Origin of the sequence: Dakarella massiliensis, from assembly GCF_001182045.1 — a bacterium.
GTDB classification, from domain to species: domain Bacteria; phylum Pseudomonadota; class Gammaproteobacteria; order Burkholderiales; family Burkholderiaceae_F; genus Mesosutterella; species Mesosutterella massiliensis.
The window spans coordinates 1-57,671 of the sequence record NZ_CVTY01000007.1; the positions used below are offsets into that span (position 1 = coordinate 1).

The following is a 57,671-nucleotide window of genomic DNA, read 5'->3' on the forward strand; positions in this document are numbered from 1 at the left end:
CGTGCCGGGTAAAAGGCGGCAGGGTTATAGGATCAAGCGACTAAGTGCATGTGGTGGATGCCTTGGCGATCACAGGCGATGAAGGACGCGGCAGTCTGCGAAAAGCCCCGGGGAGCTGACAACGAGCTTTGATCCGGGGGTCTCCGAATGAGGGAACTCCAAGCTTTAGCTTGATCCATGCGTGAATACATAGCGTATGGAGGCGAACGCGGCGAACTGAAACATCTCAGTAGCTGCAGGAAAAGAAATCAACCGAGATTCCGGAAGTAGCGGCGAGCGAAACCGGAACAGCCTGAATTCGATATTGAGAAAAACACTGGAAGAGTCTGGAAAGGCTCGCCATAGTGGGTGATAGCCCCGTACGGGACGTTTATCTCAAGGTACTGAGGATTCGAAAAGTAGGTCGGGGCACGTGAAACCCTGGCTGAACATGGGGGGACCATCCTCCAAGGCTAAATACTCGTGATCGACCGATAGCGTACTAGTACTGTGAAGGAAAGGTTAAAAGAACCCCGGGAGGGGAGTGAAATAGATTCTGAAACCGCATGCATACAAACAGTAGGAGCCCTTCGGGGTGACTGCGTACCTTTTGCATAATGGGTCAGCGACTTATGTTATGTGGCAAGCCTAACCGACTAGGGGAGGCGCAGCGAAAGCGAGTCCGAACAGGGCGATTCAGTCGCATGGCATAGACCCGAAACCAGATGAGCTAACCATGGCCAGGCTGAAGGTGTGGTAACACACACTGGAGGGCCGAACCTACTGGTGTTGCAAAACCAGAGGATGAGCTGTGGTTAGGGGTGAAAGGCTTAACAAATCTGGAGATAGCTGGTTCTCCCCGAAAACTATTGAGGTAGTGCCTTGTATATGAGCTTCTGGGGGTAGAGCACTGTTATAGCTAGGGGGACATGGCGTCTTACCAAACTATGGCAAACTCCGAATACCAGAAAGCTTCGTACAGGAGACAGAGCACCGGGTGCTAACGTCCGGACTCAAAAGGGAATCAACCCAGACCGCCAGCTAAGGTCCCTAATATCAGCTAAGTGGAAAACGAAGTGGAAAGGCTAAAACAGTCAGGAAGTTGGCTTAGAAGCAGCCATCCTTCAAAGAAAGCGTAATAGCTCACTGATCGAGTCCTTCCGCGCGGAAGATGTAACGGGGCTAAGTTGATAACCGAAGCTGCGGATTCATACTTTTAGTGTGAGTGGTAGGGGAGCGTTCTGTAAGCCTGCGAAGGTGGATCGTAAGGTCTGCTGGAGGTATCAGAAGTGCGAATGCTGACATGAGTAACGATAAAGCGGGTGAAAAGCCCGCTCGCCGCAAACCCAAGGTTTCCTGCTCTACGTTAATCGGAGCAGGGTGAGTCGGTTCCTAAGGCCAGGCTGAGAAGCGTAGCTGATGGAAATCAGGTTAATATTCCTGAACCGGCGTTGAATGCGATGGGGTGACGGAGCAGCCAGAGTGGACCGGGTGTTGGATGTCCCGGCTTCCGAGCGATGGGTGCCTGCAGGCAAATCCGCAGGCGTATACCCAGGACGAAGGATCGGGTCTTCTTTTGAAGACGAAGCCACTGGAAGCGCTTCCAGGAAAAACCTCTAAGCTTCAGTTCAACGGCGACCGTACCGTAAACCGACACAGGTGGGTGAGCTGAATATGCTCAGGCGCTTGAGAGAACTCGGGAGAAGGAACTCGGCAAATTGACACCGTAACTTCGGAAGAAGGTGTGCCTTTGTAGCTTGATGGGAGAGAAACCCAAAGGGCGAAGAGGTCTCAGAGAATCGGTGGCTGTAACTGTTTACTAAAAACACAGCGCTCTGCAAAGATGAAAGTCGACGTATAGGGCGTGATGCCTGCCCGGTGCTGGAAGATTAATTGATGGGGTGCAAGCTCCTGATCGAAGTCCCAGTAAACGGCGGCCGTAACTATAACGGTCCTAAGGTAGCGAAATTCCTTGTCGGGCAAGTTCCGACCTGCACGAATGGCATAATAATGGCCACACTGTCTCCTCCCGAGACTCAGTGAAATTGAAATGTTTGTGATGATGCAATCTCCCCGCGGCTAGACGGAAAGACCCCATGAACCTTAACTGTAGCTTTGCATTGGACTTTGAACCGATCTGTGTAGGATAGGCGGGAGGCTTTGAAGAATGGACGCCAGTTCATTCGGAGCCGTCGTTGAAATACCGCCCTGATTTGTTTGAGGTTCTAACCTGGGCCAGTAATCCTGGCTGGGGACCGTGCATGGTGGGCAGTTTGACTGGGGCGGTCTCCTCCTAAAGGGTAACGGAGGAGTGCGAAGGTACGCTAATCACGGTCGGAAATCGTGAGGATACTGCAATGGGAAAAGCGTGCCTGACTGCGAGACAGACAAGTCGAGCAGATGCGAAAGCAGGTCATAGTGATCCGGTGGCTTCTGCATGGAAGGGCCATCGCTCAACGGATAAAAGGTACTCTGGGGATAACAGGCTGATACCGCCCAAGAGTTCATATCGACGGCGGTGTTTGGCACCTCGATGTCGGCTCATCTCATCCTGGGGCTGTAGCCGGTCCCAAGGGTATGGCTGTTCGCCATTTAAAGAGGTACGTGAGCTGGGTTTAAAACGTCGTGAGACAGTTTGGTCCCTATCTACCGCGGGCGCTGGAAGATTGACAGGGGCTGCTCCTAGTACGAGAGGACCGGAGTGGACGCACCTCTGGTGTATCGGTTGTGACGCCAGTCGCATTGCCGAGTAGCTATGTGCGGAAGAGATAACCGCTGAAAGCATCTAAGCGGGAAACTTGCCTGAAGATTAGTCTTCCCGGAGGCTTGACCTCCCTGAAGGGTCGTCCGAGACCAGGACGTTGATAGGCCAGGTGTGGAAGCGCTGTGAGGCGTGAAGCTAACTGGTACTAATTGCCCGTGCGGCTTGATCCTATAACCGTGCTGCTTAGTTAAATGACAGCAAAGGTTTTGAAAGGAAGCTTGCAAAAAGAAAGAAGTGTGTGAATGTGGAAAAGCAAGCCATGTGATTTCATTCCTTCCCAAAGAATTCGCTTCAGAAGTCCTAAAAAACTTTGAAAGCAAAGCCTTTGCCTGACGGCCATAGCAGAGTGGCCCCACCCCTTCCCATTCCGAACAGGACGGTGAAACGCTCTCGCGCCAATGATAGTCGGTTGTATTTCCGGTGAAAGTAGGTCACTGTCAGGCTCCCCCCTTCAAAACCCTCGAAAGTTTTTCTTTCGAGGGTTTTGTTTTATGCGCGACCTTTGAAAGCTTCTTAAAAGCTTAGATTCCGTGTGGGGCTGACGCCCCACACAAATTCCTGTCTTTTCAAATAGTTTCATGACGGTAATCTGACCCTGACGGTCAGAACGGTATTTCCTTGATTTAAAAATCACAGAAACGGGAATAGAATTCGACAATATTGGCATTGTCGTAGTTCAATCCTCATATCTGATTGAAGGAGGTTCGTCATGAATAATCCGTCTCGCCGCCATTTTCTTGAAGGCGCTGCCGCCACAATAGCCGGTGCCGCCGTTCTTTCCTCCGGCACCGCAGAAGCTGCGGCCAAAAAAGGTTCCAAAGGAACAGCTGCCTACGATCTCATCATTGTCGGTGCCGGCTGCGGCGGTCTTGTCTGCGCGGTTCGCGCGGCTCAGATCGGTCTTAAGACTCTGCTGCTCGAAAAGATGATGGATTCCTCTGGCAATACGATTTACGCCGCGGGCTTTATGCTCGGCACGAATACGAAGATGCAGCGGGCCGCGGGAATCTCCGGCGATACGACAGATAAGTTCTATGACGACATGATCAAAGTGTCCAAGGGACATGGCGACCCTGCGCTCACCCGCTACTTTGTCGATCATGCTGATCAGACGCTTGAATGGATGGCTGACTACTGCGGCATCAAATTCAAGACCGGCATGCATTTCATTTTCCCAATGCTTACCCGGTCCCATCTTGTTCAGGGGCCGACCCAGCCTGGCGGTTCCCAGCTGGCGCTCGATCTTCAGAAGAAAGCAAAGAGCCTCGGTGTAAAAATGATGTTCAACACCAAGGTTGTGCAGTTGCTTCAGAATTCGAAGGGGGTTGTTGACGGTGTCCGCGTCAAGACCAAGGATGGTTACAGCGATATCCGTTCCCGCGGCGGTGTGGTTCTTGCCACCGGCGGTTTCTCCGCGAACCAGGCCATGGTGACCCAATACGCGGGGGCTGCGGCCGCACGCATGCCGATTCGCGGTTCCCGCATTATTGCCGGTGAAAACATCAAACTTACGGATCCGCTCTTCGCGAAGTTTGTGAATGTCGATCAGTATCACTGCGGCCCGATTCATGGGCCTACCGGCGCTAATCCTCTGAATATCGTGAATAACGGGATCTGCGTCTCAAAGGATGGAACCGAGCGATTCACGGACGAAGGACAGACCTATGTTCAGATGGCGCGTGACACTGCGGCGAAGACTTCGGATAACTGGGCCTTCATGATCGTTGACGAGGATGTTCATAACCTGAAGGTCCTCGCAAACGACTGGAATTCCTACGCAAAGAACCACGCGCCGGTTTATAAGGCCGATACGATCGAGGCTCTCGCCAAGGAAGCGGGTCTTGATCCGAAGAAGCTGACGAAGATTGTGGATGAATATAACGAGGCCTGCGCGAATAACACCCGCGCGAAACTCGTGCCCCCGAATACGCTGAAGGTTGCCCGCCCCGTGAAAAAGGCTCCGTTCTACGCTGTGCCGTTCCAGGGCGGAATGACCGCCACTTTCGGCGGCCCTCTGGTGAATACGGACGCACAGGTTCTAGATACTGAGAATCAGCCGATTCCGGGGCTTTACGCGATCGGCAACGCGGCCGGCGGCCTCTTCTATGACAATTACGTCGGCGGCGCGCAGCTGACAAACGCAGCGGTCTACGGTTATCACGTCGCTGATTACATCAAGGCTCATCTGAAGAAGTAAAAGTTCGGACTTTCTGAGCCGAACTAAAAAACTCTCGGATTCCTCATAGGAATCTGAGAGTTTTTCGTTGCCATAACAGCAGAGGTCAATGATAGAAATCGGGGAATCGGGCTTTCAGACGATTCATTGACCGTTCCTCGTGATCCGCGAGCCAGTCAACAAAAACCTGAACTCTCCGCTTTTCATACGACTCCTCCCTTGCGAAGACAAAGCAGGGAAGAGGCTTTCTCCTCCAGCCGTCCAGCACGGCGACAAGATTTCCCGCCTCAATATCATCCGCGCAGTGATAGAGGGAAAGATCCGGAACGACACCAGCCCCCAGCATTACTGCGGTCTTGGCCGATATCAGGTTATGAACCACGAGCGTGGATTTCCACTTGATGGTCGCGGTTTTTGCCCCTTTCAGAAGCACCGTTGTTGCGGATCGGGTTGGTGTATTGATCAGGACGCCGGTATGTTTCTGGCAGTCATCTGCCTGATGGGGGAACCCGTGCTTTCTGATATAGGCAGGTGAAGCGCAGGGAATAAAAGGCATTTCCCCGGAATAACGCTGAATCACTCCTGGAATCAGGTTGTCTTCCCCATAGCCGACAGCTACATCGACCAGATTGCCGTCAGAGGTCATAAAACCATCCGGAAGGGGAGCCGAGAGTTCGCTCAGCTCGAACTGGATATCCGGATAAATTTTCTGAAATTCGACCAGCGCCGGTGTGATTTTCGCAGGACCGATGCCCGCGTGGGAGGTGACCCGGATGAGTCCAGAGAGCTTGCTTTTATCGCCTTTCAGTGAGCGGATCATGTCCTCGTGAGTCGCGGTCAGTTTCAGCGCTGCCTGATAGGCCTCATGCCCCAGCTGGGTCAGTTTGACAGGACGTGAAGAGCGAGAGAAAAGCGGAGCTCCCAGTTCTTTTTCAAGCGCATGAATTGCCCGGCTCGCGGTGCTGGGTTCACAGTCCAGCCGCTCGCAGGCGGCATTAAGTCCTTCAGCCCGAACGATTTCACAGAACATCCGCCATGAATTCATGTCGTCCAAACGATTCACATTTCTCTCCGGATCTTTTTATTCGTATTTCTTAAGACGTATTCCATTTTCCCCGGGATAGGTACTCATACAAACCTTAAGGAGTTAGGTAAATCGTATGGGTATTTTCCCGGAATTCTGGAAGAAACTGCAATCTGATGTCCCATTTTTGCAACAGGCATCTTCTCAGATTGGCTGTTTAACAATAGTTTGAGTCCAGATTAGGATCTAAGTCTACGTTAATTATTGCATTTATGCCAATTCTATATTGATGAAATTGTCTTTTCTGAAATCTATCTTCTCCGGATAATCAGACTGTTCAAGAAAAAAATCCCTGCCAGAAGAGACCCCGGGGGGATCCATGAGAGAGATAGGAGAATCAGAATGACCTGGCAGATTTGGTTCGCATGTGCGGCCATTGTTCTTGCGGTGGTAGGACTTGTTAAACGGTATGAAACCCGAATGGTTCTGCTCTTGGCGGGTTTTGCCATGTGTATTGTCGGCGGGGATCCGATGAAGGCCTTTCAGGCGTTCGTCAAGGGGATGACGAATATCACCCTGGTTCCGGCAATCTGCTCGGCTATGGGTTTTGCTGCCGTTGTGACCGCTTCCAAGTGTGACGAACATCTGGTTGCCGCAGTCGCCGCCCCGCTTAAGAAGCTCGGCGGTCTCCTGATTCCGGTTACGACGCTTCTCACCTTCGCCATCAATATCGCCATCATGTCGGCTGCCGGTACGGCCGCAACCGCCGGTGCGACTTTCATCCCTCTCCTTATCCGCGCTGGCATCCGTCCGGCAGCCGCTGCCGCGGCCGTTGGCGGCGGCACGATGGCGGGACTTCTTCTGAACCCTGGCTGCGCGCATGACATTTACGTCGCGAAGATGGCCAACATGGATCTGATGGCTTTCATTGCCTGGGCGGCTCCGTATGTGGTGGGACTGGTTGTCATCGCGACGCTCGTTAACGCCGTCGTTGGAATTTTCGGTTTCCGTGATCACAAACCGAGCGCGGAAGAAATGCAGGGGCTGAACCTGGGCGAAAAGAAAGAATTCAAGGTGAGCTACCTCCGTGCCATCTGCCCGCTCGTTCCGCTCGCGGTCCTCATGGTCGCCGCTATCTGGTTCCCGAAAGCCGGGCTCGACGTTGTGGCCGCCATGCTGATCGGTACGCTGGTGATCGCGCTTGTTACGCTCGCGAATCCGGGTGAGCTTTCCAAGGCTTTCTTCAAAGGCATGGGTTCCGGTTACGCGCAGGTGATCGGCCAGATTGTCGCGGCCGGTGTCTTTACAGCTGGTCTTCAGGTGACCGGTGCGGTCGCGGCCTTCATTGAATTCCTGAAGAGCTCGAACGAGCTCGCCCGCTGGGGCGCTGCTCTTGGCCCGTATCTGATGGCGATTGGCACGGGTTCAGGTGAAGCGGCAATCTGGGCTTTCAACCAGGCTGTGACGCCTCACGCTGTGAGCTTTGGAATGTCGCCTAATTCCCTCGGTCTTCTCGCCATTATGGCGGGTCAGTTCGGCCGTACCGCGAGTCCGCTCGCTGGTTCCATCATCATCGTGGCCGGTATGGCTGCCGCAAACCCGGTCGCGGTCGTGAAGCGCCTTGTTCCTGGTATGACGGTCGGCGTTCTGGTTGCTGCCCTGATACTGGTGTGAGGAAAGAAAAATGTACGACCTCATCATCAGAAATGGTTTTGTGGTGGATCCGGAATCCAGATTCGCCGGGAAGGCGGACGTCGCTGTCGAAAACGGAATGATCGCGGAAGTATCCGAGTCGATCAGCAGCAAAGGTACGGAAGAGCTCGACGCCTCCGGCCTCACGGTGCAGCCAGGCGTCATCGATACACATCTTCACCTTGCCTCTCACCCCTTTGGCATGCGGATGACCGCAGAAAGCGGTGTGACGACCTGCCTCGAAATGGCGGGTCCCGCGCCGAAAGTCTTGAGCTATATGCCGGAAGCGGGTGTTGGGATCAACGTCGCGGTGCTGACCGCCATGATCCCCGGTGACAACCTTTCAGGAAACGATCCGAAGACTGAAGAAATTGACCGCGCGATGACAAAAGCGGTTGAGGACGGCGCGTTCGGCGTGAAGATCCTTGGCGGGCACTTTCCGCTTACTCCTGAAGCCTCAGCTGAAATCATCCGTATTGCCGCGGAGCGGGGAATTTACGCTGCCTGGCACGCGGGAACAACGAAAGCGGGTTCCAACATTACGGGTATGAAAGAGGCGGTCGAGCTGGCGTCTGGCCACCCCTTCCACCTCGCTCATATCAATGCCTATTGCCGGGGACGCGTGAACGGCATTCTCGATGAATGCAAAGAAGCGGAGTCACTCCTGGCTTCCCATCCGGAAATCGTGACTGAGAGCTATCTCTCGGACAGGAATGGATGCCCGCTGAATTTCACCGCGGACGGGAAACCCGCCTCGGAGATTCTGTCTGCGCAGCTCAGGTTCTTCGGTTTTGAACCCACTCGGGATGGAGCTGTCGCTGCGATGAAAGCGGATGTGCTTCGCGCTATTGCCCCGAGAAACGGAACGCTAGTGCTTCTTCCTCCCAAAGAGGGGGTTGAAGCCTTCCTCTCCGGAGAAGCGAAAGACGGTTCGTTCGGAGCTGTGAATCCGATCATCGCGAGGACTTTCTTCGCGACCGCGAAGCGCGCTGACGGCACGTTCCTCGTGGATGGGATCAGCACGGATGGCGGCGTCCTGCCGCGGAACGTCATTGTGCGCGGGGGCTGCGGCCTGATGAAGCTTGGCGGACTCTCGGCGCTCGAGTTTGCCGCGAAAACCTCCCTCATTCCTGCCCGAATGCTGAAGCTTGATAAGAAGGGGAGGCTGTCAGCCGGGGCTGACGCGGATCTCACGCTCTATGACCCTGAGCGGATGACCGCGGTTCACACCTTTGTAAGAGGCGAAACCGTTCTTCGGGATGGCCGGGTGATTGGTCGCGGCGGCACCGTTCTCGTCACTGAGGCAGGTTTGGAAGCCGTTCGCCGGATGGGGCTTCGGACTGAAGTCCTTCCTGGCGGAATACCAACAATAGACAGGACTTTCGGCTCCCTGTCAAAAAACAATCAATAGGAGATCGTTCATGAAAAAGCATTCACTTCTCGCCGCTTCCGTGGCGCTTGCGCTGATCGGCGCGGTCCAGCAGGCATCCGCAGCCAACGTTGAGGTTTTTGGATTCCTGGACCAGGGGGTTACCTACCGGCATGAAGACGGCAACACCGGGATGAAGGGGCCGGTTGGCCAGTCCAAGGCGAACGTCCTTGATAGCGCCGGCTATGTGACGCGTCAGGGTACGAGCCACAGTGTTGAAGAAGGAACGGGAAATGTGAGCACCTGGGGTATCAAGGGCTCTGAAAAACTTTCCGACAATCTTGAAGTGATCTTCCACCTTGAAGACGGGTTCCTCGCGGATGACGGCACGCTTTATATGAATAACGTGCTGTTTGAACGTGAGTCTTCTGTCGGCTTCCGTTCCAAGATCTGGGGCGAACTGAAGGGCGGCCGTATGCCAGCCATGTCAACCGGTTCCGGTACGACCGGGCTGCTGAACAGCCGCGTGAATCCGTTCGGTGCCGGCTGGGGCAATATGACGGGCGGCTGGAAGTTTACCGGTACGCTTGCGTCGGCTCGCTGGAACAACATGATCAACTACAAGACCCCTGTAATGCATGGGGCTCAGCTCCACTTCCAGCATTCGTTCGGCGGTAAGAACGACGCGACAGAGGGGACCTCTGACACAGATCGCTGGACCGCAGTCGGTATCAACTGGACCGGAAACCGCTCGTACGTTGCGGCGGTCGTTGACTGGATCGCTGCCGGCAATTCCGCGAGCCGTCTGACGGATAAGGATACGTGGAAAGCCACCGTGGGCGGGCACTATAAGTTTGACCGTTTCACGCTGTATGGCACAGCCCAGTATCTGAAAAACACGAAGTGGATCGGCGGCTATTCCACGAAGGAATACGCGCCGCTTCAGCACGCGGGTGATCTGACAAAAGGGCTTGACGGCTGGGCTTTCTCGACCGGCGTTGATGTTCCCGCGGCTGGCGGAACGGTCAAGGTTTCCGCCGCCTGGGGTTTCGGCGAAAACAACAACACGTCGAACCAGAACAAGTACGACCGCGTGAATCTCGGCCTCGGCTATATCTATCCGCTTTCCCGCCGTACATCGATCTACGCGGTCGGCGGCTATTTCTGGCAGGACGCCGATTGGCCGCGGATGAATAAAAAGTTATTGTGGAGCAGGGTAAACATGTTGGGTTTCCATGTGGGTAAGGTTCAGGCACCGGATCAATCGATAGTGCATGACACGGAGTATTGGCTGCAGCAGATCAACCGCGCGTCGGTTGTGGCGAATGTTGAGAGCGGGCTGCTTGACCGGGAACTCGCGAGAAAAATCCGCTCCGCATTGGATGAACTCCGACGGGAAGCGGCGGAGCCAGGCGCCCAGCACTGCGATCTTTATATTCAGTTTGAGCCGAAACTTCTGAAGCTCTGCGGCATGGAAGCGAGCCGGCTTCATGCGGGGCGCTCAAGTCAGGATATTCTCGCGACGTCGAACGCCGCGCTGAATCAGGAACGACTGATGATGCTCGCGGGTGAAACAGCCCGGCTCTGCGACGCGCTTCTTGAAACCGCGAAGCGGGAGTCAGACGCGCTTGTTCCGGCTTATACAAATGGCGTTCAGGCGCAGCCGACGCTTTACAGCCACTATCTCCTCGCTCAGGTCTACGTATTCAGCCGCGATATTGAGCGCATGGTGGAATGCGTTCGGCGTCACGATGTCTGCCCGATGGGAAGCTGCGTCTGCAACGGTACCGGCTGGCCGCTCAATTCCGCCCGTATGGCTGAACTGCTTGGGTTTGAACGGACAGCGGATAACGCGTTTGACGCGGGGCAGTGCCGCGGAAATGACCTCCCGCTTGAGGCAAGCCAGATCGCGGCCTCTGTCATGCTTCATATTGATGCGTTTCTTGCGGATTTCATGACGCAGTATTCCCAGACAAAGCCCTGGATTCACAGCGTGGATCCGAATGGCGTCTATCACTCGAGCGCGATGCCTCAGAAACGGAATCCCGGTCTTATCAACGACTGCCGGCGGGATGCGGGTCTCGTGATCGGAGAAGCGCAGGGAGTTCTGATGCGTATGCAGAACCTGACGCTTGGCATGGCGGATGTCCGCGACTCCTGGTCTATGGAGAGTCTGATGACAGACGCGGCTGTGGTTGTGAAAACCTTTGCCGGTATTGTGAAGTCGCTTCGGGTAGATCGGGAAAGAGCACTCGCCGAGCTGAACGCCGAATGGACCTGCACGCAGGAGATCGCCGATACGCTGATGCGGGAGGCCGGGATTGATTTTCGGACAGGGCATGGGTTTGCCTCCCGGTTTGTGACATATGCCCGGGAGAAGGGACTGACGCCAGCCAATGTGAAGTACGAGGATTTCTGCGGTGTCTGGTCTGAATTTGCGGCAGGCAAGGACCTTCCTCAGTCTTTCCCGCTGAGCACCGGGCAGCTGAAACAGGCGGTGAAGCCCCGTCACATTCTTGAAAACCGAAAAACCCCGGGAAGCGCTTCTCCTCTGATGCTTGAGGACCAGATGAAATCCGCGTCCCAGATGGTCAGAGCGATGAAGAGCCGAGTAGACTTTTTCATTCAGAGCCGAAAAGAAGCGGAAAAAACGCTCGAATCGGAATTGCAGGTCCTTTGATAAGCGGTCTGCCTTAAGGAGAGAAAGAGCATGAACGCCGAAATGACGCTGCAGCTCGAAAAACGCCGCTGGTGGATTCTCGCGGTCATAGGATTGATTAACCTCTGCGCGGGATCGATCTACGCCTGGAGTGTGCTGGCGGCCGCGAGCGCCGCGAAGCTCTCATCAGTCCTCGGCACAGCGGTAACGTCGGGTGACCTCGCTATTGCGTTCGGGGTCGCGAATGCGGTGGGACCGATTCCGATGATTCTGGGGGGAGCGATCAATGACCGATTCGGTCCCCGGACCGTCATTGTGGCAGGCGGTTTCCTGATGGGCTTAGGGCTGATCTGCTGCGGTCTCGCGGAATCCGTGGGGACTCTGATTGCGGCGTACGGCGGTCTTTTCGGTCTGGGTCTGGGGCTGACCTATGGGGCCTGCATCACTACCGCTGTCCGTTATTTCCCGGACCGACGCGGGATGGCAGGGGGTATCGTGACGGCGGCCTATGGCATGAGTTCGGTGCTTGTGCCGCCGATTGCTCAGGCTCTGATTGGCACTGTCGGCATTACCGCGACGTTCATTATTCTCGGAACGGTCTGTGGGGTTGCCATCATGGCCGGTGGGTTTGTCTGCAGGCAGTGTCCTCCTGATTTCGTGCCGCACGGCATGGTGAAAAAAGCGAAAGCAGAGGCGAAAGGGCTCACCTGGCGCGAAATGCTGAGGAGCCCGGTCTTTTACCCCATGATCGCGCTGCTTCTCAGCGGGGCCTTCGCGGGGATGATGATTATTTCCCAGGCGGCATCCATCGCGCGCCATGAAATCGGGATGACGGCTGCGGCCGCGGCGGTATCGGTTTCTGTCATTGCGCTTTTCAATATGGCGGGCCGCCTTGTGGCGGGAATTCTTTCTGACCATCTCGGGCGGATCGCGGTGCTTGCCGGAGCGCTCTGCCTGTCGCTCGCCGGGCTCTTTACGCTGATGACCGCGGGGATGGGGGATTTCGCGCAGTACTACCTGGGCTGTGTCCTCGTGGGACTCTCCTTTGGCGCCTTTATGGCTATTTACCCGGGCTTTACAGCTGAAAGGTTTGGTACTGCGCATTCAAGCGTCAACTACGGGATCATGTTCTGCGGCTTCGCTGCCGCAGGATTCGGCGGCCCCGCGCTGATGCGCTGGATGCAGAACACGGGCTTTGCCTTCTCAGACTGCTGTATGGTTGGCGCGGCGTTCTGTCTTTTGGGACTTGTTTTCGCGGCAGTCTGCCGCAGGATGATGAAGTAGGGCACAGAGAGAAGTCAGAATCCAGAGTGCATTTTGGGGCGGCTGCCGATGAAGCCGCCCCACTTTTTTCTGTTGGCCCCCCCGTAAATCAGGCGTTTCCAGTGGAATCATTACTGTCAGTGGGCTTTTCCTACGTCTTTGCGGCGGCGGGAAATCGGTCCCGGAGATTTTGTTTCGCCGGGGCTTGACTTTTTATCAGAATGGTAGCTATAATGCGCCGTTAACCTGTATCCGAGATTCTCGTTGAACAGTTCCCCCGTTCAGCACTCGGACCACGGCAGATGCCTTGCCGGAGGGACTTTTTTTTTTGCTCAGAGGTTAACCATGCGACTCCTTCAGAGAGCACTCACGTTCGATGACGTTCTTCTCGTTCCGGCGTACTCCAATGTGCTTCCCAGACAGACTTCCCTGAAAACCAAGCTGACGCGCGAAATCACGCTCAACATTCCGCTCGTTTCGGCAGCCATGGATACGGTTACTGAATCCCGTCTCGCTATTGCTCTCGCTGAACAGGGTGGCATCGGCATTATTCACAAGAATATGTCCGCTCAGGCCCAGGCAGCTGAAGTTCGCAAGGTGAAGCGTTTCGAAGCCGGTATCGTGAATGATCCGATCACCGTCCGCCCCGATATGACGGTTGCTGACGTGCTTCGTCTCTCCCGTATGCGCCGCATCTCCGGTTTCCCGGTTGTCGCTGAAGACCGCACGGTTCTCGGCATGGTGACGAACCGCGACGTCCGCTTCGAAGACCGCAAGGATGTGCCGGTTTCTGCCGTCATGACTCCCCGCGAACGCCTCGTCGTTGTGAAGAAGGGCGCCTCCCTCGAAGAAGCCAAGGCTCTGATGCACCAGCATCGCCTCGAGCGCGTTCTGGTCGTTGACGATCAGTTCAAGCTCGCCGGCCTGATGACGGTCCGCGATATCGTCAAGGCTGCTGAATTCCCGAACGCCGCTCACGACGCCTCCGACAAGCTCCTCTGCGGCGCTGCTGTTTCCGTCGGTGCCGGCACTGAAGAGCGTATCGAAGCGCTGGTTGAAGCCGGCGTTGACGTCCTCTGCGTTGATACCGCTCACGGCCACTCTCAGGGTGTGCTTGACCGCGTCAACTGGGTTAAGAAGAACTACCCGAATGTTCAGGTGATCGGCGGCAACATTGCTACCGGTGACGCTGCCAAGGCTCTCGTCGACAACGGCGCTGACGCTGTCAAGGTCGGTATCGGCCCGGGCTCCATCTGCACGACGCGTATCGTTGCCGGTGTTGGCGTTCCGCAGGTTACCGCTGTTTCCAATGTGGCTGAAGCTCTCGAAGGCACCGGCGTTCCGCTGATCGCTGACGGCGGCATCCGCTTCTCCGGTGATATCGCCAAGGCTCTCGCTGCCGGCGCTTACTCCGTGATGATGGGCTCCATGTTCGCCGGTACTGATGAAGCTCCGGGCGAAGTGATCCTCTCCCAGGGCCGCACCTTCAAGTCCTACCGCGGCATGGGTTCCCTCGGCGCTATGAGCCACGGCTCCGCTGACCGCTACTTCCAGGACAACAACCAGGGCAACATCTCCAAGTTCGTTCCGGAAGGCATTGAAGGCATGGTTCCCTACAAGGGACCGGTCGGTGCCATCATTTATCAGCTGATGGGCGGTCTGCATTCCTCCATGGGCTACTGCGGCTGCCCGACGATCGACGATATGCGCCACAAGGCCGCGTTCGTTGAGATCACGGCTGCCGGTATGCGCGAATCTCACGTCCATGACGTTCAGATCACGAAGGAAGCTCCGAACTATCACCAGCAGTGATAATTCGATCTGAATTGATGAATTAAAATCAGCGGATACGTTGGAAAGCGGCAGTGCTCCTGCTGGCCAATGTATCCGCTTTGCTTTTCTTCTAACTTGAAAGAGTGTTCCCCCATGAATCATGATCGCATTCTGATTCTCGACTTCGGCAGCCAGGTCACCCAGCTGATCGCCCGCCGTGTCCGAGAAGCGCATGTGTATTGCGAAGTCCATCCGAATGATGTCTCTGAAGACTTCATCCGTGAATTTGCGCCGAAGGGCATTATTCTCTCCGGCTCCTATATGAGCGCCTATGAGGAGTCGAATGATCAGGCGAGCCCCGCGGTGTTCAGCGCCGGTGTTCCGGTTCTCGGCATCTGCTACGGCATGCAGACGATGGCGACTCAGCTCGGCGGCAAGGTTGAGCCGGGCACGAAGCGTGAATTCGGCTACGCTGAGGTCCGTGCCCATAACCACACGAAGCTGCTGGAAGGCATCGAAGACTTCAAGGGCCCGAATGGTGAAGGTTTCCTGAAGGTCTGGATGAGCCACGGTGACCGTGTTTCCGAGCTTCCCCCGGGCTTTGTCGTGATGGCGTCCACTCCCTCCTGCCCGATCGCGGCAATGGCGGACGAAAACCGTCACTTCTACGGCGTTCAGTTCCACCCGGAAGTGACCCACACGGAAAAGGGCCGCGAGATTCTGCAGCGCTTTGTGCTCGGTATCTGCAACTGCAATCCGGACTGGGAAATGGGTAACTTCGCGAACGAAGCGATTGAAAGCATCCGTGCCCAGGTGGGTTCCGATGAAGTGATTCTCGGCCTTTCGGGCGGTGTGGATTCTTCCGTTACTGCGGTTCTGATTCACAAGGCTATCGGTAAGCAGCTCACCTGCGTGTTTGTTGACAACGGTCTTCTCCGACTGAATGAGCGCCAGCAGGTTCAGGAAATGTTTGAGAAGAACCTCGGCATGAAGCTTGTCGTGGTGAACGCGGAAGAGCGCTTCCTGAACGCCCTGAAGGGGGTTGCGGATCCTGAACAGAAGCGCAAGATCATCGGCCGTGAATTCGTTGCCTGCTTCCAGGAAGAGGCGAAGAAGCTTACCGGCGCGAAGTGGCTTGCCCAGGGCACGATTTATCCTGACGTGATTGAATCCGCCGCCGCGAAGACGAAGAAAGCGAAGGTGATCAAGTCTCACCACAACGTCGGAGGCCTGCCTCCCGATATGCACCTGAAGCTGCTTGAGCCGCTCCGCGGACTCTTCAAGGATGAAGTGCGTGAACTCGGTATCAAGCTGGGCCTGCCCCGCGAGATGGTGTTCCGTCATCCGTTCCCCGGCCCGGGCCTTGGTGTCCGAATCCTTGGCGAAGTGAAGAAGGAATACGCGGATCTGCTACGCGCGGCTGACGCGATCTTCATTGAAGAACTGCATAACGCCGGCTGGTACGACAAGGTTTCCCAGGCCTTCACGGTTTTCCTCCCGGTGCGCTCTGTGGGCGTCATGGGCGACGGCCGTACTTACGACTGGGTGGTGTCGCTGCGCTGCGTCGAAACGACGGACTTCATGACGGCCAAGTGGTCTCACCTGCCGTATGAGCTTCTCGGCAAGGTCTCCAACCGCATTATCAATGAAGTGAAGGGCATCAACCGTGTCTGCTATGACGTCTCCGGAAAACCGCCGGCGACGATTGAGTGGGAATAATCCCGCTCAAAACGCTGATCTGAATTGAGAAGCGAAAGCCTGAGGAATGACAGATTTCCCCAGGCTTTTTATTTACTGAAATGACGGAACTGAGTGCTCGGACGTTTCGGCGCTGCAAGAAGTTCACTGAAAAAAGAAATCTGTTGAATCCTCTTCGGAAAATAAAACAGAAACTGAGAAATAAAACGATGACTGAAATTTATCAATATCCAGCAAAAGCCACCCCAAATGGGGAAGGAGGCTTTATCGGCTCATTCCGGGATGTGCCGGAGGCTTTGACTGAGGCCGAAAGCATTGAAGAACTGAAAGAGATGGCGCTAGACGCGCTGGTCACTTCGATCGACTTTTATGAAGAAGACGGAAAAGAATTTCCGGCACCTTCAGCGCCGCAGCCCGGTGAGTTGATGATTGAGCTGCCGCCGGAAGCCGTTCAGAGGATCAAAGCGCTTAAAGCTCGATAAACTGAGGCGCATTGGATTAAAACCGCTGCCAGGGGTTAAGGTGCGACTATACGCCGCGCCCTTGCCGCGGTTTTTTGCGCGTAAATCAGAAGGGGTTTTGTGGGGTATCCGTCATGCGGATTCCTATTCATAAAATGTATAAAAACATAATCAGAAACGGTGTGTTATTCCGGCAGCAACCTGCGTAATCCGGGTTTTCTGCCCCGGCGCCGTGTCAAAGTCCTTTTTGTACTGCTGGTACCCGATGCCGGTATAAATCTCAGTCCGCTTGCTGAAGGCATAGTGATAGCGGATCGCCGCGCTGAAGCCTGTCAGATCGTACGTTTCGCCTGCCTGCGCGAATTCTTTGCCGTAGCGGCCGGTGGCGTACCCTGTCATCACTTCAACTTTGTTTTTCCCGAGTGGAATGACCGCGCCGAGACCAACCGCTGTACTGCTGAGGCGGCCGTAATCTGTCGATCCATCAGCGAGTTTCCCAAGCCAAAGTCCAGCGAGATTATCTGCTCCGGTGACATACTGCAGACCGCCGAGAAGCCTGAAAGTCCCAAAGTCGTAACTCCCCGCAAGCCCATAGACCTGTTTATCATCCCGCTTTCCGAAACCGGTAACGGCGGCGTATCGGACGCGTTCCGCTGTGATGACAGCGTTCAGGGCTCCCCGTCGGTAGGATGCGGCAGCACCGAGATATCGTTCATTCCCGCTCTCATGCGGTGCTTCATTGCCTTGCGCGAAGGAATACTGGAGGTACCCCGTGAACCCGGCGGCAGAGGGAGACTCATAAGTCACCGTGTTGTTGCGGCGCGTGTCAAAGGAATAGGGGCCGGTAATGAGGCCATCCCCCCCGTCAAAAGCGTCTCCGGTGCCGAAAAACAGGTCATACGTTCCGGCTGCGGAGGAAAAGGTGCCGATCCGGCCAAAAGTGACTGTGCCGTAGGGAGAGCTGACATCCACTGTCGACTGGCGGTGGAAGAGCCGCCCGCCTTTTTCGTTCCCGGTGTCTGATTCAAACTGATTTTCGAGTTTGAACCCAACTCTCCAGCCGCTGCCGAGCGATTCCCCGCCTTTGAAGCCGAAACGGGAACCGGCGTTCTGCCCGCTCATCATCTGGAGGCTGTCTGTTGTAGTGCCTTCAGTGGTGGTATGGGAGTAGCGAAGTCCGGTATCAATGACACCGTAAAGTGTCAGATCAAAAGCAAAGGCAGTCCCCGGTATCAGAAAAGCAGCTCCCAGTGCAGCTGTGAGTCGAAAATTCATGGTGAGGTTCCTTGAGTCAGAGAACGAATTCAGGCTTTTACAGCATCAATACGGAACATCCGGACCGGGTTAAATGTTTCATCGCATTCAAGATAGATCCGGTCAGAAAGAGAATTGTCAAGGGAGACGCGCTCAAAACCGATTTCGGTCAGCACCTGAAAGTCCCAATCCGGACGGCGTTCGGCGCTGATTCCAAGGCTGTCCTTGATCCGATCGCATTCAGCTAGGGAATTGTCTGACAGCCCCTTATGGGCGTTCTCGACCCCCTGATCCTTGAGGTCATGAGTCAGAGACTCGAAGGACACAGAACCGTAGTCAGCATCGAAATTGATCAGACGGCCGCCCTTCTTCAGAACGCGGAACCATTCGCTGTAGGCGGTTCTCGCGTCTGGCAGTGTCCAGGTGAGATTGCGGGTGAGGATGAGATCAAACGTTTCATCCTCAAAGTCCAGTGCCTGAGCGTTCATGACCCGGAATTCGGCGTTGACGTCGAAGTGAGCCGCCGCCGCTTTTGCTTCAGCAATCATTTCAGGTGACAGATCAATCCCTGTTACCTGATGGCCGAGCGGCGCCGTGATGATCGGGAAGAAACCGGTTCCGGTACCCACGTCAAGGATACGGAGAGGATGGAGGGTGCCTAGCACCGCAGAGGCAATCTCATGCATCCAGCGGGATTTCACCGGCCCCGAAAGTTCAGCGAGACGTGTTTTTCCGAACCCCTCAGCGCGGCGATTCCAGTATTCAGTAATTTCCTCTTCAATATCGCGATCAAACGTCTGGATAAGGGACGGGGTTATGGAAGTTTTTTCGGTCAGCTGTTCAGAAATCATGGTCTGCCTTTCAGTGTGAGTCCGGCCGCAAGCCGGGTTTTTTCTTTAAAAAGTGAGGCAAGCCGTCTGAGGAGCGGATTCTCAGACGTGTCGATTGCCCGGGTATCGATCTGAAGCGCAGCGCGGCCATCCTCGAGCAGGACGGCATCGGTGCAGATTGACCGAAGGGCTGCCAGATCGTGAGTGATAAAGAGCCAGGTTGACTCAGGGGTTTTAAGGCTGCAAAGGAGCCGCAGGATGTCCTGCTGCAGTGCGACATCGAGCCCGGAAAGCGCTTCATCAAAAATGATGAATCGGGGGGCGGGAGCCAGAGCCCGCGCGATGCAGACCCGCTGGAGTTCACCGCCGGAGAGTTCATGCGGGAATCGCTTCGCGAAGTCCTCGGGGAGTCCGACCTTTGAAAGCATTACCGCGGTCTTCTGCGGGATTCCGGCATTCAGGCCTGCGATCCGCAGAGGCTCCGCGATGATGTCCCCAACGGTTTTATGGGGATTCACCGAGTCCGTGTAGTTCTGCAGCACAACGCTGAGCGACCCTGGGTGCGCTTTTTTCCAGGCTTGGACCATCATTCCTTCGAAAAGCACCTGTCCGGAATCCGCTTTTTCCAGTCCCAGAAGAATCCGTGAAAGTGTGCTTTTCCCAGCGCCTGAGAGTCCGATAAGCCCTGTGCAGGCGCCTCTTTTCAGAGTAAAGGAAACGCGATCAAGAACTTTGGTGCCTTTGCCGCGGAAAAGAAATCCGGGGCCGGCATAGGTTTTGCACACATCCCTAACTTCAATAAATGGAGTGGATGAGGAGGGCATTGCCGGGCGGTCTTCAGGCAGAGTTCTGAGCGCGGAAAGAAGCCGTCTGGAAGCGGGGTGCTCTGCATCCGCGAGTCTCCCTGGAATGAGGGTTTCGACCGTATTCCCCTGATCGACGACATAAAGCCGCGATGCGATTGACATTACAGACGCCACGTCATGCGTGATCACAATCAGGGCGGCCCCGGTTTCCTTCTGCGCATCGAGAAGTTCCGTGAGGACAGATGAGGAGGAAAGAATATCGAGGGCCGAGGTCGGTTCGTCAGCAACAATCAGGCGCGGTTTGAGAAGCCGGACGATAGCTGTCATGCATCGCTGCAGCATGCCACCTGAGAGCTCACATGGGAAACGGCGGATTACGTCTTCGGGCCGATCAAAACCCAAACGGCGAAGCGTGGCAAGGATGGAGGATCGCGCCTCAGGCTTTCCCATGTCTGGGAAAGCGCTTGTCAGTGTTTCTTCAATCTGGAGCCCGATCCGGATCAGGGGATCAAAGGCTTCCATCGGCTGCTGAGTGAGCAGCACGGCGTCCCGGCCGAGACGGAAGGGACGGGAGGATGAGGCCGGAATGGCGGGACCGCCCAGCCAGGAAATGCTCCCCGAGAGGCTGAACCGCGCGGGCAGAAGCCCCAGCGAAGCGAGGACAGACGTGGTTTTTCCGGCGCCGGACGGACCAACGATCGCGATGCATTCTCCAGAACGCACTTCGAAGGATGCATCTCTTACAAGAGTCCGGCCGTTTGGGGCCTTTATCTGCAGACGGTCAGTTTTCAGAATCAGCTCATTCATGCCTGATCTCCTTCCAGAGTGACATGCCGCATATCGAAAACATCCCGAAGTGAGTCTCCGAGGAAATTAAAGGCGGCGACCGTGATCAGAATCGCGAGTCCCGGGGGAAGCATCTGCCAGGGGTAGAGTGAGAGAACATTTTTTGCTTCTGACAGCATCATTCCCCACTCCGGTGTCGGAGGCTGTGTACCGAGTCCCAGGAAGGAGAGGGATGAAATCATCAGAATCACGGCTCCGGTATCAATCGTCATCAGGACGAAAAATTCTCCGGCCGCCCCCGGAAGCAGGTGAGAGAAAAGAATATGAGACCTTGAGGCACCGGCCGCGCGGGCATACTGAACATATCCGGACTGCATGATCGAGCGGAGAATGGTCCGCATCATCCGGGCGTACCAGGGCCACTTTGCCGCGGCGCAGGCAAAAAGGATATTGCCGAGCCCGGGTCCCGCGATTCCGACGATCGCGAGTACAAGGACGGCTGACGGAAAACTCATAAAGATATCCGCGGCTCTCATCATCAGGGATTCGGCTCTGCCGCCCAGAATGACAGAAACCGCACCAAACACAGCGCCGGCAAGGCACGTGATCAGCATGGCAGCCGCGCCCGTGAAGAGTGTTGAGCGGATTCCCCAGATAAGACGTGAAAGCAGATCCCGGCCGAGAGAATCCGTTCCGAGAAGGTGTGAGAGGGACGGTGAAAGGAGCTTTTCAGTCAGACTGATTTCAGTCGGACTGGAAAGCGGGAGAACCGGGGCGAGAATCCCAATCACCGCGATCGCGAGGATAAGCCCGGCAGCCGCGGTCGCCCCGCGGTTTTCTCTGAATCGTCTGAAGAGAATATTCATTTCATCCCTCCTCAGAGTGTCGAGCCCTGCCGTCTCGGACGGGGGTCAAGCCAGGCGGTAAAGATGTCTCCCGCCAGGTTGAAAAGGATGAAACACACCGCCATCAGCAGCACATAGGCTTCAATCACCGGGAAGTCACGGTTGAAAATTGCCGTGACGCAAAGCCTGCCGATTCCGGGCCAGGCAAAAATACATTCGACAACGAAAGCCCCGGCGATCAGCTTCGGGATAGACATCGCGAGTGCGGTTGCGCTGCCTCGGAGAGAGTTCAGCAGTTTATGAAGCAGAATCCGGTTCCGTGATAGACCGCGGCTCTCAGCGAAAAGCACCCAGCCGGCATGATTTGTTTCCACCATTTCCGCCCGGATGAGGCGCACATAGGTGCCGATATAGGCGAGTGACAGTGTCACGGCCGGGAGAATAATGGAATCCGGCCGTGTCATGCCGCTTGTCGGCAGCCATCCAAGGAAAACGGAGAAGAGCCACATCAGGAGGAGTCCGGCCCAGAAGTCAGGGAGGGCGGAAAGGGCGAAGACCGCAGATCGGATCAGGTGATCTGTTTTACCGCCCTCGCGCGCCGCGCAGACCGCGCCGCATAGGACAGAGAACGGAATGATGATGGCCAATGCTGCGGCCGCGAGTTTCAGTGTGGCAGGGAGCGCCTTGGAAAATTCCTCCGCGACAGGACGTCCGGAAACCCAGCTGCGGCCAAGGTCTCCATGAAGAGCAGAGGTGATCCAATCCGCCCATCTGACGATTATCGGGCGGTCGAGTCCCATTTCGGATCGTGTTTCCGCTACGAGCTCAGGTGTCGGCACCATGGCATTTACGCGGATCGCGACCTCAGCCGGATCGGAAGGCGAGAGAGAGGTGATTAAAAACGAAATCATCGATATCCCGATAAGAATCGGGATAAGAAAGATGATCCGTTTCAGAATCAGCCGCAGCATTGGGCGTCTCTCTCCTTATTTGGCGTCTTTGAAGAACATATCTTCAAACGGAATTTCGTACTGCGACACCCTGAATCCCACTCCCGAGAGTGAAGTGCGGTAAACCGCTTTGGTTCGGGAGTAGGAAATCGGAACGTAGACCGCGGAGTCATGAATCCGGGTGAGAATGTCGCGGATCATGGCGGCGCGTTTCGTTTCAGACTGTTCCGTCATGAGAGATGTAATCTCCCGATCAATCAGAGCCTTGTCGGGCAGACCGGTCTGCGCCTGGAAATCGCCGTGAGCCGGAATACGCCAGCTTGAGAAGTAACTCTGCGGATCGTACGGAGCGCCCCAGGAGAGCGAGTACTGCATGTCAAACTTTCCGGTTCTCTGACGGTCGAGATAAGCCTGTTTTTCTTCACCCCGGATATTCATGCGGATGCCAACTTTCGCGAGATCAGACTGAATAGCCTCAGCAATTGCCTTTTCCTGAGTGTTATTGGAGTTGAACCAGAAGGTGACCTCGCAGGGTTTCCCATTCTTTATATAGATGCCGTCAGAACTCTTTTTCCAGCCGTCAGACTGAAGGATCTTCTCAGCCGCGGCAGGATCATAGGGGCGGGGTTTCAGTGGGACATCGCAGCCCGGAACATTTTTCGCGAAAAGCGTTTCTGCCGGAGCCTCAAGCCCGTTCAGAACGCCTTCAGTGATCGCCTTGCGGTTGACCGCGCGCTGAATCGCTTCACGTACAGCCGGATCGGCGGTGACAGGGGCGTTTTTCGGGTTTGAATTGAGGAGCACGGCGCGGCTCGCGATAGGATCACTCGCAAGAACCGCGTACTGGCCTTCCTTCTGAAGTTTCGCGAAGGCGTCACTCGTGATCTGGTCGCCGTCAGAACCGAAGATAAGATCGATTTCGCCTTTCTGCAGCGCCATCAGCATCGTCTGGGCGTCTGGCATAACGGTCCAGCGAATGCTCTGAAGCTTCGGCTTCGTGCCCCAATAGGAGGTGTTTGCCTTGAAAACGGCATACTGGTTCTGCTTATGTTCGGACAGTACCCAGGGGCCCGTGCCGCTGAGACAGGTAACGCCGTCCTTTGTGGAACCGTTCTTCATGCATTTCGGGGAAATGAACCGGAACGGACGCGTGACGCTTAGTTCAGTGAGCGTCGGGTAGTAAGCATGATGGAGCTTAAGAACCACCGTATCAGGGGAGGGGGCTTCGACAGAGGCGATCTCGTTGGTGAAATCAAGCCAGGCGTGCCGGATCTTATTCTGGAGCACCGCCTCGATATTCAGTTTGACAGACTCAGCGTCAAACGGAGTCCCGTCTGAGTATTTGACGCCCTGACGAAGCCTGAAGGTATAAGTACGGCCGTCCGGAGAAATCGTCCAGCTTTCGGCAAGCCAGGGCTTGATACCATCCTTTGTGCTGACAACGAGAGGCTCAAACACCATGGCCTGTGCCGCCATTTCACCGAGATAAAGATGGGGATTGATGTTCCGGATGTCCTTCATTGAAGAGTAGCGGAGCTCAGTGCTGTCCTTCTTCACACTGTTTCCGCAGCCGGTAAGAAGCGCGGAGGAGATAACGGATAAAGCAAGAAGAACGGGCAGTTTTTTCATGAATTGTTCCCGGAAGGCTGCGAAATGATTTTGGCGCCGTTTTGACGCCGGACGGGGAGCAGTATACCTTATTTCATACGAAAATAAAATTCGTATGCAGCAAATGACGATTAAACGAGAGGATAGCGAGTGACCCTGTCGGAGGATGGAATCCTGGCCATTTCCGATATTCTTAAAAATTTGTAGACCATAAATTCTGAGAACGGGTCATTATTATTTGGTTTACTTACTCTTCACAAAGACGTGGAATCCGGCTGGTGAGGTTAAGCAATACCGGGAAATACGCGGGATGAACGTCCTGAAATCAGCGGCAGAAGATACAGTGATCCCGTTTTTATTTGATTGGCAGAAGATATGGCACAAATAATGACAAATGACGCAGGATAGTGCCTGAATAAAATATCTTTCAGGAAAAACCCTCGCATTGATAATTAATCTGTGTTACAATTAAGTCTGTCTGCAGGAATTGCCGGCTGGGAAAAAAGATTACCCCATCGGCTTAAGCGCCTCCCGGCGCCAATTGCTCTCAAGCATATTGCGTACTGCATCCGCACGGAAACAGCGTCAGCGGGTGCCAGGAAAACCTGCAAGTTTATTCACGGAATAAGGAGCCTCTGATTCTCCGGACCGTGAATGCCGTTTGAACCGGGAAACATTCCGGTTTCTGAATTCTGGAAGCAGTTATTTTGCTTCCGTCATTATTAGCTGCCTCTTAATTGAATTCTGTCAGCTGAGGATCCTGACGGGAAAGAGTCTCTTCCCGGGTTTTCGAAAAGCACAGAGTTCACCTTCAGGTGATTTGCCTGACCGCATCACGGCGACGCATTCATTTCGGGCGGAATATTCCGCTTATCAGCCCGGCGCTTTCCGGGTCATTGAACCGCTGGACCCCGCAGTGGGTGTTGCCCGGAGCCTGAAGGACAAGAAAGCAGTCCCCTGTTCAACTCTAAAGGAGATTTTGCTTAATGCAGAAAAACAAAAAAATATCTGAGGAGTTGAAGACAGAGATGCATGAGCTGCATCGGGATTTTCACGACCTTTATCCGCTTCATACGCCGAGCAACGAGGAAGACCGGGAAACCGGCTTTGGCTCAGTCGCTACTGAAGAGGAAAAAGCGGATCCTGTCAAAGCCAAAACTGAAAAGAAAAAGCTCACCCCTGTCTTCCTGTTCTCGCTTCTGATTGTTGCGGGCCTCACCGCGGCGTGTCTTGCCTGGCCCTCTCAGTTCCTTGCGGCCACCTCTCAGCTCTGCGACACCATTTCAACCGATTTCGGATGGTTCTATCTGCTTCTTGTCGCACTTATCGTGATTGTCTGCATGGTTTTCATGATAAGTCCGATCGGAAACATCCACCTCGGAAATCCGGGCGATAAGCCGACGTTTTCACGGGCTTCCTGGATTGCGATGCTGTTCTCTGCCGGTATGGGTATCGGCCTGGTGTTCTGGGGCGCGGCAGAACCGCTCGCCCACTTCGCGACATCGACTCCGGGACCTGAAGTGGGTTCTGTTGAAGCGCTCCGCGACGCTTTCCAGTATTCCTTCTTCCACTGGGGATTCTCCGCCTGGGCGGTGTACGGCATTGTGGCTCTCGCGCTTGCGTATTTCCGTTTCCGTAAAAAGGAAAAGGCGCTTTTTTCTGTCACGCTGAAGCCGCTTTTCGGTAAGCACGCTACTGGCCCGCTCGGAACAGCTGTTGATGTGCTGACGGTGCTTGCCACAGTGATCGGCGTTGCGACGAGCCTTGGGTTCGGTGCCATGCAGATTAATGGCGGTCTGAATTACCTCTTTGGCATTCCGAATAACTCAACGGTTCAGCTGATCATCATTGGCATCACGACGATCTGCTTTATTGCCTCGTCGCTCTCCGGTATTTCCCGCGGCGTCCGGTGGCTTTCGAACGCGAACGTCATCATCGCAGTGGCTTTTGTGCTCGCGGCTCTCGCGATCGGTCCGACCGCTCAGACCATGAATGTGCTGGTGACCTCAACGGGCGATTACCTGCAGAACTTCATCAGCATGAGCTTCAACGTGGCACCGTTTGATCAGAGTCACCACGACTGGATCAAGTCCTGGACCATTTTCTACTGGGCCTGGTGGATTTCCTGGTCTCCCTTCGTCGGCATCTTTATCGCCCGTATCTCGCGCGGCCGCTCGATCCGTGAGTTCCTGCTCTGCGTGATCCTGATTCCGACGATCTTCAGCTGCATCTGGTTCGCGGTCTTTGGTTCGCTCACGACCGCGGTGCAGATCGGCGGTGTGAATCTCGCGAATCTGCCGACTGAAACCGTGCTGTACGGTGCTCTCGCTCATTACGATTTCGGGCGCGTTCTCTCGATGGTTGCCGTAGTGCTGGTGTTCTCGTTCTTTATTACTTCGGCCGATTCGGCTTCGTTCGTGCTCGGCATGCTGAGTGAAAATGGAAATCTGGAACCGCGTCTCCGTACGAAAGCAATCTGGGGCGTGCTGCTTTCCGAGCTCACCTGCGTATTGCTTCTTTCAGGCGGTCTTGGAGCCCTGCAGAATGTGCTGATTATTTCGGCGCTTCCGTTCTCTCTCGTGATTGCGCTGCTCCTCGTGTCACTCCACAAGGAGCTGCAGCATGAAAGAGTGCAGATGGGACTCTTCCTGCGGCCGCTGATTCTGCCGAAGGCTGATAAGCCCTTCCGTTCCTATGAGGATCAGAAGACACTGAAGCCGATTGAGATCATCCGTAAGTCCGTAAAGGCTGACCAGACGGTCATGGCTTTTGCGAAGGCAACTGCCGGTATGAGCACAGAGGAAAAAAAGGAGGCCGTGGCGGTCGCCGAGGGGGTTCTCGCGGAAATGAAGAGCGGGGAAAAGAAATCACCAGCCGCGGCGAAGACTCCGACACCTGAAGCGGCAAAGCCCGCGCCCTCCGGAACACCCGGGTTCATCGGACCGGATTCGGATGACAAAGGTATCGTCGGTGTATCCTGACACCGGACGCTCCTGATTGGATAGAAAACGCGGAGGGAAGGGGTTCCCTCCGCGTTTTCTGTTAGAGAATACTGTGTCCGTCAGGAATCAATTTCCGGTGACTCACCGGCTATACTTAACCGGATTTTCCGAAGGAGTTACTTTTATGCGCGAATGCATGGATGCACCGAATCTTCACCGACGTCTCAATAAGATTCTCGGTCAGGTGAAGGCGATCGACAAAATGGTGGATGAGGATGTGCCCTGCGAAGAAATCCTTATTCAGATCAACGCAGTAAAGGGCGCGATACATCGTGTGGGACAGATTGTTCTGGAAGGGCATCTGCAGCATTGTGTCAAGGAAGGCATTGAAAATGGTGACGCCGAAGAGACGATCAAAAAATTTGCGGACGCCGTGGAGCACTTCACCCGCAGGTCTTGATAATTGATACCCCATGGGGTATAGTCACACCCGTATTCCCTGAATGGGAATAATTTTTATTCTCTTGAATATACCTATACGGGTACTGGCATATGCAGCACACAAAGATCCTTGACCGTGAGGCGATGATTCAGATCGCCATCCTGATTGTAAGCGGCGCATTCCTTCTCGCCTCTTTTGCAGGCGTCCGGATAGCGGGGTTTGATCCCGCCTGGGTTGCCATTGTTTTCTGCGGACTTCCGATTCTGAAGGAAGCCGCGATCGGACTTATCACTGAGTTTGATATCCGGGCGGATGTGCTGGTATCACTTGCGCTCATCGCCGCGGTGGCGATCGGTGAGTATTTCGCGGCCGGCGAAGTGGCGCTCATCATGCAGATCGGGGGACTCCTTGAGGAACTCACCGTGAAACGGGCGCAGGCAGGGCTTGAGCGTCCGGTTGCCATGACGCCGGAAACGGCGCGGATTGTGGGCCCGGACGGCACGGAAACCGTCATTCCGGCAGAGGAAGTCAAAGCAGGTGACACTGTCGGGGTGATCCCAGGAGAAAAGGTACCGGTGGATGGTGAGATTCTGGATGGCATCACATCGATCGATCAGTCCGTGCTGACAGGAGAACCGGTGCCGGTTGACCGGGGGCCGGGCGACACGGTGATTTCCGGGACCGTCAACCGTTTCGGCACCTTCCTCATGAAGGCCACCAAGGTGGGGGATGACCGTACGATCGCCAGAATGGCGGCCCTCATCAAGAGCGCCGATGCCGGAAAAGCGAAGATCGTGCGAGTCGCGGACCGCTGGGCTACCTGGATTGTCGTGATGGCGCTCACCTGCGCTGTGATTGCTTACCTTGCGTCGGGTGAAATCATCCGCGCGGTAACGGTGCTGGTCGTTTTCTGCCCGTGCGCTCTTGTGCTTGCGACTCCGACCGCCGTGATGGCAGCAATCGGGAACGCCGCGCGGCACGGTGTGCTGGTGAAGGAGGGAGACGCGCTCGAGCGGCTTGCTGATGTGAAACAGGTAGCGTTTGATAAGACCGGCACACTGACCGCGGGGAGTCCCCGCGTGGAAACCGTCCGCTCTGTAAATGAGGAAATTCGGGATACGGAGCTCTATCAGCTGGCGGCAGCCTCCGAATCGCTGTCCGAACACCCGCTCGGGAAAGCGATCGTGAATGGCTGGAAAAATGATCATCGGGAGGCGTTCCCGACAGTATCTGACTTCCGCATGATCCCCGCGAAGGGGGTTGAAGCTTTGGTTGGCGGGAAATCCGTCCGGACAGGGAAGATCGGGTTCATCGCGGATGCGGCAGACCCCCGTGCTTCAGAACTGGAGTCCGCTGCGAAGCGCTACCTGGATCTCGGTGACACAGTGATCTATATAGCGGTGAATGGAGTGCCGTCCGGATTTATCGCGCTGAACGATCCGGTGCGGGGCTCAGTTTCCCGTTCAGTCGCGGAGCTTAAGGCGCTTGGTGTTTCTCCGGTGCTCCTGACGGGCGACAACGCCGTGGCGGCAAAGCGTATTGCGGAAGAAACGGGTATCCCCCGCTTTGAGGCGAACTGCCTTCCGGAAACCAAGCTTGAATTCCTGAGAGAGGAGGAGAGGAGCGGGAAACCCGCTGCCATGATCGGTGACGGTGTGAACGACGCTCCGGCTCTCAAAGCGTCCCGTGTCGGTATTGCCATGGGCGGTGTGGGTTCTGATATCGCGATTGAGGCCGCTGACATTGTTCTCGTAAAGGATTCGATTGATGAGGTCCCGCATCTTTTCCGCCTTTCCCGCAGAACGCTTCGGATGATCAAGTGGAATATCACTTTCGCGATGGGAATCAATCTGGTCGCGACGGGGCTCGGAATGCTCGGGCTGATGGGGCCGGTAGTGGGAGCTCTGGTCCATAACGGCGGATCGGTTTTTGTGATTCTTAATTCCGCAAGGCTCCTTCGGGACCGTACCCGGGAAAAGTCCGAACCCGTAAATTTGGTACCCCGAAAAGCGTAGGGCTATGGGCGTCTAGAAATTCCCACCAAATTAATTATTATCGTATTGTGCAGGAAGTAAAAAAATGTTCTAGCTAACAGATTTGGGAACGACATCCCCCTCGGGAAAAACATAACAGAAATCGTGCCCATAAAGGAGCTATCCATGGCAAGTGCAGAAAAGACGCTTCGTCTGATTTTTCCGGATTGGCAGCACGGCGCGAATCCGGGATCGGGGTTCGTGCCCCGGTTCCTGGCAAGCATTGCGCCTCAGGGTGAGCATTCAGAGACCGTCGAAATCACTCCTGGGGATGTGAGCCCGGAGCGGACTCAGAATGAAGTTGTGGCGGCGCGGGCCCTGACTATTCTTTCTCCGGAAGACTTCAAGGTGTGTTACAACGCCGCGCGGGAGGTTCTGGACGCCAAGACACCGGACCGCGTGATCGCGTTTTCGACGGACGGCGCGGCCTGCGTTGCTCCGATTGATTACCTGAATGAAAAGTACGAGGGATTGGGCATTCTGTGGCTCGATGTCCATCGTGAGCCGGTAACGCCGGAGCGCTTCTGGCGTAAGCGTGCCGCGCTGTTCAGCACGTTTATCGGTGACGCGGCACAGATTCCGGGGCTGATGAAGACCTCAGTTCCGCCTTCCCGGTTCTTCTTCGTCAGCACGCGAGCGGACGAGGTGCCTCCTGCGGAAGATATCCAGTTCCATCATCTGGAAATCGGCCTCGCCAAGGAGGAAGCGCTTGACGCTGGCAATACCGCGGTTCTTGACTGGATCAAAGCGTCCGGCATCAAGCACCTAGCTATTCATATTGATATGGACTCCGTCGGCTCGGCGGATATCCGCTCCGGTATCTATCGTGAAGAGGGGCTGGTGGATCTGTCGGAACATGATCTCAACTCTCTTAAGAAGGTGGGAGCGCTGCTTCGGGGCGTGAGCGCAGCCGTTGACGTGGTCGGCATCGGAGTTCTGGAGTATCAGATGCTAGATGCTCCTGAATTCCGGGATATGATCTCCGATCTGCCCATTTTCCAGGGCTGAACAAGAGTTCAGAGGATTAGCGCTGAGAGGGGACAACCTTTTCAGCGCTTTTTCTTACACGGAAATTTCTTGTTGCTAGACTACCCCTGTTTTCATATTTAATGAATGGAGTTTCAGAGCATGGTTTCATCCGCATCTGTTTTTTCGACCGCTAAATGGCTCGAAGCGCAGTCGCTCCTCTTCAAGGCTGTGGCTGTTCTTTTCGGCTCTCTTATTCTGACGGCCGGTTCCTATATCACGGTTCCGATGGTTCCGGTTCCGATCACGATGCAGACGTTCGCGATTACGGTTGTCGGCGCAGTGTATGGCTGGAGACTTGGCGGTCTCACCGTGCTGTTCTGGCTCATGCAGGGCGCTCTCGGTCTTCCGGTTTTCGCTCCGGGCGCGGTCGGCGGTATTGCCCGCTTCTTCGGCCCGACCGGCGGCTACCTCTTCTCCTTCCCGATCTGCGCCATGCTCACCGGCTGGATGGTTGAGCACGGTTTCAGCGGCCGCAGCTTTGTGAAGGGTTTCCTTGCGATGCTTGCCGGCAACATCCTCTGCCTGATCATCGGCGGCGCCTGGCTCGCGGTCATGATGGGCTTTGCGAAGGGCATGGCGCTTGGCGTCACCGCGTTCATTGCCGGTGCCTTCACGAAGTCCGTGCTTGGCGCGGCTGTCCTTCTTGGTATCTCTGCCGGTACGAGCCGGAAGCACAACTAAGAAGCATCAGAGACAAAAAATGCCGGACTGCGTCCGGCATTGCCTCTCAGATACAGATCCGGACGGGAAACCGCCCGGATTTCTTTTTCTCTGATGGTCAGGCGTTGAAAGCAGCGTTCAGTGCCTTTTCAATTTCAGCCTTCGGAGCTTTGTAGGTGCCCTGGAGGAATTTCCCGTTTCCGCCTCCGCGCCCGTTCAGAGCCTGGTTGAGCGGCTTACCGGCGGTCTTGAGATCAGCGGTTTCGGACGCGATCATGTAGTTCCAGGCGGTGTCAGGGTCGGAGCCGGGAACCGCTGCGATCACCGCGCAGACATCGGCCTTCTTTTCTTCCGTGAGCAGATTGCAGAAGGTCTTCAGATCTCCCGGAGTCAGCCCTTCCTCTTCAGCGAGCAGGAATTTTCCGCCTGAGGGGAGGGCATCTGCGCGCATTCTGAAGTAGCGGAGATTAAGTTCAGCGATCTTCGCGTCCCGGGCTTGGACTTCCGCGAGCACCTTTCTCACCGCGGCTGAAATATCGTCCGGTTTAGCGGAGAGGAGCTGAGACACGGCCTGAGCTTCCTCAACCTTTTTCGCGAAACTCCGGAGAGCTCTGCCGCCGCAGACAAATTCGATTCGGACACCGCCCCGGTGCTTCGAGAGGGTAAGGTACTTGATCATGCCAATCTCCCCCGTCTTCTTCACGTGAGTGCCGCAGCAGGCGCAGCGGTCAAGATCCGGAATGTCGATGATTCGGATGCGTCCCGTGAGTTCTTTCTTGCTCCGGTAGTCGAGTGTCTCGAGTTCAGAGGCGGAGGGGAAGAGCTCTTCGACAGGCACATCTGCCGCCACAGCGTCGTTCGCCGCCTTTTCAATCGCCTTCAGCTCGTCCTCAGTCATCGGACCATTGAAGTCAACCGTGACGATATCGTCATCCATGTGGAAACCCACGTTTTCGTACTTGAATTTCGCGTGTATGAGGCCGGAAAGCACATGCTCTCCGGTGTGGTTCTGCATGTTATCGAACCGGCGTTCCCAGTCGATCTTTCCTTCGACTTTGGTGCCTGCCTCGAGGGGTTTATCGGTGTAATGAATAATGACGCCCTTCACACGGCGCACATCGTTCACCTGAGCGGCACCGAGCGTCCCATGGTCTGCAGGCTGTCCGCCGCCCTCCGGATAAAACGCGGTGTCATCCAGCACCACTTCAAATCCGTTCTTCCCTTCGCTGCACGAAGTCACAGTGGCTTCGAATGACTTCAGGTAGGGGTCCTTATAGAACAGTTCGTTCAACTCTTCCATTCGAAATGCATCCTTTCCGATCACTGAAACAATCTGAAGAGGTCAGTGTACTCGCCTAGGTATTACCTATTTGAGTCAAAGTATTGCCGTTTTGCCCTGGAGTGTTGCGAAAAAGCAACACTTAATTTTTTCTTAATTCCTTGAATTGACGCAGAATCACTGAAAGGGAATCAAAATAATACGGTCATCCCGTTGATGATAATCATTCTCTTGTAGTAATATCCTCTTCGTTCAAGGCGAGACGCCTTAATTTTTTAACTCAATTTAGGGTTCCAAATGAAAAAGCACCTCATCGCGGCAGCTACACTTGCTACGTTTGCCGGCGCCGCCTTTGCGGCTCCGTCCGTTACGCTCTACGGCGTTGTTGATACCGGCCTCGGCTATCAGCACCAGAAAGTGACCGGCCAGTCCTCGACCGACGAACTCAGCATGACTTCCAGCGTGAATGAGACCTCCCGCTGGGGCCTGACGGGCGAAGAGAAGATCGGCAACACCACCGTTTCCTTCAACCTCGCTGATCAGTTCAACTCTGACGACGGCACTCAGGCTGATGAAGACGGCCGTCTCTTCGGCCGTGAAGCTCAGGTGAGTCTCTCTGGCCGTTACGGCACCCTGACCGCCGGCCGCATCGGCGCCCTGGGCTCCTCCATCGGCACCTATGACCAGATCTTCGCTGTCGGCGACGCGTTCGACGGCGGTGACTGGGATGTGTTCGGTCTGGCTGCTACTCCGATTATCGATAACTCCCTCACGTATCAGTCCCCGAAGTTCGCTGGTTTCCAGGTGACCGGCCAGTACTCCTTCAAGTCGAACTCCAAGGCTGACGGTACTGAAGGCCGCAGCTCTGCTGACCGCTATGCCGGTGCTGCCGTGAACTACGAAAACGGCAACTTCCAGGCTGTGCTCGGCTATGAATTCATTGACCGCAGCTCGCTCGACTCTGCGCCCATTACGAAGGACGGCCAGCTGGTTACCCTCGGCGGCAACTACAACTTCGAAGGCGTTGCTCAGGTCTTCGCGATGGGTCAGTACTTCCGCGGCTGGGATGAAGTCGCCGGCCAGAACTACGAAGACCTCGGTCTGACGGGCAAGGGCCTCAAGGGCTGGGGCGCTCACCTCGGCACGATCGTTCCGGTTGCCGGCGGCGACCTGACGGCTGGTCTCTACTACGTTGACGGCGAAACGGGTGACTCCGCCGCTGTCGAAAGCGGCGATAAGGCGAGCGCTGACGTTCAGTACTACGGCGTCGCTGTCCGTTACGTCTACCCGCTTTCCAAGCGTACGTCCGTCTACGCCGGCGCTTCCTATGGGCAGTCCAAGGTCAAGAATGCCGTCGCGATCGACGATACGAAGACCCAGACGACTTCCGTTTACACCGGCGTGTCGTTCAAGTTCTGATAGCGTCTTCCTGACGTATTCCTGAGAAGAAGGGCCGGAGAGGGGATCCTCTCCGGCCCTTCTGCGTGAGTAATCCCTGCATTTCCCGGCATCAGGCGGCAATCCGCCGTCGCATGGTGTATCTTTTAGCCCTGACGCGAAAGTCGCCTTTTCCTTCCTAACCTATCCGCTACTCTCCATGGAACCGGTGCCGAAATCTGAACCGAAACCTACCCGATCCGGGATAGAGACGCTGCTCAGTCTCCCGGAAAGCATGCAGCTGCCGCCGCCGGACCCGACGACGCCTGAGCATGCCGCGGTGATTCTTTCCGTGTCAGAGAACCCTGGCTACGCGGCGCTGGGCTTTTCAAGGATTATCGCGATCGGGGCGCCGGTGGCGTCCTGCGGACGTGTCGCGGATGCGTGCCGCGGCCGGATCGATTTTCTTGTGACGCCCGGCAGTGAACGTATTCCCTGTCAGTACGCGGTGGTTGAGGCGGAGAGGCTGCTTTCGGTAAAGGATCCTGGAGATCTCTTTTCCCCGGGAAGCGGGTCTGACGCGGAGGAGGAACCGCTCCTCGTGGTCGCCGGTTACCTGAGAGCGGTCGGTCTTGAAAAGGCGTATCGGGAGGGCCATGCCTCGGAGTATCGGGAGGAGCTCCTCCGTGACGCAGGTCTTTACCGGCTGGAGAGAAAGGTGATTGAGTCTCTCAGGCAGCCTGTTCTCGTGCGTCTGATTCCTGCAGAGCGGGTTTCTCCGGCGCTTGCCGCATCGTCCAACATGGCGGGGTACGATCTCTCGGAGGTTATCGAGAAACTGCGCCAGGAGGCTGAGAATCCCGGGAAGCAGCCGGAGCTTTTGCCTGAACTCGCTACCCCTCAGCCGATCCCGGTGCTGTGGCTTGACGCGGAAGGCCGCCCGACACTGGCCTCACTGCTTGAGTTTGTGAGGCGGCGGCCCGCGTCCGAACAGAAGCATTTCCTCAATACGGAAGGTCTGCCTGTCAAAGGCCTGAAAGCAGCCTTCCTGAAGGCCGAGCTTCTCAGCGCTTATGGGGACCGCGCGAGAGGTCTTTTTTCTGACACCATGCATCCGGAGTCAGCCTCGCGAGTGGCTGACGCGCTGCTGACCGCACTGCCGCTCGCGACAGCGTTTGAGGCCGCCGGAACTCCGGATGTTGTCAGGCTTCTCGCTGACGCGGCTGAGTATGCGTCTTCGTTTGCTGAACCGCCCCAGGCGCTGTCAGCCCGTCTGATTCAGGGGGAACTCGCGGTGCAGCCGGCAGTCGAACTCTGGCTTTTCGCGGCGCTGAACGCGGATCAGGCAGACCGGATCGCGTTCTGCCGCTATGCGCGGGGTTTAAGTGAAATGCTCGCGCACCGCGCCGGCCGGAAAGCGAGACTCACGCTCTCCCGGCAGCTCGCGGCGGATTTCACCGCGTGGCTCGAAGAAAAAGTCCCTCCCAGGATGAGCGCCTTCTTACTGCGCTAATATGTATCACGCCCTTCGCGGCGTGACATTTTTCATTCTCATAGGAAGATCCTGACGATGACGCTCCTTGAAGCTGAAATTCAGAATTTCAAATCTTTCCGTGCTCCGGCAGCGGTGTCCCTGGTGAGCAGCGCAAAGTCCAAAAAGGGAAAGAAAGGCAAGGGGGCGAAGACCCTGCCGGTCGCGCTTTTCCTGGGAGCGAATGGAAGCGGGAAATCCAACTTTTTTGCGGCTCTCCGTTTTTTGATTGAATCCGTGAATGAGGGGAAGGTTTCTGAAGCCGTCCCGTTCCTTCTCGATGTGGAAAGCCGCCGGCGTCCTACCGTCTTCAGGCTCCGGTTTGGGAACTCCCCGGAATCCTTTTTTACCTACAGCGCGGCGATCCTTGGCCGTGAGGTCCGCGAGGAACTGCTGACCCGGACGGAGTCAGGAGATGAATCCGTGGTTTTCAGCCGGAATGGGAAAAAGACTGAAGTTACAGAGCTCTCTGATAAAGACGCGAGACAGGTTATGCGGAATCTGAGCGCGTCGAGGCTCGCTGTCAGCGATCTTCTGAAGAGCGACGATCCGGCGCTTGAACCCCTGAAGCAGTTCTTCACCGGATTCCGCTTTGAGGATTCCGAAATTCCGGGCACCGCGGCGATTGAGCTTCCGCAGGGGTTCTTCCATCAGAAAGAGATCCGGGACAGGATGACGAAGTATCTGGCGTCGCTTGATCCCAGCATCACGGGACTCACCCTGAAGCGCGGCAGCGGCGCGGCGAACTCCCGGCTCTCCGTCAGCCATTCAGTCCCCGGCGGTCTCACATTCACGCTTCCGCTGGAGGCGGAATCCGCGGGCAGCCAGAAGATGCTCGCTCTCTATTCGAAACTCTTCCCGGTGCTGAAAGAAGGCGGCGTTGCCGTGATCGATGGTCTCAGCGCGAGTCTTCACCCTAGCCTTGTACAGGATGTGATTTCGCTTTTTGAGGCACCTGAAACCAATCCTCATGGCGCGCAGCTGCTTTGCTCGAGCCACGACGCGGTCACTCTTCGGGATAAAAGCCTTCCGTCTGACGCGGTGTGGCTTGTGAATAAAGAGCTTGATGGCGGCTCCGGCATCAGCCGGTTCTCCGGGGTTTCGAAAAAGGCGTCGAAACTGGAAGGCCCGAAGCGTGAAAAGGCTTATCTTTCGGGCGATGTCGGGGGCGTCCCCGCGGGGCATGGTCTCCAGGGACTCGCCGAAGAGGATACGATTCTCCTGCTCTCAAAGAAAGAGTGGAAGAAGCGGAATAAATAAGGATTGATTCCGGGCGGATGAAAAGAGCCCCGTGGTGAGTTTCTCACGCGGGGCTTCTGTGTATCTGGAAATAGGAGAATCAGTGCCTGCCGTGACGGCCTGAGGTGTCAGCGGCTTTTCGCTCAGATGCCCGGAAATCCCAGGGCGGTGTGGGAGACGCGTCCTTCCAGAGACCAAGTTTCGCGGACTTGGCGGCATCCTCAGCCGCTTCATACGCCTTGCGGTCCGCAGGGGCCACGTCCTTTGCATAGTGGCGGTAGTACCAGGCGCAGCCGCTCTTTATCTGCTCAAGATTGATGTTCTTCCCATCGAGCAGCACTTTGCCCACGATCCGGCCATAGCGATCATTGCCGTTATAGTCGACTGTAACCTGCTTGCGGTACACCAGGCGGTCAAGGTTCTGTCGTGAGTCCTGACCGAACGTCTGGTTCTTTTCCGGCGCGTCGATTCCCAGGAACCGCACGCGGTAACGGGTGCCATTCTGCGCGAGAACGGTCACAGTGTCGCCGTCTGCCACCTTCACAACCTGTCCGGAGAGCGTCGCGGCATGACTGTGCGGAGCCGCGGCTCCGAGAAGAATAGCAATCGGAAGAACCCAGTTGAGAAGCGTCGTGCGGTTCATGTTTGTGCCTGATATAAAAAAGAATTCCTTGAGGGCGGTATTCTAGAGTTTCACGGATTTTTCGGGAGGGGGAAGGAACCCGAATTTACGGAAAACTGCCTGAGCTTTGTCTGAAAGCAAAAACTCAGCGAAGGCGTCGCAATTCTTCGTGGGACATTTCCCTGATCTCGGGTGGCACGCCCCGTAGAGAATCTCAGGCATCACTTCATCCGGGATTTCATAGATCACGAGACCTTCCTTTTTCATCCGGTCAGTGTCGCTTGCGTAGACCACGGCAGTGTCCACGCCATGCCGCAGCATGAAGCCCGCGGCGGTTTCCCCCCGCAGATCTTCTGCCGTATGGTTGCCGCCGACCAGCGGAATCGCGTGCTGGCTGATGATCGAGGAGCCGGGTTCACTCCTGTAGATCTTGGCGACGTTTTTAAAGAGGACCTTGGCCCAGTCGCCTCCAGGAGAGACATTCGGCGTGCTGATACCGATTGTGATCGAGGGATCCGTCAGAAGCGAGAGCCAGGTGCTCCTCATGAACCGACGCTCTTCTCTGGAGACGACAACCAGACGGTTCCGGGCATAGACAAAGCCCTTTGTGGCCTTCAGCGCGGTGAGCAGTGCTTTCGGGTGACCGGTATCGGCGGAGCAGAAGATATCGCAGGGAAGGTTTCCTTCGATTTCTGCCCGGAGAATGCCCGAGTGGCCGAGTTTGACAATGACTTCCGTGCCGGTTTCTTCCTGAAAGAGCGAAGCCAGTTCAGGAGCTGCCCGTTCGAGACTCTGGGCTGCGAAGAGGTTGAGAGGGTTGGCGCTTGCCATGGGTTGAGTCACCTTTTTGTAATGCGGGACGCACCGGCAGACTTTTCCGCGGGCGCAATCGTTTCAATCAGTTCAGCTGCTATCTTAAGGCACACATTCGAGTCCGCGAGAATATCGCCTGAAATCTGGAAGATATCCTCTACCCGCTCGCCGAGAGTCGAAATCTTGGCGGTCTGAAGGTTCACTCCGAAACGGGAGAGAACGCTTGAGATAGCGTAGAGGAGACCGAGCCTGTCGTTGCAGGAGAGAGTCAGCAGATACGTGGTGCCGCTCGCATCCGGTTCGATCAGGACCTGAGGACGGATCGGGAAGTGCCTGGAGCGGCGGGAAAGCGGTCCAAGGCGTACCGGCGGCAGTGCCCGCCGCCCTGAAAGGGAGTCTAGGATATTTGAAGATGCGATTTCAAAAACTTCCTGCGGCTCCGGCCGTTTTCCGGCGTCCATCGCGAGGAAGGTATCCAGAGCCTTGCCGTCACGCGTGGTGTGAATCCGGGCATCAAGAACCGAAAGGCTGGATTTCTGAAGGGCAGACACGAGTTTCAGGAAGAGTCCCTTTTCATCATCCGCGCAGACCAGCACTTCATACATCCGATGCGGTGTCATCCGGACGCGGACAAGCGGGAATTCTCCGTTTGACCGGCAGAGCTCTGTCGCGTGCCAGGCAATATCTTCCGGGGTATGCCGCAGAAAATAGGCGACATCCAGCTTTTCCCAGAGCTTCGTGCAGTCTTCTTCCGTGAGACCTGACGTCATCGCGATATCAAGCGCGGTGCTTTTCCTCATTTCCAGAATGGAACTGCGGGTCGGAGCGGCTCCGCCGAGAAGGGCGGCCGTGTGGAAATAGAGACGCTCGAGAAGCTGTCCCTTCCAGTTATTCCAGACCTTTGGACCGGTTGCACGGATATCCGAGACGGTCAGCAGATAGAGCGCCTTCAGTCGGTCGGATGTCCCTACGCGGTCAGCAAACCGCTGCAGCACCGCGGGGTCCGAAATATCTTCTTTCTGAGCGACATGACTCATGGTGAGATGATCGCGGACAAGGAAGGCAATAAACTCGGTGTCGTCCGGGGTAATGCCGTAACTGCGGCAGAATTCCCGCACTTCCTCCTCACCGATTTTCGAATGATCCCCGCCGCGTCCTTTGCCGATGTCGTGGAAGAGCGCTGCGACAATCAGCCGCCAGGTGTCGGGGAGTTCGGCCATCAGCTGGGAAAGAAGCGGAAACTCGTGAGCGTGTTCGGCATACACCAGGTGTCTGAGCCCGCGGATCACCTGAATCGTATGCTGATCAACCGTGTACACGTGGAATAGGTCATGCTGCATCTGCCCGTCAATCCGGGCCCAGGGGGGAAGAATATGATCAAGGATTCCCCAGGTGTTCATGTTCCGAAGAGTCCGGTAGACACCCTTATCAAGCTTCAGAATATCGAGAAAGATTTTGCGGCCTTCGTCTGTCGGCGCAAGATTGACATCAGGGTTCCGAAGTGTATGCCAGAGCGCCCGAAGGAGCGCCGTGCTTTCGCGCGAAATCCCGGGCCAGGTGGCCCGGAGATAAAACGCCCGCAGCATCGCCTCAGGATGACGATCAAACACACCGCGGCGCAGCAGATCAAGTTCTTCTCCCCGGAGGCCGAATTCAGAATCAATCGGGCGTATCGGAGCGGAGTTTTTCCCCGTGTACTTTTCAGACAGTACCTGCAGAAGGATGAGTGAAAGCTGGATCACGGACTTTGCGTTTCGGTAGTAGCTCTTCATCAGAGCTTCGGAAGCCCGGAACGCCTCGCTGTCCTTGAAACCCAGATCGGCAGCAACTGCGGCCTGCAGATCAAAGAGCAGCCGGTCCTCATGCCGATGGGCTTCGATATGGAGATAAACGCGCAGTTTCTGCAGAAACACCATCGCGCGGCGGAGCTCTGCCGCTTCCTTCGTGGTAATCAGTCCATGAGAGGCAAAATCCTGAAGGGATTTTCCGAAACCAGATGCCCGCGCAACCCACATAAAGACCTGCAGGTCCCGGAGACCGCCGGGATTCTCTTTGACGTTGGGTTCGAGCGCGTAGGGAGAGTCACCGGCCCGGGCATGTCGCTGATGCATTTCGAGCATCTTGTCGCGGAAAAAGTCTCGCGGTACCAGCTGCATCGTGAATTCACACTGGAACTCATTGAAGAGCGGACGGCACCCGCCGATAAACCGAGATTCCAGAAGTGAGGTGCAGACCGTAATGTCGCTTGCGGCAGCGAGGCACTCGGTCACGGTTCGTTCCGTAGCACCTACGGTGAGGCCGAGATCCCAGAGCGAAGTGATGAAGCTTTGAATCGGGGAGCGTTCCTCTTCCGTCAGTCCCGGCGGCACGAGAACGAGAAGATCAAGGTCAGAGTAGGGGAACATTTCCGCGCGGCCGTAACCGCCGACAGCAACAAGCGCGATACCGTCCGGAAGGGTGTGCGCGGCAAACTCCCTGAGCACGGCGCGGTCTGTGGCGGCGCTTGTGGATGAAAGAAGCTTTGCGCTGTCATGATCGCGTTTGAACGCTTCGATCAGCTGTTCCCGTTCTGTATCGAAGATACGGCGGTTTTCGGATACCATGCGCATGGAAATGAGGCCCCTCCTGAAGAGATAAGTCTATTTTGCATCACCTTGGAAGGTGCCTGCCGGAAGCGAACCGGCCTCTCGTCCCATTTGGCAGTGATCGGAGTTTAGAATCATCGGATAACACGAAAATTCCGCATCCCCGGAAGGCGCAAAGCCTGGCGGAATTTAAAAACGAAATGAGGTTTCCATGCAGTCCCGTCTTGCCGGTCCGATTCTTATTCTCTTAAGTGCGCTCTGTTTCTCGGTTACGGGAACGCTTCAGGCGCTAGCTCCGGCCGGAGCGACCCCGTGGGTGATTGCTGAGGTCCGGATGGTGACATCGGCCTTCTTCCTTTTTCTGTGGTGCGCTGCGACCGGGAAACTTCCGAAACTCACAGCGGACCTTCCCTGGCGCGCCATCATTATCTGCGCCTGCTGCACGTGTCTGTATCAGCTCTTCTTCTTTTTCGGAGCGCTGAAGCTGGGTGTGGCGGTGGGCACTGTGGTCTGTGTTGGCGCGACTCCGATCATGTCAGCCATTGTGGCGAAATTCGTACTCGGTCATTCACCGCGGCCGATCTGGTACGTCGCCACGCTGATCGCTGTGATCGGAATCGGGCTTCTCAATATCAAAAGCTTTGAAGCCGGAAATTTTGGCTGGGTCATCGTCCCGCTTCTGGGTGCCATGGTCTACGGTATCTATATGAACGCAAGTCCAGAGGTGTCCTCTCATATGCAGCCTGAGGCGGGCATCATGATCGGACTCTGCATGATCAGCGTGATGCTCGCGCCGGTTCTGGTGCTCTTTCCGATTGACTGGATCTGGAGCTCCCCCCGAGGGCTTCTTGTCTCGGCCGCGTTTGGTATAGCGGGGGGCCTTGGCTTTGGGCTTTTCTTCCTTGGCATGAAAACGACGGCTCCGGTTGTGTCAGCGACGCTTTCGCTTGCTGAGCCGATGGGGGCAGCCTGCCTTGGTATTTTCCTTCTGGGTGAAGACAGCAGTCTTCCGACAATAGCCGGTATCGCGCTCATCATTGGCGCGATTCTGATCCTGATTCTTGATGGCGCGAGGGTAGAAAAGGAAGCGAAAAAGGCAGCAGGCTAAAGCTGCCGGTAAATCTCAACGGGAAGCTGTGAGGGTTCAGTCTGGGCTGAGGCAGAGGCCCGGTGCCTGAATCTTGAAAACCGGACACATCCGGTCCGAAAGTGTTTCGAGAAATAGGCTTCAGCGGTATCGAAGACATCAGGGGCAAGCGCGAGAAAGTCGAGCCGTATGCCCGCGCTTCCATAGAGGAACCCCAGCGGAACGAAAAAAGCGGTTTCGTTTCCCAGGTCACGAAGGAGTTTCCGGCAGGTCTTTTCATTCCCCGGCACCTCACCGGAGATGAGGAACGCGCCGCAGACTGCTCCAGCCGCAAGAAACGGCCTGTCGCCTGCGGATCCCTGAATGAAAGCCCGGGAGAAACCGGGCAAGCGGGTTGTCCCCTCCTCAAGACCTGAGAAAAGCGGAGCGTTTCTGACTTCATCCGGGACCCGGAACCAGGTTTCGCTTTCGAGAAGCAGCTCGGGGTCAGACAGTTTTTCCCAGTCCTTTTCAGCGAATCGGGTTCTCAGCGCGGCCGCGAACGCCTCAGAGCTCAGAAAACGACCCTCTTCCTCATCCGAGGCGGTGGCGGGAAAGGCGGTGAGGCATTGCATAGCGCGGATTTCTCCGATCGCCCGGGCCGCTGTCATAAAGGCCGCGGCGGCGCGATCAGCCGGATCCTGAATCGCTGAGAGTGAGTCTGAAAGGATGGATACTGAGGTGACTTCGTCATCTGAAAATCCATTTATCCGAAAGAGAGCGTCTCTTACCGGTAGAAGCCGCCCGGATGGGAGATGGACAGGAGACGCGGATGCCGGTATTCCGAGAGTCAGTGTCAGGTCTTGGTCCGCATCATCCGGAGCGAGTCTGATCAGAGCGTCGAGCAGAATGGCAGTCTCCCGGACCCCGAAGGGGGAGAAGGCTATGCTTCGGGCGTCGGACTCTGCCCAGGCGGGGAACCCCCTGGCTGCCAAAAATCCGGGGCAGAAGGATTGCCGGGTCTCCTCCCGCCGCGGCTGCTTCCCAGAATTCTGCCGCGCGGGCGGCAAAAGGATGTCGGAATAGCGGAAGAACCGAGCGCTTCGCGGTTTCTTCGAGCGCCTTTGCTGCCGCCTCCCCGTCCGGACTGCCGGAGGGAAGCAGTGACTTGGCTTTGGAAAGAACATCCCCGGCAGCTTCCCACTGATCCAGAGCCAGTCTGGCGAGTCCAGAGAGAAGCAGGGCGCGCGGACGGAGCGTGGGAGTCCTGAGAGGGGAGGCAAGAAGTGACAAGGCCCGCAGCGCGGCATCCCTGTCTGAGAGCCGGTGCTCTTTCAGAAGGGCTTCGGCCAGAAGCAGACTGACCTCAGGATCTGATCCGGCAGAATGGGGTACCGGGAGCTGAAGAAGCGCGTGCCAGAGATTCTGTGAACGAAGAGTCCGCGCCTGAGAAAGCCAGCCCTCAGACTTTTCTTTCGCGGACTCTGTCATGATGCGGGAAGTCTCTTAAAAGGCGATCTTAAGGGACTGGCCGTCGACCGCCTGACCCTTCCCTTCGGAAATGGAGAAGTTTTCTCCTTCCTTCAGGCCGATCGTGTCGCCGTTCTTCAGCTTGACGTGATAGTCAAGCATGTAAGTGGCGGCCGTAGTCAGCATTTCGAAGATTTCCTGCGGCTCCCGGAGCGAATTGAGGATTTCGACCTCTTCGCACCCGAGTTTTGAGAGACCGAAGGTATATCCATTCATGGTCTGTCCCTCGTTTTCGGTGTAGACGCCGAAGTAAACGAGATTCATCACCGGAACTCGGTGCCCTTCACAGCCGGAGACGGCGGATTCCGAGTAAAAGCGCGGAGACATCACAGTTCCACAGGTGAGAACAGCGGTGGCAGCGGCCTGCCGGAGAATGGAAGCGGTGAGTTTCACTGCGAGCGTTGCGGCAACCACCGGATCCGTGTTGTTATGCTGCACGGTGACCGTAACGTAGGCCTTATGTTCTTTCGCGGCCGTGACAGCGCCGTCCCAGAGGTAATTTGTGAGCGCCTCACGTTCAGCCTTCCCGTCTTCAACCGGAACCGGGGTCATGAAGACAGAAACCATCATGCCGCCGATCATCGTAACGACAGAGCCGTTCTCCTCTCCGATATCGGTCGACGGGATTTCAAAACCCCAGTCAGCTTTCAGATTCTGCACATACTGCTTTGCGGAAAATTCAGGGCGTGAAAGGAGGACCGTCGTCAGTGTGGCGGCGGAATGCTGAGGCTTGTTGTCGGTCGTTGCGTTCATTTCTTTTTTTCTGGTAATTGGAAATAAGTTGCGGTGAGGTATCGTACCGCAAGTTCGTCGATGAACAAAGAAAAGCTCCGGTCCCTTTTGAAGGGAACCGGAGCTTTGCCTTTAATGCTTCAGTTTTCTACCGATCAGTCAAGCAGGAGCATGACGCCGGTGATCACGAAGATTGCCACAAAGTTGATCAGAATACCTGCTCTGAACATATCCGCGATTTTAATCTTGCCGGTTCCGAAGACGATCGCGTTAGGCGGCGTCGAAATCGGCAGGATGAAGGCTGCGGAGGCTGCAAGGGCAGTACCCATCAGGATCGGCTGCGGCGGGAGGCCAAGGGCATTGGCGACAGCAGCGAGCAGCGGCATCATCATAGCGGCCAGGGCAGTATTCGAGGTAACGCCGGTAGCGAAGGTGACGATGAACACCACGCCGAAGAGCACGACCGGGAACGGAGAGCCTGCGAGGACCGCGACCTGAGCGCCGATCAGCTGGGCAACGCCCGTGTGCTGAATGGCAGAGGCGAGAGACAGACCGCCGCCGAAGAGGAGCAGCACGTCCCAGGAAATCGCTTCGTTTGCGGTCTTCCAGTCCATAGCCATCGTACCCTTGCGGTCAACCGGGATCAGGAAGGGAACAATGCCCATGCCCATGGCGATCACAGCATCCGTGAGGTACTTGAAGGGCTGCCAGCCGTCGATGTTGATACCGCGGAGCTGAGCGCCGGAGAACCAGAGGACAGCGGCGATCAGGAAGCAGAGACCCACAGCCTTTTCACCGGTGGAGAGTTTGCCCATGCTGCGCAGTTCGTTTCGCACCCATTCCTTGCCGCCAGGAACCGACCCGCCCATATTGCGGAACATCAGTCCGGTAAGAACAAAGAAGGAGACGATGAAGAGCAGCAGGGTAACCGGAACACCAACCTTCATCCAGCTCGCGATGCTCACAACCTGGCCGTAGGTCTGCTCCATAAAGCGCATGTAAATGCCGTTAGGGGGCGAACCGATCAGGGTAGCCATACCGCCGATTGAGGCGCCGTAGGCAAGAGCAAGCAGAATGCAGAGCGAGAAATTGTGCTCGTGCGTAGCCGCGTCAGGATCCCCGGACTTCTTCGTCGAGTGGACGAGGGTGATCAGAGCCATCGCGACCGGAACCATCATGGCAGCCGTTGCCGTGTTGCTCATGAAGGCAGAGAGGAACGTGGTGGTCAGCATCAGGCCGAAAACCATCCGCTTCGGGGTCGTGCCGACGAAACTCATCACGACGAGCGCGATGCGGCGGTCAAGACCCCAGCGCATCACGCCGCCAGCGAGCATGAACGCCCCGAGGAAGAGGAACACAGTATCCGAGGCGTACGGCGCCATAGCGGCGCTGACCTTGGTAACCTGGAAAAGCGGGAAGAGCACCATCGGCAGCATGGAAGTCACTGCGATAGGCACTGTTTCAAAGCACCACCAGATGGCCATCCAGACAAGGACGCCAAGACAGGCACGGCCCGCGGAAGAGAATTGCGCGATCGAACCATCTGCAAGGCTATAGGTCGATGGCATTGAAAAATAAATCAGTGCGCAGAGCAGCGGCCCCGCAATCATCGACCCGTAGCGCATCAGCATATGCCGTCGCTGGGCGATTGTTTCAGACATGATGAGAACCCCTTAATGGTTTCAGAATCAGTAGCCTTTCCGTTCCCTGTTTTCGCGGGTTTGCCGAAAGGTTAGATTCATCATGTCTCAGAAACCGAATGTAAATCTTTGACATTCATCAAAACAAAAACAAAGTCTTTACAATTTCGGTAACCCTACCACATATACGCTACGGAAGATGTTTCAGTAGGCTTAGCCTTGGATCAAGACAAATACCTTCTAATGCTAGGGAAGTTAATATTTTTAAAATAATTTCCATGCAGTTGAATCTATCCCGAAAGAGATATTTTCCGTAGTCCAATTATTGCCGGAGCCCCTATGAAATCCTTTCAGATCTTCCTTATTGCTGTCGTGGTGCTGGCAGCCGCGGTGTATTTCACGGCCGGTCGTGCGAATCGCCCGAAAGGGGTTTCAGCGATGAAACTTGAAGCGCTTGCGGATGCCGCGGAGAAGGGGAACCCCGAGGCTGCTCTGGAAGCGGCGGTGAGATATGGCTTTGGCATCCGGGGGGTGAAGGAGGACTGGAAAGAGGCTTATGTCTGGGCCTCTCAGGCCGCGAAGGAAGGAAATGAAGATGCCCTTGCCGCGAAAGCCGAAATGGAGGTGCGGGGGCTGGGCGCCATGGAAGAGGGACAGGCCGCAGTGGATCAGATATCCGCTCTGGCCGCAGGAGGCAATGCCGGAGCGCTGTATGCGGTGGGATTCGGGAAAATGATGTCTGGAAACGCTCCTACACGGCGCGAAGGAGCCGCGCAGATCAGGGCTGCAGCAGATAAAGGTCTTCCGCGAGCTCAGTATCTCCTTGGTCTTCTCATGCTGAGAGGCGATCAGGATGCGGGAATTGATAAAAATGAAGCGGAAGGAGCGCGGTTAATTGAAAAGGCGGCGAAGGGGGCAGAGCCTGACGCGCTCGCGGCGATTGGACTCTGCTATCTGAAAGGAATCGGGGTGCCGTCTGATTCGCTTGAAGCCTATACCTGGCTCGCGGTGGCCGCTGAGGAAAATGATCGGTGGCAGAAAGCCAAAACAGAAGCCGCGTCCGGAATCAGCGGAGAAGCAGAGAGGGACGCATTGCCGGCGGTTACTTTTACGCGACGCGAATATGGCCCTGGGAAATATCACCCGAATCTCGCGGCCCATGCCGCTGAATATAAGCGTCCGTTTCCCGGATTTCCCGGAGAATAAAAAGTCTGGCAGGCTGGATATACGGGAAGCCGGTTTTCGGCCGCCTGACATCTGATTTCAAACCCCAGGCGGATAGTGGTAATCAGCCCATCTGCCTGGGGTTTTTAATTGCGTCCGTTCGTGAAATAACTATAAACATTTAAATCAGACACCGTTTTAGACCTTTCAGAAAATATTGGGTAGAATAATTAAAGGATAATTCACTAAAACAAAACTTTTAAGTTAATCCCCCGTTTTTCAGATTATGGTTTTGAAATAAGAGCCGGTTTTCAGATCACCGGTCGGAAGATAGAGTGAACATTTTCCCCCGTCACTTTTATCTTCTAAGCATTTTGACTGGTTGGTTATTTAAAAGACTAGTCCAAATTAAATATCCGGAATCTGCGGATATTTATATTTATGAAAGAAACGGTATCTATCTGATGCGGCACGACTAAAAGGATAAGGAAAAAGATGCTGAACGAAAATAAGCAGCTCGATGCAAAGATTCAGAAAGCCCGGGAACTCCAGCGCCAGACTGAAGCCCTGATGAAGGACATTAAGCGTACGGCCATCAAGGAAATCCACCAGTGCATGTCCCGCTACAACATCACGCTCGAAGAGCTTGGTGCGACCGGCGCTTCGAAGACGAAGTCGGCGGCTCCGGCTGCCGATCAGCAGCCGAAGAAGGCTGTCAAGCGCGTCAAGGTGAGCCCGAAGTATCAGAGCGAGGATGGTCTGCAGACCTGGACCGGCCGCGGTCTGAAGCCGAAGTGGCTGAAGGCTGAGCTCGATGCCGGCCGCAAGCTCGAAGACTTCCTGATCAAGACGGAATAAGAGAGCAGTGACAGACTGCTCATTGTTTCTTCCCGGTATCCAATTCTTTAAGGGAGAAAACTGTGTGGCATGACCTGCTATACCGAACAGTTTCTGTCGTAACCTGCTTCCTGGTCGGTTATGTCGGCTATCGGATTCTGCACGCGCTCGGATTTGCTTAGAGTGTGAGTGGGTCTCCGCGGTCTGGCCTTTTACGACCAGGCGGCAGGAATGCTTTAAAAAGCTGAATTTCCGCAGAGAAAACTGCGGGATTCAGCTTTTTTATTGTTCCCGAAGCTCCCTGTGAAATTGATCCTTCTATCCTTTTGAAAATTCTGTTTTCTTTTTGCTGTCCGGAAGTTGTCTGTGAAATAACGGGCTTTGAGATAGTAAGTAAACCTCGAGGTTTAAGGCACCTATTTTCGGGGACGAGTATTCCGGATCGGCTGATATGCGTGAGAGATTCTGATTTCTGACGGATGGACCCGAAAGGGGAAGGGGAATGCGCGGTAATCCCCGAGCCTCGGTAAGCGGTGTGGCGACATTGTCTGAGCGTCTGTTTGTTGGGAGTCAGGTCCCACAGGATAAAAAATCCCCGGTTCATTATCTAAACCGGGGATCAAGCAAGTTTCATTATGCCGGAGAGTTTTCCGGCAGAGGGAAGGAGATTACTTCGCCTTCTTCAGCGGGTGAACCATGTTCGCCGGGACAACCGTCGCGTCGAACTCTTCAGGCGTGCAGACCTTGAGAGCGAGGGCGGCATCGCGGAGCGACAGGTCGTTCTCGTGAGCGTAGTGAGCAACCTTGGCGGCATTCTCGTAACCGATCAGCGGAGAGAGAGCCGTGACGTTCATCAGGGAGCGATTGAGGAAGTAATCAATCTTTTCCTTGTTCGCGGTAATGCCGTCAACGCAGTGTTCAGCGAAGGATACTTCAACGTCGGCGAGCAGACGGATGCTCTGCAGCAGGTTGTAAGCGATCACGGGCTTGAAGACGTTCAGTTCGAAGTTGCCCTGGGAAGCAGCGAAGCCGATCGCGGCGTCGTTGCCCATCACCTGAACGGCAACCATCGTGACAGCCTCACACTGGGTCGGATTGACCTTGCCCGGCATGATGGAGGAGCCCGGTTCGTTCGCCGGAATGTTCAGTTCACCGAGGCCGCAGCGGGGGCCGGAAGCGAGCCAGCGGATGTCGTTCGCGATCTTCATCAGGTCAGCGGCGAGGCCCTTCAGGGCGCCTTCGAGGAACACGACGGCGTCGTGGCTCGTGAGGCCGTGGAACTTGTTGGGATCGGAAACGAACTTGAGGCCGGTGGCGCGGGAAATTTCAGCAGCAACGAGCACGTCGTAGCCTTCCGGAGCGTTCAGGCCAGTACCGACGGCGGTGCCGCCGATGGCGAGTTCACGGCAGGAGTCGAGAGCCTTGAGGATCTGGGCCTTGCTGTGGTCGAGCATCGAAACGTAGCCGGAGAATTCCTGGCCAAGCGTCAGCGGCGTGGCGTCCTGGAGATGCGTACGGCCAGTCTTGATGATGTCCTTGAAGGCTTCAACGCGGGACTGCAGAGAGCCGCGCAGACGATCGATAGCGGGGATCAGCAGCTTCTCAACTTCACACACAGCCATGATGTGCAGAGCGGTCGGGAACGTATCGTTCGAGGACTGGCCGCGGTTCACGTGGTCGTTCGGGTGAACGAGGTTTTCCTTCTTCTCGTGAGCCTTGTCGCGGAAGTTGCCGCCGAGGATTTCGGTGGCGCGGTTCGCGATGACTTCGTTCATGTTCATGTTGGACTGCGTGCCGGAGCCGGTCTGCCAGATAGCGAGCGGGAAGTTATCAGCGAGCTTTCCGGAGAGGATCTCGTCGCAGGCCTGGACGATCGCGTTCTTGCGGCGGTCATCGAGATTGCCGAGCTCATTGTTCACAACGGCGGCGGAACGCTTCAGATACATGAAGGCGCGGGTGATTTCAGCCGGCATCTTTTCCGTGCCGATCTTGAAATTCTGATAGGAGCGCTGGGTCTGGGCAGCCCAGTACTTCGAGTTATCAACCTTTACTTCGCCGATGGAGTCATGCTCAATACGAAAATCGTCCATGAAGAAATCTCCTCTCTCTGTAAAAAAACCGAGTTTGCAGCCGGATCGGCCGCAACTAGGTATAGACGTAAACTGAATGGGTATTTTAGGTGAATATTGGCAATACGGAAGGAGTATAGGGTTAATAATTAGTAAAAATTGCGGCAGACCAAAGAAATTAGGTAGATTTACTCAGATAAAATTTCCCGGCATTAAAGCGGGACATATTGTTAAGCAATTGATATTAATTAATTAATAACAAACTGCCTAAAAAATAAGCAATTTTAAGTTATGCAGAGCATCTGCAGCGCTCAGTGATGGATCCAGGAGCCGGCGGGGAGTGTGGCAATGAAAACGGGGTCTTTTGTATACCTTTTTAGGTATAAAAATATGCGCTTCAAGGAGGGGGAATGAAAAGAGGTAGAAAATTCCTGCCGAATGAATTAGATAAAAAGAACTAGCAAAAGATCCGGAGAGGCTGTCAGCCGCATCCGGATCTTTAAAAAACAGCAGGTTACATCAGGGCAGCTGTTTTTCGACCTTCGCAATGCGTGCTTTGGCGGAGATCAGCGCCATCATGACAGTGGGGTGCTTCGCCGTGAAGACTTTCAGGCACTTTGCCCATTCATCAATCGCTTCGCGAGTTTCCCAATAGGTCACCGTGATCCATTCGGATTCACCCTTGGCGTCCTCGATGCCAAGAAACCCAGGGGCGTCTGCCACGGTTTCCTTGATGTAGGCATTCAGTTTCGTGAAAATGTCCTCAGTGCCAGGCGACACAATGGTCGTGAAATTGAGGGCGTAGTAGGGGGGCTTGGGAGTTTGTGCCGGCATTTTTTTCAGTTCTTATGAATGGGAAACATGCCTGCATATTACCGGAAAGCGGAAGACCTGAAGCACCGCTCTTCTTTCGAAGCGTATCAGGTCGCTTATAGTGTGGTGTCGTTAACCGCCAAAGAAGGAAATCGCTACGCCATGATGACGCTTGATTGGATCCGTGAGAAGAAAGCCTTTCTGATTGATATGGATGGAGTGATCTACCACGGAAAATTTCTCCTGCCGGGGGTTCCGGAATTTATCAGCTGGCTTCGCGAGGAAGGAAAACTCTATCGTTTTGTGACGAATAATTCGTACTTTACGGCGGAAGAGCTTTCTGAGCGGCTTTGCGCGATGGGGATCGATGAAAGACCCAAGCACTTCTATACGAGCGCTATGGCTGCGGCCTCATTCTGCTCTCATCAGGCAGACGACCCTACCGCCTGGGTGATTGGAGCCAACGGACTTTATTCGGCATTGGAAGCAGCAGGGGTCAGAATCACGGATGAGAATCCTGAATTTGTCATCGTCGGGGAATCTGAGAAAGAGTACACGTGGCAGGCGATTGAAAAAGCGGTGAATCTTGTTGTGAACGGGGCAAGGCTCATCGGCACCAATGCTGACCTGGCAGGCCCCGGCTCCTACGGTCTGGTTCCGGCAACCGGGGCCATGATTGCGCCGATTGAGAAAGCGGCCGGCCGGAAAGCTTATTTTGTCGGGAAACCGAATCCGCTGATGCTTCGCCGTGTGATGGACAGTCTTGGAGTTCACGCGTCGGAATCCGTCATGGTTGGGGACTCGATGGGAACGGATATTCTCGGAGCACTGGAGACCGGTATGGCTACGGTTCTTGTTCTTTCAGGGATGACTTCCAAGCATGACCTCCATAAATATGCCTTCAGACCGGACGTAGTGCTCCAGGGGGTCGGATCGATACCGCCCGTTACAGAAGACTGAACCGGTTTCAGGTTATCCAAAGAAAAGCCGCTATAGTATTTTGTAAACGGAGTTCCGGCGTCAGTTACCGGACTCTCCGCATTTGTGAGTAAAGGTGGCTTATATGGAAAACGTTGAAAAGACGCAGGAAGAGAGAGAGCCGGTATCAGCCGCGGAATCCTTTTCCCGGGAAAAACCGGCTGCACCGGCTGCCGATGCGGCGGCAGCGCCCTCCCTGAAGGTTGAGGCCGGAGACGGGAAAGCTGCGTCCAGTATCCACCTTGAAGAAGATGCGTCTGATGCGCTGAAAACCGAAGCGGGAGGCGGAAGCGGAATCCCGCCTGGGGGTACCGCGGGTTCTCTTACGGCGGTGCCCAAACCGGAGCCAAAGCCTGAAAGATCAAATCTTCCGGCTGAACTCCCTAAGCCTTCTCAGCAGACTCCTGAACCCAAGGGGACGCTCGCTCAGCTCTGGGATCTCTTCTGGGATACGTTCCAGAACCGCTACTGGAAGTTTTCCGGCCGCGCGAACCGCACTGAATTCTGGACGTTTTTCCTTGGCGGTCTTTTTGTGAGCTCGATCCTGAATGTTCTGGCATCCCAGCCTTTTATCGGGTTCTTCGCGGCACTAGCCTCTGCCGCCTGGTGGATCGTGACGCTCGTTCCGACCTGGACTGTTGCTTTCCGGCGGCTTCATGACGCCGGACGCTCAGGATGGTGGATCACTGCGCCGCTTATCGTGATGTGTGCGCTTTTTATCCTCTTCCCGATTTCGCTTTTCTTCAGTTTCTTTACTTTTGTGGCTCTTGGGCCGGTCTGTTTCATTACGGGCGTGCTCTTTGTGATCGTGCTGATTTTCTGCGCGCTTCCTGGAGAACGGAAGGCGAACCGCTGGGGTGAACCGCCTGAAGATCTGCGGATTTTCTGATTATTTCTTTTTATCCGGGGGAGGAGGGGACTTTCTCTCCTGACGAGTGAATTCATGAAGCCAGCCGCTGCGCTATTTGATTTTGACGGAACCCTTGTGGATACGGAGGGACCGGACTGCGCGCTGATCTCCCGGATGCTGCTTGAGGTTGGAATCCGGAAGACTCCGAACGAAGTGATGAAGGACTTTATCGGTCTTCCCAGAACGGAAATTGAGGGGGCGATTCTCGCGCGCTATGGCGTGCAGGTGCCACCTGACTGGCATCCCCGCTATGTCGAGGAAAGATCAAAGCTTGAGGACCGCATGATCGTCACGCCGGGAATAGAAGAAACGCTGCGGCGTCTTCAGAATTCGGGCGTAAAACTCGGCGTGGCCTCAAACAGCTACGAGCCGCGGCTGAAACGGGTGCTCGCGAAATCCGGTCTGGAAGCCTGGTTTGGCGACAGGCTCTTCCATCTTGATCAGGGGAGCCGCAGAAAGCCGGCTCCGGATATCTATCTTTTTGCCCTTCGGTCCCTTGGGATCGGCCCGGAAGAAGCAGTCGCGGTTGAGGATTCCCCGCTGGGAGTTGCGGCGGCCGTCGCGGCAGGTATCCGCTGCATTGGATATACGGGACATAATCACGTGGGTGCGGCAATCGATCAGGAACTTCTTCAGGCCGGAGCCTCGGCGCTTGAGCCGGATATGAGGAAAGTCGCGGACCTGATTCTGAAGGGGTGAGGTTCCGATCGCGTATTTGAGCTCATCCGACGCCTGGGTTTTCCGTATAGTTAGGATTGGAATAGAAATTTTTACCTTGAAGTCACACGCGGAGCGGAAGCCGGCTGTGCGCCTCGTCCGTTCCCCTTATTAGGAGAAATGGCATGTCGATCACCCCAGTATCTGAACTTCCGCCGGTTCCCGAGCGTGTTGAAGAAGCGATGCGGAAGCTCTCTGCGTCTGAGTCCGTGAAGTCGCTTCTGGAAGCGATCCGTCAGGATGATGACGCGACGCGCGATCAGCAGATTGAGATCTGCGAGGTTCCGGCGCCGCCCTTCAAGGAAAACAAGCGGGGAGAGCTCCTGCTGTCACTTTTCCGCCACTATGGGCTGAAAGACGCCTATGTAGACGAAGTTGGGAATGTTCTCGGGCTTCGCCGCGGTACCGGAAACGGTCCCGTGGTGCAGATTGCGGCTCACTTGGACACGGTTTTCCCTGAGGGGACGGATGTCACCGTGAAGAAGGATGGGAACACTTACCGCGCCCCGGGGATTTCAGACGATACCCGCGGCCTTGCTTCTATGCTCTGCGTTCTGCGTCAGCTCGATCAGCTGAATATTCAGACCGTCGGCAGCATTCTCTTTACAGCGAGTGTCGGTGAGGAAGGAAACGGCGATCTTCGCGGGGAAAAACATATTCACTTTGAAAAGAAGGTTCCGGTGGATGGTTTCATCGGGATTGACGCGGCGGATGTGAGGCGGATTCTCGCTGGCGCCACCGGTTCTCACCGCTGGCTGATTTCGTACGATGGCCCCGGCGGCCATTCTTTTCATAAGTTCCGCATCGCTCCGTCTGCGATTCACGCGATGGGCCGGGCCATTGCCAAATTCGCGGATCTTCAGGTCCCTGAGGATCCCCGTACCACCTATAACCTTGGCACGATCAAGGGCGGCACGATTGTGAACGCGGTGGCCGCGCACTGCGAGGCACAGCTCGACCTCCGTTCCGGCGGAAATGATGAGCTGCTGAAGCTTGAAAAGACGGTTCTCGCGTGTTTTGATGAGGCGCTCGAGGAAGAAAACCGCCGCGCGAATGCCGAGGGAGATATGAAGCTTAAGCTGACGAAGAAGCAGATCGGCAGCCGTCCCGCAGGTGTTGCTGATGATCTGAGCCCGGTGATTCTCGCGGCGCGCGCAGCACAGGAAACTCTGGGCATTCCTCTGACCCGCTATGCCAGCGCGTCAACCGATCACAATGTTCCGCTGTCGCTTGGCATTCCGTCAACCACGCTTGGAGCAGGAGGCGTGGAAGGCAATAACCACGCCCTTGACGAGTGGTGGACGCAGGAAGAAGCCTGGAAGTCTCCGCAGCTGGTGGCGCTGACAGCGCTCCTTCTTGCCGGTGTGGACGGGCTGACGGAGCCGACGCTTCCGAAGCGCGCCTGATAGGATCAGACCAACAAAAACGGCATAGTCCTCTGGACTATGCCGTTTTTGTCTGAAGCAATCCCGGATTACTGTGCGGTCCGACCCCAGGCGGTAGCGGGCACCGCGCCGTTTGAGGTGTCAGACTCGAATGTATTGCAGGTATTCGGGTTACCGGAGTTATAGCCTCGCTTGAACCAGTAAAGGCGCTGGGCTGAAGTCCCGTGCGTGAAGCTGTCAGGCACAACCCGCCCGGTCGCTTCTTTCTGCAGACGGTCGTCACCGATAGCGGTGGCAGTATTCAGGGCCTTCTCCAGGTCGCCTGACTCGAGGACACCGTCCCGCTTCATGTAATTGCCCCAGACGCCGGCAAAGCAGTCAGCCTGAAGCTCAACCTTGACGGAAATCCGGTTGGCGTCCGCCTTGGATCCCTGGCTCTCCAGTTTCTGAGCCTTTTCACTGATGCCGAGAAGATTCTGTACATGGTGCCCGACTTCGTGCGCGAGCACGTAACCCAGCGCGAAGTCACCGCCGCCGCCGAGTTTCTTCTTCATATCCTCGTAGAAAGAGAGATCGATATAGACCTTCTGGTCAGCAGGGCAGTAGAAGGGGCCCATCGCGCTTTGGCCATAACCGCAGGCGGTCGGTGTGGATCCCGTGTAAAGAACCAGTTTGGGAGGTGTGTAGCGGCTGCCGGCTTTTTGGAAAATTTCTCCCCAGGTATCTTCCGTTGTTTTCAGAGCGACCCCGGTGAAATCCGCAAGCTCCTTTTCCTCAGCGGTCGGCTGGTAATTGGCGGCCGGTGCGGAAGACGTGGTCTGAGTCGGTACAGCGCCGTTCAGAAGCGGCGTAAGGTCGATGCCATAGTAACCAGCCACGAGTACGACAACAAGAAGCAGAATGCCGCCTTTCCCACCGATCGGAGGGAGACCGCCACCGCCGCCAGACTGCCCGCGTCGGTCCTCAATGTTGTCGCTTGATTCTCGGTTACGCCATCGCATTGTTTTTACCCCGGCTAAGAATAATTGGGGGAGCCATCATGCCGCGGGCTCCCTGAAAATCATTTTAGCGGATGCGGTTTTAGTGGAAAAGATTGATTTTCAAGTGCAAGTTTCCGGATCTCATTTCCATCTGTAAAAAAGATACGGATACGCTTGTTTGTCTGTAATACGGCTTCTACAATACAGACTAATTTCTGTATACAGTCTTTTTACGAAGAACTATGAACTTCCTCTCGATGAAGTACTTTACGACGGTTGCACGGATCCGAAGCTTTACCCGCGCAGCAGCCGAACTGAAGATCACACAGCAGACGCTGTCCGCTCATATTGCCGGCGTCGAGAAGGAGCTCGGCTGCACGCTCCTGGTTCGCCATGTGCCGCTCGAACTCACTTATGCCGGGGAAGTATTCCTGCGCTATGCCGCCGGCTTCCAGAAGAATTACGAGCAGATGGTGATGGAGCTGAACGACATCAGTGAGAATCACAGCGGTCTCATCAAAGTTGGTGTCGGCTTTACGCGCGGTCTCGCAATCATGCCTAACCTGATTGAAGAGTTTCAGAAGAAGTGGCCGAATTATGAGATTCAGCTCGTTGAGGTAACAAACGAGGAACTCACGAAGCTGTTGGCGGAGGGGGATCTGGATCTCGCAATCGCGACCTTCCCGGATATGGCGGCGGATATTGAGGTGAAGCCTTTCTATCGGGAGGAAATGGTTCTCGCGATCGCGAAGAGTCTGGTCGAAGAGCGTTTTCCGGGGAAGCGGGCTGAACTCGCGGCGGCAATCCGCCAGGGTGATCTCTCGATGCTGGGCACTTTCCCATTTGTGATGGGGAAGCCTGAGGATATTTCGGGCGGCATTGCCCGGGACTTCCTCCACCGCAATAACCTGCAGCCTCAGGTGAAGGCACGGTCAGACAATATCGGGACACTGCTCGCGCTCTGTCTCCGCGGGGTCGGAGCCTGTTTCTGCCAGGCGAATTTTATCCGGATGACCCTGACACCCAAAAACGTGAATCAGCTCGATATATTCAGGCTGCCGCGCGAAGCGACGTACGAAATCCGATTCGGTTTTCCGAAGCAGGCCTATCAGCGGAAAGCCGTGAAGGCATTTATGGAAACGGCGCTGCAGCTTGTGCCTAAGCCTGAAGAAGACTAAGTGATACGCTGAGAGGCGCACGATCTGACAATACGGTTGGGAGTTTTAGGAATGGAAGATTTTGAGTTTCAGAACAAGGGCCGGATTCTATTTGGTGAAGGTAAGCGTGACGCTTTTCTGCAGGGGGTAAAGGCGCTTTCGGACAAGGTTCTCGTCGTATGCGGTCCGCATTTTGCCCGCAGCGGAGAACTCGGCGAAATGCTGACCGCCTTTGAGGAGATCGGGATCCGTACCTGGGCTATCGCGGACCTTCATCAGTCGACAATTGAACACGCGCGGGTCGCCTGGAAACTCTGCCGGGACAATGAAATCGGCGCTGTGGTTGGTGTCGGCGGCGCTACCGCGATGGACTTCGCGAAACTCACGGCCTACGGCGCCTGCCAGGAGGAGGACATCTGGCCGCTGATCGCAAAGCGTTCAAGCATTACGACCGGAAAGCGCCTTGGTCTTGTCACCGTGCCGACCTTCCCGTCCTCTGGTTCTGATCTCGACAGCGCCTCTGAAATGGTGGAAAAGTCAACGGATCATGCGGGCGGTCTCTATGGCGCTCCGCTCATACCGGATTTCTGCTGGCTGAATCCGGCTTACGCCAAGTCCATTCCGCCCGAGTTCCTCGCTTACGGCGTGATGACTTCCATCATTCAGGCATCGAATTCTTTCCTTAATCCGAAGCAGTCAGGGTATGGCGAAATGTTCACCTCCGGACTCATTAGGAATGAGCTCGCGAATCTCGAGCGCGCTATCCAGAAACCGGGGGATGAGGCTGCGCTCGGTGAGCTGATGGTGAGTGCCTGCATGAATGAGTTCGGCGCGGGAACGCTTGGGAAGGAGGGTGCGGATTTCAGCGTATTTTTCATTGAAGGAATCATTGAGTACTACTGGGATCTGCCGTATGCCCCCTCGATCGTGACACTCTTCCCGCACTGGCTGAAGTCAGTTTATTCCGCGCAGCCCGTGTTCCGCCGCTACTTCAGGGATGCCTGGGGTGTCGAAGTGGATGGAAAGACGGATGATCAGGTTCTGGAACTTGGGTTACAGACGATCGAAGAAACCTATCGGAAATTCGGTCTTGCCCTGACGCTGAATGAATTGAAGCCGCAGAAGGCGGATCCGGCCGCGCTTCGCAAGTACATCGCAGAGCCGGGGCCGTGTGAATCGATCTACCGCGACTTCACGCCGAATG

General features: G+C 55.7%; 43 protein-coding genes and 2 rRNA genes (1 of these 45 running past the window's edge). 27 read left to right on the plus strand and 18 right to left on the minus strand.

Translation table 11 applies throughout. From position 1 onward, the window contains the following. Positions 1–30 precede the first annotated feature (30 nt). The 3 genes from BN1936_RS06410 (at position 31) to BN1936_RS06420 (ending at position 4,940) form a co-directional block, all read left to right on the plus strand. Positions 31–2,913 (plus strand): 23S ribosomal RNA (locus BN1936_RS06410). A 158-nt stretch (positions 2,914–3,071) separates the two neighbouring features. Beyond that, positions 3,072–3,186: ribosomal RNA gene (gene rrf, locus BN1936_RS06415) — 5S ribosomal RNA — on the plus strand. 266 nt (positions 3,187–3,452) lie between these two features. After that, positions 3,453–4,940, plus strand: a complete 1,488-nt coding sequence (locus BN1936_RS06420; protein WP_049686980.1) for an FAD-dependent oxidoreductase — start codon at positions 3,453–3,455, stop codon at positions 4,938–4,940. Positions 4,941–5,025: 85 nt separating this feature from the next. Here BN1936_RS06420 and BN1936_RS06425 read toward each other — a convergent pair whose 3' ends face one another. After that, positions 5,026–5,982: a LysR family transcriptional regulator gene (locus BN1936_RS06425; protein WP_022444337.1), complete on the minus strand. Its 957-nt coding sequence runs from the start codon at positions 5,980–5,982 to the stop codon at positions 5,026–5,028. 441 nt (positions 5,983–6,423) lie between these two features. On the opposite strand from BN1936_RS06425, the gene dcuC reads away from it, so the two are divergent. The 7 genes from dcuC to BN1936_RS11190 all read left to right on the plus strand — a co-directional run bounded on the left by dcuC (position 6,424) and on the right by BN1936_RS11190 (position 16,879). Next, a complete protein-coding gene (dcuC, locus tag BN1936_RS06430) occupies positions 6,424–7,617 on the plus strand; it encodes a C4-dicarboxylate transporter DcuC (RefSeq protein ID WP_232422083.1) in 1,194 nt (397 codons plus the stop codon). A gap of 10 nt (positions 7,618–7,627) precedes the next feature. After that, positions 7,628–9,046, plus strand: coding sequence for an amidohydrolase family protein (locus tag BN1936_RS06435; RefSeq protein WP_049686982.1), 1,419 nt, complete (start codon positions 7,628–7,630; stop codon positions 9,044–9,046). A 10-nt stretch (positions 9,047–9,056) separates the two neighbouring features. Next, positions 9,057–11,684, plus strand: a complete 2,628-nt coding sequence (locus BN1936_RS11745) for a porin (RefSeq protein ID WP_022444339.1) — start codon at positions 9,057–9,059, stop codon at positions 11,682–11,684. 30 nt (positions 11,685–11,714) lie between these two features. Then, positions 11,715–12,947 (plus strand): L-lactate MFS transporter, encoded by a 1,233-nt coding sequence (locus BN1936_RS06450; RefSeq protein WP_086936884.1) that lies wholly within the window; start codon positions 11,715–11,717, stop codon positions 12,945–12,947. Between the two features lie 324 nt (positions 12,948–13,271). Beyond that, positions 13,272–14,738 (plus strand): IMP dehydrogenase, encoded by a 1,467-nt coding sequence (gene guaB, locus BN1936_RS06455; protein WP_022443554.1) that lies wholly within the window; start codon positions 13,272–13,274, stop codon positions 14,736–14,738. A gap of 114 nt (positions 14,739–14,852) precedes the next feature. Then, complete coding sequence (guaA, locus tag BN1936_RS06460; protein WP_022443555.1) at positions 14,853–16,418, plus strand: glutamine-hydrolyzing GMP synthase; 1,566 nt, start codon at positions 14,853–14,855, stop codon at positions 16,416–16,418. Between the two features lie 188 nt (positions 16,419–16,606). Next, positions 16,607–16,879, plus strand: a complete 273-nt coding sequence (locus BN1936_RS11190) for a type II toxin-antitoxin system HicB family antitoxin (protein WP_022443556.1) — start codon at positions 16,607–16,609, stop codon at positions 16,877–16,879. A gap of 150 nt (positions 16,880–17,029) precedes the next feature. Here the strand turns inward: BN1936_RS11190 and BN1936_RS06470 are convergent, their stop codons facing one another. From BN1936_RS06470 to nikA, 6 genes are read right to left on the minus strand one after another with little or no spacing between them, the layout of a single operon-like run. Further along, positions 17,030–18,133 carry a porin gene (locus BN1936_RS06470; protein ID WP_022443557.1) on the minus strand — a complete coding sequence of 368 codons (1,104 nt, stop codon included), beginning with the start codon at positions 18,131–18,133 and terminating at the stop codon, positions 17,030–17,032. 29 nt (positions 18,134–18,162) lie between these two features. Then, positions 18,163–18,963: a class I SAM-dependent methyltransferase gene (locus BN1936_RS06475; RefSeq protein ID WP_022443558.1), complete on the minus strand. Its 801-nt coding sequence runs from the start codon at positions 18,961–18,963 to the stop codon at positions 18,163–18,165. Then, complete coding sequence (locus BN1936_RS06480; protein WP_049686983.1) at positions 18,960–20,555, minus strand: ABC transporter ATP-binding protein; 1,596 nt, start codon at positions 20,553–20,555, stop codon at positions 18,960–18,962. The genes BN1936_RS06475 and BN1936_RS06480 overlap by 4 nt, the downstream gene beginning before the upstream one ends. Beyond that, positions 20,552–21,400, minus strand: a complete 849-nt coding sequence (locus BN1936_RS06485; RefSeq protein WP_022443561.1) for an ABC transporter permease — start codon at positions 21,398–21,400, stop codon at positions 20,552–20,554. The genes BN1936_RS06480 and BN1936_RS06485 overlap by 4 nt, the downstream gene beginning before the upstream one ends. Positions 21,401–21,411: 11 nt before the next feature. Then, on the minus strand, positions 21,412–22,350 hold the full coding sequence (gene opp1B, locus BN1936_RS06490) for a nickel/cobalt ABC transporter permease (protein WP_022443562.1): 939 nt from the start codon (positions 22,348–22,350) through the stop codon (positions 21,412–21,414). Positions 22,351–22,365: 15 nt separating this feature from the next. Next, positions 22,366–23,958, minus strand: a complete 1,593-nt coding sequence (gene nikA, locus BN1936_RS06495; RefSeq protein ID WP_022443563.1) for a nickel ABC transporter substrate-binding protein — start codon at positions 23,956–23,958, stop codon at positions 22,366–22,368. A gap of 965 nt (positions 23,959–24,923) precedes the next feature. Between nikA and BN1936_RS06500 the strand changes: the two genes are divergently transcribed. From BN1936_RS06500 to BN1936_RS06520, 5 genes are all read left to right on the plus strand, one after another. Beyond that, on the plus strand, positions 24,924–26,918 hold the full coding sequence (locus BN1936_RS06500) for a BCCT family transporter (RefSeq protein ID WP_022443564.1): 1,995 nt from the start codon (positions 24,924–24,926) through the stop codon (positions 26,916–26,918). A 145-nt stretch (positions 26,919–27,063) separates the two neighbouring features. Further along, positions 27,064–27,339: a metal-sensing transcriptional repressor gene (locus BN1936_RS06505; RefSeq protein WP_022443565.1), complete on the plus strand. Its 276-nt coding sequence runs from the start codon at positions 27,064–27,066 to the stop codon at positions 27,337–27,339. 92 nt (positions 27,340–27,431) lie between these two features. Beyond that, positions 27,432–29,336 (plus strand): heavy metal translocating P-type ATPase, encoded by a 1,905-nt coding sequence (locus BN1936_RS06510; RefSeq protein ID WP_049686984.1) that lies wholly within the window; start codon positions 27,432–27,434, stop codon positions 29,334–29,336. 144 nt (positions 29,337–29,480) lie between these two features. Beyond that, positions 29,481–30,362, plus strand: a complete 882-nt coding sequence (locus BN1936_RS06515) for an arginase family protein (RefSeq protein WP_022443567.1) — start codon at positions 29,481–29,483, stop codon at positions 30,360–30,362. A 120-nt stretch (positions 30,363–30,482) separates the two neighbouring features. Then, complete coding sequence (locus tag BN1936_RS06520) at positions 30,483–31,064, plus strand: biotin transporter BioY (protein ID WP_049686985.1); 582 nt, start codon at positions 30,483–30,485, stop codon at positions 31,062–31,064. A 97-nt stretch (positions 31,065–31,161) separates the two neighbouring features. Here BN1936_RS06520 and BN1936_RS06525 read toward each other — a convergent pair whose 3' ends face one another. Beyond that, the gene (locus tag BN1936_RS06525; RefSeq protein WP_049686986.1) at positions 31,162–32,343 is read right to left on the minus strand and encodes an alanyl-tRNA editing protein; all 1,182 of its coding nucleotides are present in this window, start codon (positions 32,341–32,343) and stop codon (positions 31,162–31,164) included. 276 nt (positions 32,344–32,619) lie between these two features. Between BN1936_RS06525 and BN1936_RS06530 the strand changes: the two genes are divergently transcribed. The 3 genes from BN1936_RS06530 to BN1936_RS06540 all read left to right on the plus strand — a co-directional run bounded on the left by BN1936_RS06530 (position 32,620) and on the right by BN1936_RS06540 (position 36,490). Beyond that, on the plus strand, positions 32,620–33,741 hold the full coding sequence (locus BN1936_RS06530) for a porin (RefSeq protein ID WP_049686987.1): 1,122 nt from the start codon (positions 32,620–32,622) through the stop codon (positions 33,739–33,741). 187 nt (positions 33,742–33,928) lie between these two features. Further along, positions 33,929–35,212, plus strand: coding sequence for a hypothetical protein (locus BN1936_RS06535; protein ID WP_148521200.1), 1,284 nt, complete (start codon positions 33,929–33,931; stop codon positions 35,210–35,212). Positions 35,213–35,269: 57 nt separating this feature from the next. Next, positions 35,270–36,490 carry an AAA family ATPase gene (locus BN1936_RS06540; RefSeq protein WP_022443699.1) on the plus strand — a complete coding sequence of 407 codons (1,221 nt, stop codon included), beginning with the start codon at positions 35,270–35,272 and terminating at the stop codon, positions 36,488–36,490. A gap of 79 nt (positions 36,491–36,569) precedes the next feature. Here BN1936_RS06540 and BN1936_RS06545 read toward each other — a convergent pair whose 3' ends face one another. The 3 genes from BN1936_RS06545 to glnD are packed head-to-tail and all read right to left on the minus strand — an operon-like array spanning position 36,570 to position 40,513. Continuing rightward, complete coding sequence (locus BN1936_RS06545) at positions 36,570–37,112, minus strand: thermonuclease family protein (RefSeq protein WP_022443698.1); 543 nt, start codon at positions 37,110–37,112, stop codon at positions 36,570–36,572. A gap of 42 nt (positions 37,113–37,154) precedes the next feature. Beyond that, positions 37,155–37,922: a substrate-binding domain-containing protein gene (locus BN1936_RS06550; RefSeq protein ID WP_022443697.1), complete on the minus strand. Its 768-nt coding sequence runs from the start codon at positions 37,920–37,922 to the stop codon at positions 37,155–37,157. An 8-nt stretch (positions 37,923–37,930) separates the two neighbouring features. Continuing rightward, complete coding sequence (glnD, locus tag BN1936_RS06555; RefSeq protein ID WP_022443696.1) at positions 37,931–40,513, minus strand: [protein-PII] uridylyltransferase; 2,583 nt, start codon at positions 40,511–40,513, stop codon at positions 37,931–37,933. A 187-nt stretch (positions 40,514–40,700) separates the two neighbouring features. Here glnD and BN1936_RS06560 point away from each other — a divergent pair, with 187 nt between their 5' ends. Next, positions 40,701–41,597 (plus strand): DMT family transporter, encoded by an 897-nt coding sequence (locus BN1936_RS06560; RefSeq protein WP_049686989.1) that lies wholly within the window; start codon positions 40,701–40,703, stop codon positions 41,595–41,597. Here the strand turns inward: BN1936_RS06560 and BN1936_RS06565 are convergent. The 4 genes from BN1936_RS06565 to BN1936_RS06580 form a co-directional block, all read right to left on the minus strand. Continuing rightward, positions 41,594–42,190: a hypothetical protein gene (locus BN1936_RS06565; protein ID WP_148521202.1), complete on the minus strand. Its 597-nt coding sequence runs from the start codon at positions 42,188–42,190 to the stop codon at positions 41,594–41,596. The two genes, BN1936_RS06560 and BN1936_RS06565, sit on opposite strands and share 4 nt — an antisense overlap. A 238-nt stretch (positions 42,191–42,428) precedes the next feature. Next, positions 42,429–43,046, minus strand: coding sequence for a hypothetical protein (locus BN1936_RS06570; RefSeq protein WP_022443694.1), 618 nt, complete (start codon positions 43,044–43,046; stop codon positions 42,429–42,431). A gap of 15 nt (positions 43,047–43,061) precedes the next feature. Beyond that, positions 43,062–43,838: a DUF4261 domain-containing protein gene (locus tag BN1936_RS06575; RefSeq protein ID WP_022443693.1), complete on the minus strand. Its 777-nt coding sequence runs from the start codon at positions 43,836–43,838 to the stop codon at positions 43,062–43,064. 134 nt (positions 43,839–43,972) lie between these two features. After that, positions 43,973–45,478, minus strand: coding sequence for an SLC13 family permease (locus BN1936_RS06580; RefSeq protein WP_022443692.1), 1,506 nt, complete (start codon positions 45,476–45,478; stop codon positions 43,973–43,975). Positions 45,479–45,796: 318 nt separating this feature from the next. Here BN1936_RS06580 and BN1936_RS06585 point away from each other — a divergent pair, with 318 nt between their 5' ends. Continuing rightward, complete coding sequence (locus tag BN1936_RS06585; RefSeq protein WP_022443691.1) at positions 45,797–46,663, plus strand: tetratricopeptide repeat protein; 867 nt, start codon at positions 45,797–45,799, stop codon at positions 46,661–46,663. A 453-nt stretch (positions 46,664–47,116) separates the two neighbouring features. Next, positions 47,117–47,479 carry an H-NS histone family protein gene (locus BN1936_RS06590; protein ID WP_049686990.1) on the plus strand — a complete coding sequence of 121 codons (363 nt, stop codon included), beginning with the start codon at positions 47,117–47,119 and terminating at the stop codon, positions 47,477–47,479. Positions 47,480–48,126: 647 nt separating this feature from the next. On the opposite strand, the gene fumC is transcribed toward BN1936_RS06590, so the two are convergent. Then, a complete protein-coding gene (gene fumC / locus BN1936_RS06595) occupies positions 48,127–49,548 on the minus strand; it encodes a class II fumarate hydratase (protein ID WP_022443689.1) in 1,422 nt (473 codons plus the stop codon). A 498-nt stretch (positions 49,549–50,046) separates the two neighbouring features. Then, positions 50,047–50,361, minus strand: a complete 315-nt coding sequence (locus BN1936_RS06600; protein ID WP_022443688.1) for an antibiotic biosynthesis monooxygenase family protein — start codon at positions 50,359–50,361, stop codon at positions 50,047–50,049. Between the two features lie 27 nt (positions 50,362–50,388). On the opposite strand from BN1936_RS06600, the gene BN1936_RS06605 reads away from it, so the two are divergent. From BN1936_RS06605 to BN1936_RS06620, 4 genes are all read left to right on the plus strand, one after another. Then, positions 50,389–51,300, plus strand: a complete 912-nt coding sequence (locus BN1936_RS06605) for an HAD-IIA family hydrolase (RefSeq protein WP_198290754.1) — start codon at positions 50,389–50,391, stop codon at positions 51,298–51,300. 103 nt (positions 51,301–51,403) lie between these two features. Further along, complete coding sequence (locus tag BN1936_RS06610; RefSeq protein ID WP_049686991.1) at positions 51,404–52,207, plus strand: DUF805 domain-containing protein; 804 nt, start codon at positions 51,404–51,406, stop codon at positions 52,205–52,207. A 54-nt stretch (positions 52,208–52,261) separates the two neighbouring features. Further along, positions 52,262–52,927 carry an HAD family hydrolase gene (locus tag BN1936_RS06615; RefSeq protein WP_049686992.1) on the plus strand — a complete coding sequence of 222 codons (666 nt, stop codon included), beginning with the start codon at positions 52,262–52,264 and terminating at the stop codon, positions 52,925–52,927. A 143-nt stretch (positions 52,928–53,070) separates the two neighbouring features. Further along, on the plus strand, positions 53,071–54,351 hold the full coding sequence (locus BN1936_RS06620) for a M20/M25/M40 family metallo-hydrolase (RefSeq protein WP_022444449.1): 1,281 nt from the start codon (positions 53,071–53,073) through the stop codon (positions 54,349–54,351). A 68-nt stretch (positions 54,352–54,419) separates the two neighbouring features. Here the strand turns inward: BN1936_RS06620 and ypfJ are convergent, their stop codons facing one another. Continuing rightward, positions 54,420–55,331 carry a KPN_02809 family neutral zinc metallopeptidase gene (gene ypfJ, locus BN1936_RS06625; protein ID WP_022444450.1) on the minus strand — a complete coding sequence of 304 codons (912 nt, stop codon included), beginning with the start codon at positions 55,329–55,331 and terminating at the stop codon, positions 54,420–54,422. Positions 55,332–55,552: 221 nt separating this feature from the next. Between ypfJ and BN1936_RS06630 the strand changes: the two genes are divergently transcribed. After that, positions 55,553–56,488, plus strand: coding sequence for a LysR family transcriptional regulator (locus BN1936_RS06630; RefSeq protein WP_022444451.1), 936 nt, complete (start codon positions 55,553–55,555; stop codon positions 56,486–56,488). Positions 56,489–56,539: 51 nt separating this feature from the next. Next, positions 56,540–57,671, plus strand: partial view of an iron-containing alcohol dehydrogenase gene (locus tag BN1936_RS06635; RefSeq protein WP_049686993.1) — the 5' portion only. It continues 35 nt past the right edge of the window; 1,132 of the gene's 1,167 nt are visible here — the first part of the coding sequence; it begins with the start codon at positions 56,540–56,542; the stop codon falls past the right edge of the window.

Coding starts and splice junctions, on each gene's coding strand:
- BN1936_RS06420 (WP_049686980.1), top strand. CDS start 3,453: ATGAATAATCCGTCTCGCCGCCATTTTCTTGAAGGCGCTGCCGCCACA.
- dcuC (WP_232422083.1), top strand. CDS start 6,424: ATGGTTCTGCTCTTGGCGGGTTTTGCCATGTGTATTGTCGGCGGGGAT.
- BN1936_RS06435 (WP_049686982.1), top strand. CDS start 7,628: ATGTACGACCTCATCATCAGAAATGGTTTTGTGGTGGATCCGGAATCC.
- BN1936_RS11745 (WP_022444339.1), top strand. CDS start 9,057: ATGAAAAAGCATTCACTTCTCGCCGCTTCCGTGGCGCTTGCGCTGATC.
- BN1936_RS06450 (WP_086936884.1), top strand. CDS start 11,715: ATGAACGCCGAAATGACGCTGCAGCTCGAAAAACGCCGCTGGTGGATT.
- guaB (WP_022443554.1), top strand. CDS start 13,272: ATGCGACTCCTTCAGAGAGCACTCACGTTCGATGACGTTCTTCTCGTT.
- guaA (WP_022443555.1), top strand. CDS start 14,853: ATGAATCATGATCGCATTCTGATTCTCGACTTCGGCAGCCAGGTCACC.
- BN1936_RS11190 (WP_022443556.1), top strand. CDS start 16,607: ATGACTGAAATTTATCAATATCCAGCAAAAGCCACCCCAAATGGGGAA.
- BN1936_RS06470 (WP_022443557.1), bottom strand. CDS start 18,133: ATGAATTTTCGACTCACAGCTGCACTGGGAGCTGCTTTTCTGATACCG.
- BN1936_RS06475 (WP_022443558.1), bottom strand. CDS start 18,963: ATGATTTCTGAACAGCTGACCGAAAAAACTTCCATAACCCCGTCCCTT.
- BN1936_RS06480 (WP_049686983.1), bottom strand. CDS start 20,555: ATGAATGAGCTGATTCTGAAAACTGACCGTCTGCAGATAAAGGCCCCA.
- BN1936_RS06485 (WP_022443561.1), bottom strand. CDS start 21,400: ATGAATATTCTCTTCAGACGATTCAGAGAAAACCGCGGGGCGACCGCG.
- opp1B (WP_022443562.1), bottom strand. CDS start 22,350: ATGCTGCGGCTGATTCTGAAACGGATCATCTTTCTTATCCCGATTCTT.
- nikA (WP_022443563.1), bottom strand. CDS start 23,958: ATGAAAAAACTGCCCGTTCTTCTTGCTTTATCCGTTATCTCCTCCGCG.
- BN1936_RS06500 (WP_022443564.1), top strand. CDS start 24,924: ATGCAGAAAAACAAAAAAATATCTGAGGAGTTGAAGACAGAGATGCAT.
- BN1936_RS06505 (WP_022443565.1), top strand. CDS start 27,064: ATGCGCGAATGCATGGATGCACCGAATCTTCACCGACGTCTCAATAAG.
- BN1936_RS06510 (WP_049686984.1), top strand. CDS start 27,432: ATGCAGCACACAAAGATCCTTGACCGTGAGGCGATGATTCAGATCGCC.
- BN1936_RS06515 (WP_022443567.1), top strand. CDS start 29,481: ATGGCAAGTGCAGAAAAGACGCTTCGTCTGATTTTTCCGGATTGGCAG.
- BN1936_RS06520 (WP_049686985.1), top strand. CDS start 30,483: ATGGTTTCATCCGCATCTGTTTTTTCGACCGCTAAATGGCTCGAAGCG.
- BN1936_RS06525 (WP_049686986.1), bottom strand. CDS start 32,343: ATGGAAGAGTTGAACGAACTGTTCTATAAGGACCCCTACCTGAAGTCA.
- BN1936_RS06530 (WP_049686987.1), top strand. CDS start 32,620: ATGAAAAAGCACCTCATCGCGGCAGCTACACTTGCTACGTTTGCCGGC.
- BN1936_RS06540 (WP_022443699.1), top strand. CDS start 35,270: ATGACGCTCCTTGAAGCTGAAATTCAGAATTTCAAATCTTTCCGTGCT.
- BN1936_RS06545 (WP_022443698.1), bottom strand. CDS start 37,112: ATGAACCGCACGACGCTTCTCAACTGGGTTCTTCCGATTGCTATTCTT.
- BN1936_RS06550 (WP_022443697.1), bottom strand. CDS start 37,922: ATGGCAAGCGCCAACCCTCTCAACCTCTTCGCAGCCCAGAGTCTCGAA.
- glnD (WP_022443696.1), bottom strand. CDS start 40,513: ATGCGCATGGTATCCGAAAACCGCCGTATCTTCGATACAGAACGGGAA.
- BN1936_RS06560 (WP_049686989.1), top strand. CDS start 40,701: ATGCAGTCCCGTCTTGCCGGTCCGATTCTTATTCTCTTAAGTGCGCTC.
- BN1936_RS06565 (WP_148521202.1), bottom strand. CDS start 42,190: ATGCAATGCCTCACCGCCTTTCCCGCCACCGCCTCGGATGAGGAAGAG.
- BN1936_RS06570 (WP_022443694.1), bottom strand. CDS start 43,046: ATGACAGAGTCCGCGAAAGAAAAGTCTGAGGGCTGGCTTTCTCAGGCG.
- BN1936_RS06575 (WP_022443693.1), bottom strand. CDS start 43,838: ATGAACGCAACGACCGACAACAAGCCTCAGCATTCCGCCGCCACACTG.
- BN1936_RS06580 (WP_022443692.1), bottom strand. CDS start 45,478: ATGTCTGAAACAATCGCCCAGCGACGGCATATGCTGATGCGCTACGGG.
- BN1936_RS06585 (WP_022443691.1), top strand. CDS start 45,797: ATGAAATCCTTTCAGATCTTCCTTATTGCTGTCGTGGTGCTGGCAGCC.
- BN1936_RS06590 (WP_049686990.1), top strand. CDS start 47,117: ATGCTGAACGAAAATAAGCAGCTCGATGCAAAGATTCAGAAAGCCCGG.
- fumC (WP_022443689.1), bottom strand. CDS start 49,548: ATGGACGATTTTCGTATTGAGCATGACTCCATCGGCGAAGTAAAGGTT.
- BN1936_RS06600 (WP_022443688.1), bottom strand. CDS start 50,361: ATGCCGGCACAAACTCCCAAGCCCCCCTACTACGCCCTCAATTTCACG.
- BN1936_RS06605 (WP_198290754.1), top strand. CDS start 50,389: ATGCCTGCATATTACCGGAAAGCGGAAGACCTGAAGCACCGCTCTTCT.
- BN1936_RS06610 (WP_049686991.1), top strand. CDS start 51,404: ATGGAAAACGTTGAAAAGACGCAGGAAGAGAGAGAGCCGGTATCAGCC.
- BN1936_RS06615 (WP_049686992.1), top strand. CDS start 52,262: ATGAAGCCAGCCGCTGCGCTATTTGATTTTGACGGAACCCTTGTGGAT.
- BN1936_RS06620 (WP_022444449.1), top strand. CDS start 53,071: ATGTCGATCACCCCAGTATCTGAACTTCCGCCGGTTCCCGAGCGTGTT.
- ypfJ (WP_022444450.1), bottom strand. CDS start 55,331: ATGCGATGGCGTAACCGAGAATCAAGCGACAACATTGAGGACCGACGC.
- BN1936_RS06630 (WP_022444451.1), top strand. CDS start 55,553: ATGAACTTCCTCTCGATGAAGTACTTTACGACGGTTGCACGGATCCGA.